General features: G+C 60.1%; 52 protein-coding genes (2 of these 52 only partly in view). 29 read left to right on the top strand and 23 right to left on the bottom strand.

The window, feature by feature from the left end:
• The 6 genes from exbB to KGB28_RS07150 all read left to right on the top strand — a co-directional run.
• Positions 1–497, top strand: partial view of a tonB-system energizer ExbB gene (gene exbB / locus KGB28_RS07175; RefSeq protein ID WP_223443783.1) — the 3' portion only. Its footprint begins 487 nt before the window's first position; the window shows 497 of its 984 coding nt (coding positions 488–984); its start codon lies off the left edge, out of view; its stop codon occupies positions 495–497.
• A 6-nt stretch (positions 498–503) separates the two neighbouring features.
• A complete protein-coding gene (gene exbD / locus KGB28_RS07170) occupies positions 504–932 on the top strand; it encodes a TonB system transport protein ExbD (RefSeq protein WP_007975187.1) in 429 nt (142 codons plus the stop codon).
• Positions 929–1,678 carry an energy transducer TonB gene (locus KGB28_RS07165; RefSeq protein WP_007989592.1) on the top strand — a complete coding sequence of 250 codons (750 nt, stop codon included), beginning with the start codon at positions 929–931 and terminating at the stop codon, positions 1,676–1,678. The genes exbD and KGB28_RS07165 overlap by 4 nt, the downstream gene beginning before the upstream one ends.
• A gap of 285 nt (positions 1,679–1,963) precedes the next feature.
• Positions 1,964–2,893, top strand: coding sequence for a hydrogen peroxide-inducible genes activator (locus KGB28_RS07160; RefSeq protein WP_008047093.1), 930 nt, complete (start codon positions 1,964–1,966; stop codon positions 2,891–2,893).
• A 9-nt stretch (positions 2,894–2,902) separates the two neighbouring features.
• Positions 2,903–4,978 (top strand): ATP-dependent DNA helicase RecG, encoded by a 2,076-nt coding sequence (gene recG / locus KGB28_RS07155; RefSeq protein ID WP_223443781.1) that lies wholly within the window; start codon positions 2,903–2,905, stop codon positions 4,976–4,978.
• A gap of 78 nt (positions 4,979–5,056) precedes the next feature.
• The gene (locus tag KGB28_RS07150; RefSeq protein ID WP_223443779.1) at positions 5,057–6,460 is read left to right on the top strand and encodes an aminoacyl-tRNA deacylase and HDOD domain-containing protein; all 1,404 of its coding nucleotides are present in this window, start codon (positions 5,057–5,059) and stop codon (positions 6,458–6,460) included.
• 98 nt (positions 6,461–6,558) lie between these two features.
• Here KGB28_RS07150 and KGB28_RS07145 read toward each other — a convergent pair whose 3' ends face one another.
• Complete coding sequence (locus tag KGB28_RS07145; RefSeq protein WP_008018281.1) at positions 6,559–6,942, bottom strand: hypothetical protein; 384 nt, start codon at positions 6,940–6,942, stop codon at positions 6,559–6,561.
• A 388-nt stretch (positions 6,943–7,330) separates the two neighbouring features.
• Between KGB28_RS07145 and KGB28_RS07140 the strand changes: the two genes are divergently transcribed.
• The gene (locus tag KGB28_RS07140; protein WP_223443777.1) at positions 7,331–7,723 is read left to right on the top strand and encodes a DUF6124 family protein; all 393 of its coding nucleotides are present in this window, start codon (positions 7,331–7,333) and stop codon (positions 7,721–7,723) included.
• Positions 7,724–7,812: 89 nt separating this feature from the next.
• Here the strand turns inward: KGB28_RS07140 and KGB28_RS07135 are convergent, their stop codons facing one another.
• The 3 genes from KGB28_RS07135 to KGB28_RS07125 all read right to left on the bottom strand — a co-directional run bounded on the left by KGB28_RS07135 (position 7,813) and on the right by KGB28_RS07125 (position 9,620).
• Entirely contained in the window at positions 7,813–8,088 is a 276-nt protein-coding gene (locus KGB28_RS07135) for an HU family DNA-binding protein (protein WP_003195589.1), read from the bottom strand.
• 194 nt (positions 8,089–8,282) lie between these two features.
• The gene (locus KGB28_RS07130; RefSeq protein WP_218431562.1) at positions 8,283–9,431 is read right to left on the bottom strand and encodes an NAD(P)/FAD-dependent oxidoreductase; all 1,149 of its coding nucleotides are present in this window, start codon (positions 9,429–9,431) and stop codon (positions 8,283–8,285) included.
• An 18-nt stretch (positions 9,432–9,449) separates the two neighbouring features.
• On the bottom strand, positions 9,450–9,620 hold the full coding sequence (locus KGB28_RS07125) for a rubredoxin (protein ID WP_007995385.1): 171 nt from the start codon (positions 9,618–9,620) through the stop codon (positions 9,450–9,452).
• Between the two features lie 199 nt (positions 9,621–9,819).
• On the opposite strand from KGB28_RS07125, the gene KGB28_RS07120 reads away from it, so the two are divergent.
• Positions 9,820–10,383, top strand: a complete 564-nt coding sequence (locus KGB28_RS07120) for a chorismate--pyruvate lyase family protein (RefSeq protein ID WP_223443775.1) — start codon at positions 9,820–9,822, stop codon at positions 10,381–10,383.
• Positions 10,383–11,273, top strand: coding sequence for a 4-hydroxybenzoate octaprenyltransferase (gene ubiA, locus KGB28_RS07115; protein WP_150724876.1), 891 nt, complete (start codon positions 10,383–10,385; stop codon positions 11,271–11,273). Before KGB28_RS07120 ends, ubiA begins: the two co-directional genes overlap by 1 nt.
• A 59-nt stretch (positions 11,274–11,332) precedes the next feature.
• Here ubiA and KGB28_RS07110 read toward each other — a convergent pair whose 3' ends face one another.
• A complete protein-coding gene (locus tag KGB28_RS07110) occupies positions 11,333–11,716 on the bottom strand; it encodes a hypothetical protein (protein WP_223443773.1) in 384 nt (127 codons plus the stop codon).
• 153 nt (positions 11,717–11,869) lie between these two features.
• Here KGB28_RS07110 and phoB point away from each other — a divergent pair, with 153 nt between their 5' ends.
• The 3 genes from phoB to KGB28_RS07095 all read left to right on the top strand — a co-directional run bounded on the left by phoB (position 11,870) and on the right by KGB28_RS07095 (position 15,390).
• Positions 11,870–12,559 carry a phosphate regulon transcriptional regulator PhoB gene (gene phoB, locus KGB28_RS07105; RefSeq protein ID WP_003229608.1) on the top strand — a complete coding sequence of 230 codons (690 nt, stop codon included), beginning with the start codon at positions 11,870–11,872 and terminating at the stop codon, positions 12,557–12,559.
• 80 nt (positions 12,560–12,639) lie between these two features.
• Entirely contained in the window at positions 12,640–13,926 is a 1,287-nt protein-coding gene (phoR, locus tag KGB28_RS07100) for a phosphate regulon sensor histidine kinase PhoR (protein WP_257605542.1), read from the top strand.
• 123 nt (positions 13,927–14,049) lie between these two features.
• Complete coding sequence (locus tag KGB28_RS07095) at positions 14,050–15,390, top strand: hemolysin family protein (protein WP_223443771.1); 1,341 nt, start codon at positions 14,050–14,052, stop codon at positions 15,388–15,390.
• Positions 15,391–15,504: 114 nt separating this feature from the next.
• Here KGB28_RS07095 and KGB28_RS07090 read toward each other — a convergent pair whose 3' ends face one another.
• The 8 genes from KGB28_RS07090 to KGB28_RS07055 form a co-directional block, all read right to left on the bottom strand.
• Positions 15,505–16,401 carry a peptidoglycan DD-metalloendopeptidase family protein gene (locus KGB28_RS07090; RefSeq protein WP_223443769.1) on the bottom strand — a complete coding sequence of 299 codons (897 nt, stop codon included), beginning with the start codon at positions 16,399–16,401 and terminating at the stop codon, positions 15,505–15,507.
• A 209-nt stretch (positions 16,402–16,610) separates the two neighbouring features.
• Positions 16,611–17,513 (bottom strand): response regulator, encoded by a 903-nt coding sequence (locus KGB28_RS07085; RefSeq protein ID WP_223443767.1) that lies wholly within the window; start codon positions 17,511–17,513, stop codon positions 16,611–16,613.
• A 168-nt stretch (positions 17,514–17,681) separates the two neighbouring features.
• Positions 17,682–18,443: a phosphate signaling complex protein PhoU gene (phoU, locus tag KGB28_RS07080; RefSeq protein WP_223443765.1), complete on the bottom strand. Its 762-nt coding sequence runs from the start codon at positions 18,441–18,443 to the stop codon at positions 17,682–17,684.
• Positions 18,444–18,554: 111 nt separating this feature from the next.
• Complete coding sequence (gene pstB / locus KGB28_RS07075) at positions 18,555–19,388, bottom strand: phosphate ABC transporter ATP-binding protein PstB (RefSeq protein WP_007971742.1); 834 nt, start codon at positions 19,386–19,388, stop codon at positions 18,555–18,557.
• 171 nt (positions 19,389–19,559) lie between these two features.
• Positions 19,560–21,230 carry a phosphate ABC transporter permease PstA gene (pstA, locus tag KGB28_RS07070; protein ID WP_223443763.1) on the bottom strand — a complete coding sequence of 557 codons (1,671 nt, stop codon included), beginning with the start codon at positions 21,228–21,230 and terminating at the stop codon, positions 19,560–19,562.
• A gap of 15 nt (positions 21,231–21,245) precedes the next feature.
• The gene (locus tag KGB28_RS07065; protein WP_223443935.1) at positions 21,246–23,279 is read right to left on the bottom strand and encodes an ABC transporter permease subunit; all 2,034 of its coding nucleotides are present in this window, start codon (positions 23,277–23,279) and stop codon (positions 21,246–21,248) included.
• A 411-nt stretch (positions 23,280–23,690) separates the two neighbouring features.
• Entirely contained in the window at positions 23,691–24,692 is a 1,002-nt protein-coding gene (locus KGB28_RS07060; RefSeq protein ID WP_223443760.1) for a phosphate ABC transporter substrate-binding protein PstS family protein, read from the bottom strand.
• Between the two features lie 202 nt (positions 24,693–24,894).
• Positions 24,895–26,193: an MFS transporter gene (locus tag KGB28_RS07055; protein ID WP_223443757.1), complete on the bottom strand. Its 1,299-nt coding sequence runs from the start codon at positions 26,191–26,193 to the stop codon at positions 24,895–24,897.
• A gap of 363 nt (positions 26,194–26,556) precedes the next feature.
• Between KGB28_RS07055 and KGB28_RS07050 the strand changes: the two genes are divergently transcribed.
• Both KGB28_RS07050 and KGB28_RS07045 read left to right on the top strand, forming a co-directional pair.
• Complete coding sequence (locus tag KGB28_RS07050) at positions 26,557–26,961, top strand: acyl-CoA thioesterase (RefSeq protein WP_007942704.1); 405 nt, start codon at positions 26,557–26,559, stop codon at positions 26,959–26,961.
• Positions 26,962–27,030: 69 nt separating this feature from the next.
• Entirely contained in the window at positions 27,031–27,930 is a 900-nt protein-coding gene (locus KGB28_RS07045) for a D-hexose-6-phosphate mutarotase (RefSeq protein WP_223443748.1), read from the top strand.
• 117 nt (positions 27,931–28,047) lie between these two features.
• Here KGB28_RS07045 and KGB28_RS07040 read toward each other — a convergent pair whose 3' ends face one another.
• From KGB28_RS07040 to purE, 4 genes are all read right to left on the bottom strand, one after another.
• Entirely contained in the window at positions 28,048–28,584 is a 537-nt protein-coding gene (locus KGB28_RS07040; protein ID WP_223443745.1) for a DUF3299 domain-containing protein, read from the bottom strand.
• Between the two features lie 87 nt (positions 28,585–28,671).
• Positions 28,672–28,917: a GlsB/YeaQ/YmgE family stress response membrane protein gene (locus KGB28_RS07035; protein WP_008030708.1), complete on the bottom strand. Its 246-nt coding sequence runs from the start codon at positions 28,915–28,917 to the stop codon at positions 28,672–28,674.
• A gap of 266 nt (positions 28,918–29,183) precedes the next feature.
• Positions 29,184–30,266, bottom strand: a complete 1,083-nt coding sequence (locus KGB28_RS07030) for a 5-(carboxyamino)imidazole ribonucleotide synthase (RefSeq protein ID WP_223443742.1) — start codon at positions 30,264–30,266, stop codon at positions 29,184–29,186.
• An 11-nt stretch (positions 30,267–30,277) separates the two neighbouring features.
• On the bottom strand, positions 30,278–30,769 hold the full coding sequence (purE, locus tag KGB28_RS07025; protein ID WP_046038893.1) for a 5-(carboxyamino)imidazole ribonucleotide mutase: 492 nt from the start codon (positions 30,767–30,769) through the stop codon (positions 30,278–30,280).
• Between the two features lie 428 nt (positions 30,770–31,197).
• On the opposite strand from purE, the gene KGB28_RS07020 reads away from it, so the two are divergent.
• Positions 31,198–31,539, top strand: coding sequence for a hypothetical protein (locus KGB28_RS07020; protein WP_223443739.1), 342 nt, complete (start codon positions 31,198–31,200; stop codon positions 31,537–31,539).
• A 535-nt stretch (positions 31,540–32,074) separates the two neighbouring features.
• Entirely contained in the window at positions 32,075–32,653 is a 579-nt protein-coding gene (locus KGB28_RS07015) for a hypothetical protein (RefSeq protein ID WP_223443737.1), read from the top strand.
• Between the two features lie 54 nt (positions 32,654–32,707).
• Here the strand turns inward: KGB28_RS07015 and KGB28_RS07010 are convergent, their stop codons facing one another.
• Positions 32,708–33,619, bottom strand: coding sequence for a LysR substrate-binding domain-containing protein (locus KGB28_RS07010; RefSeq protein ID WP_223443735.1), 912 nt, complete (start codon positions 33,617–33,619; stop codon positions 32,708–32,710).
• 180 nt (positions 33,620–33,799) lie between these two features.
• Here KGB28_RS07010 and KGB28_RS07005 point away from each other — a divergent pair, with 180 nt between their 5' ends.
• The 7 genes from KGB28_RS07005 (at position 33,800) to KGB28_RS06975 (ending at position 46,670) form a co-directional block, all read left to right on the top strand.
• Positions 33,800–35,224 (top strand): aspartate ammonia-lyase, encoded by a 1,425-nt coding sequence (locus KGB28_RS07005; RefSeq protein WP_223443733.1) that lies wholly within the window; start codon positions 33,800–33,802, stop codon positions 35,222–35,224.
• 535 nt (positions 35,225–35,759) lie between these two features.
• Entirely contained in the window at positions 35,760–37,211 is a 1,452-nt protein-coding gene (locus KGB28_RS07000; RefSeq protein ID WP_223443731.1) for an alanine/glycine:cation symporter family protein, read from the top strand.
• A 107-nt stretch (positions 37,212–37,318) separates the two neighbouring features.
• Entirely contained in the window at positions 37,319–38,323 is a 1,005-nt protein-coding gene (locus KGB28_RS06995) for an asparaginase (protein ID WP_223443729.1), read from the top strand.
• Positions 38,324–38,505: 182 nt separating this feature from the next.
• On the top strand, positions 38,506–39,504 hold the full coding sequence (locus tag KGB28_RS06990) for an AraC family transcriptional regulator (protein ID WP_223443727.1): 999 nt from the start codon (positions 38,506–38,508) through the stop codon (positions 39,502–39,504).
• A 262-nt stretch (positions 39,505–39,766) separates the two neighbouring features.
• Positions 39,767–40,795, top strand: coding sequence for a histone deacetylase family protein (locus KGB28_RS06985; protein WP_223443726.1), 1,029 nt, complete (start codon positions 39,767–39,769; stop codon positions 40,793–40,795).
• 15 nt (positions 40,796–40,810) lie between these two features.
• Entirely contained in the window at positions 40,811–41,911 is a 1,101-nt protein-coding gene (locus KGB28_RS06980) for a polyamine ABC transporter substrate-binding protein (protein ID WP_223443724.1), read from the top strand.
• A 160-nt stretch (positions 41,912–42,071) separates the two neighbouring features.
• Complete coding sequence (locus KGB28_RS06975; RefSeq protein ID WP_223443721.1) at positions 42,072–46,670, top strand: hypothetical protein; 4,599 nt, start codon at positions 42,072–42,074, stop codon at positions 46,668–46,670.
• Between the two features lie 72 nt (positions 46,671–46,742).
• Here KGB28_RS06975 and KGB28_RS06970 read toward each other — a convergent pair whose 3' ends face one another.
• Positions 46,743–48,296 carry a PLP-dependent aminotransferase family protein gene (locus KGB28_RS06970; RefSeq protein ID WP_223443718.1) on the bottom strand — a complete coding sequence of 518 codons (1,554 nt, stop codon included), beginning with the start codon at positions 48,294–48,296 and terminating at the stop codon, positions 46,743–46,745.
• A 92-nt stretch (positions 48,297–48,388) separates the two neighbouring features.
• Between KGB28_RS06970 and KGB28_RS06965 the strand changes: the two genes are divergently transcribed.
• From KGB28_RS06965 to KGB28_RS06950, 4 genes are all read left to right on the top strand, one after another.
• Entirely contained in the window at positions 48,389–49,012 is a 624-nt protein-coding gene (locus tag KGB28_RS06965) for an FMN-binding negative transcriptional regulator (protein ID WP_150724855.1), read from the top strand.
• Between the two features lie 10 nt (positions 49,013–49,022).
• Entirely contained in the window at positions 49,023–49,469 is a 447-nt protein-coding gene (locus tag KGB28_RS06960; RefSeq protein ID WP_223443715.1) for a GNAT family N-acetyltransferase, read from the top strand.
• A 16-nt stretch (positions 49,470–49,485) separates the two neighbouring features.
• Positions 49,486–50,157, top strand: coding sequence for a GNAT family N-acetyltransferase (locus KGB28_RS06955; RefSeq protein WP_223443712.1), 672 nt, complete (start codon positions 49,486–49,488; stop codon positions 50,155–50,157).
• A 211-nt stretch (positions 50,158–50,368) separates the two neighbouring features.
• Complete coding sequence (locus KGB28_RS06950) at positions 50,369–51,475, top strand: autotransporter domain-containing protein (RefSeq protein ID WP_411740577.1); 1,107 nt, start codon at positions 50,369–50,371, stop codon at positions 51,473–51,475.
• A gap of 75 nt (positions 51,476–51,550) precedes the next feature.
• Here KGB28_RS06950 and oadA read toward each other — a convergent pair whose 3' ends face one another.
• Positions 51,551–53,359 (bottom strand): sodium-extruding oxaloacetate decarboxylase subunit alpha, encoded by a 1,809-nt coding sequence (gene oadA / locus KGB28_RS06945; protein WP_223443709.1) that lies wholly within the window; start codon positions 53,357–53,359, stop codon positions 51,551–51,553.
• Positions 53,360–53,370: 11 nt separating this feature from the next.
• On the bottom strand, positions 53,371–54,786 hold the full coding sequence (locus KGB28_RS06940) for an acetyl-CoA carboxylase biotin carboxylase subunit (RefSeq protein WP_046038868.1): 1,416 nt from the start codon (positions 54,784–54,786) through the stop codon (positions 53,371–53,373).
• A gap of 190 nt (positions 54,787–54,976) precedes the next feature.
• On the opposite strand from KGB28_RS06940, the gene KGB28_RS06935 reads away from it, so the two are divergent.
• A complete protein-coding gene (locus KGB28_RS06935; RefSeq protein ID WP_095943442.1) occupies positions 54,977–55,939 on the top strand; it encodes a LysR family transcriptional regulator in 963 nt (320 codons plus the stop codon).
• Here KGB28_RS06935 and KGB28_RS06930 read toward each other — a convergent pair.
• Both KGB28_RS06930 and hexR read right to left on the bottom strand, forming a co-directional pair.
• Complete coding sequence (locus tag KGB28_RS06930) at positions 55,881–56,090, bottom strand: PA3496 family putative envelope integrity protein (protein WP_046038865.1); 210 nt, start codon at positions 56,088–56,090, stop codon at positions 55,881–55,883. The genes KGB28_RS06935 and KGB28_RS06930 overlap by 59 nt on opposite strands.
• Before the next feature lie 201 nt (positions 56,091–56,291).
• The gene (hexR, locus tag KGB28_RS06925) at positions 56,292–57,158 is read right to left on the bottom strand and encodes a transcriptional regulator HexR (RefSeq protein ID WP_008056956.1); all 867 of its coding nucleotides are present in this window, start codon (positions 57,156–57,158) and stop codon (positions 56,292–56,294) included.
• A gap of 352 nt (positions 57,159–57,510) precedes the next feature.
• On the opposite strand from hexR, the gene KGB28_RS06920 reads away from it, so the two are divergent.
• A protein-coding gene (locus KGB28_RS06920; RefSeq protein WP_223443707.1) for a hypothetical protein crosses the window boundary here: on the top strand, positions 57,511–57,671 show its 5' portion. 154 nt of this gene lie beyond the right edge of the window; the window shows 161 of its 315 coding nt (coding positions 1–161); its start codon is at positions 57,511–57,513; its stop codon lies beyond the right edge, outside the window.

The following is a 57,671-nucleotide window of genomic DNA, read 5'->3' as shown; positions in this document are numbered from 1 at the left end:
CCGCGGCCAAGGAAGGCACCCTGGCCAACTTGCTGGTGCATGACGCCCTTGAAGAAATGCGCCTGTCCGCCAGCAGCCGCGAGAAAGAAGGCATCAAGGAACGCGTCAGCTTCCGTCTTGAGCGCCTGGTCGCGGCCTGCGGTCGCAACATGAGCAGCGGCACCGGCGTGCTGGCCACCATCGGCTCCACCGCGCCGTTCGTCGGCCTGTTTGGTACCGTATGGGGCATCATGAACAGCTTCATCGGCATCGCCAAGACCCAGACCACCAACCTCGCGGTCGTCGCTCCCGGTATCGCCGAGGCCCTGCTGGCTACCGCGCTGGGCCTGGTTGCAGCGATCCCTGCGGTCGTGATCTACAACGTCTTTGCCCGCTCCATCGCCGGTTACAAGGCTCAGGTGTCCGACGCGTCGGCACAGGTCCTGTTGCTGGTCAGCCGCGACCTCGACCACCAGCCTGAGCGCAGCTCGCAACCGCACATGGTGAAAGTGGGGTAATCGGCCATGGGCCTGCATTTGAAAGAAGGGGCAGACGACGATCTGTCCGAAAACCACGAAATCAACGTTACGCCGTTCATCGACGTGATGTTGGTGCTGTTGATCATCTTCATGGTGGCGGCCCCGCTGGCCACCGTGGACATCAAGGTCGACCTGCCCGCCTCGACCGCCAAACCGGCGCCGCGGCCAGAGAAACCGGTGTTCCTCAGCGTCAAGGCCGACCAGCGCCTGTTCCTTGGTGAAGACGAAGTGAAGGCCGAAGCACTCGGCGCCACCCTCGACGCCAGGACCCAGGGCAAGAAAGACACGACAATCTTCTTCCAGGCCGACAAAGGCGTGGATTACGGCGACCTGATGAGCGTGATGGACAACCTGCGCTCTGCCGGTTACCTGAAGGTAGGTCTGGTCGGACTCGAGACGGCAGCCAAGAAATGATCACGACGCGCCATAAGCTGACGCGTTACAGCGGTAGCCTGGCCGTGGTGCTGGGCGTTCACGCGCTGGCCATCGCGCTGGCGCTGAACTGGTCCGCTCGTCCGCCCATCGAATTGCCTCCCCAGGCAATGCTGGTCGAACTGGCACCGGTTCCTGCCCCGCCACCGCCTGCTCCGCCGAAGGTCGTCACGCCTCCGCAGCCACCGGCTCCGGTTGAAGAACTGCCGATTCCCAAGCTCGCAGAAGCGCCGAAAGCTGAAATTGCCGTGCCCAAGCCCGTCAAGCCAAAGCCCAAGCCGCAGCCGCCCAAACCGGTAGAGAAGAAGCCCGAACCGCCGAAGGAAAAACCGGCTGAAGAAAAACCGGCCGAAACCCAGCAGACTCAGGCACCGACGGAGAAATCCGCCCAGCCTGCGCCGGGCCCATCACCGGCTCAACTGGCGGCCAAGGCCAGCTGGCAAGGCACGCTGTTGGCACACCTGCAGAAGTACAAGAAGTACCCTGCAAGTGCCCAGGCACGGGGCAAGGAAGGCATGAACCGTCTGCGTTTCGTCGTGGATGCCGAAGGCAATGTGTTGTCGTTTGAGCTGGTAGGCGCCTCGGGCACTGCCGATCTGGACCGGGCTACCCTGGAAATGATCCGCCGCGCTCAACCGCTGCCCAAGCCACCGGCCGACATGCTGACCAATGGCTCCATCGAAATCGTTGCACCCTTTGTGTATTCGCTGGAAAAACGCCGACGCTGATAACACCGGCAATCCCTGTGGGAGCGAGCTTGCTCGCGATGACGGCCTCACATTCAACTTATTCGCTGACTGTTACTCCGCTATCGCGAGCAAGCTCGCTCCCACAGAGGTTTCTGCCAGCTGGCAGGTCGCGCTCCAAGCCCAAAAGGCACCGAAAGGTGCCTTTTGCATATCTGCCAGCGGCAATCCGGCATTGCCCGGTGTCACTCGACGCACTCAGTCTGATAACGTGCGTCTATCGATTGCAGCCGGTATGCTTGGCCCGCAACTACATGGACGCTTGCTATGACCCTCACAGAATTACGCTACATCGTTACCCTCGCCCAAGAGCAGCACTTCGGCCACGCGGCCGAGCGTTGCCACGTCAGCCAACCGACCCTGTCGGTGGGTGTGAAAAAGCTTGAAGACGAACTCGGTGTGCTGATTTTCGAGCGCAGCAAAAGCGCCGTGCGCCTGACGCCGGTCGGCGAAGGCATCGTGGCCCAGGCCCAAAAGGTACTGGAACAGGCCCAAGGCATCCGCGAACTGGCCCAGGCCGGCAAGAACCAGCTGACCGCCCCACTCAAGGTCGGCGCTATCTACACCGTCGGGCCATACCTGTTTCCGCACCTGATTCCACAACTGCACCGGGTTGCCCCGCAGATGCCGTTGTACATCGAAGAAAACTTCACCCACGTGCTGCGCGACAAGCTGCGCAACGGCGAGCTCGACGCGATCATCATCGCCCTGCCGTTCAATGAAGCCGACGTGCTGACCCTGCAACTCTACGACGAGCCGTTCTACGTGCTGATGCCAGCGCAGCACCCGTGGACGCAAAAAGAGTCCATCGACGCCAGCCTGCTCAACGACAAGAGCCTGCTGCTGCTCGGCGAAGGCCACTGCTTCCGCGATCAGGTACTGGAAGCCTGCCCGACCCTGACCAAAGGCAACGACGGTGCCAAGCACACCACGGTGGAATCCAGTTCCCTGGAAACCATTCGCCACATGGTCGCCTCGGGCCTCGGGATATCTATCCTGCCGTTGTCGGCAGTCGACAGCCATCACTACGCCCCCGGCGTGATCGAAGTGCGACCGTTGTCGGCACCCGTACCGTTCCGCACCGTGGCCATTGCCTGGCGCGCCAGCTTCCCGCGTCCGAAAGCGATTGAAATCCTCGCTGACTCCATTCGCCTGTGCTCGGTGGCCAAGCCAGCGGCGCAAGTCGCTGCGGGCTAAGCAACGGTCATGAGCGAGTTGTCGCAAGTGTCGGTGACGGCACTCAAGGGTGTCGGTGAGGCCATGGCCGAGAAACTGGCCAAGGTCGGCCTGGAAAACCTCCAGGACGTGTTATTCCACCTGCCCCTACGCTATCAGGACCGTACTCGCGTGGTGCCGATCGGCGCACTGCGGCCCGGGCAAGATGCGGTCATCGAAGGCACCGTCAGCGGTGCCGATGTGGTCATGGGCCGGCGGCGCAGCCTCGTGGTTCGGCTGCAGGACGGCACCGGTGGCTTAAGCCTGCGTTTCTACCATTTCAGCAACGCGCAAAAAGAAGGCCTCAAACGCGGCACGCGGATTCGCTGCTACGGCGAGGCGCGGCCCGGTGCCTCGGGGCTGGAGATCTACCACCCGGAATACCGCGCCATCACCGGCGACGAACCACCACCGGTGGATGAAACCCTGACCCCGGTCTACCCGCTGACCGAAGGCCTGACCCAACAGCGCTTGCGCCAGTTGTGCATGCAGACCCTCACCCTGCTCGGCCCCAGCAGCCTGCCCGACTGGCTGCCGAACGAACTGGCCCGCGACTACCAATTGGCGCCGCTGGCCGATGCGATCCGCTACCTGCACAACCCGCCCGCCGATGCCGACGTCGATGAACTGGCCCTCGGTCACCACTGGGCGCAGCACCGTCTGGCCTTCGAAGAACTGCTGACCCATCAACTGTCGCAACAACGCCTGCGCGAAAGCATGCGCGCCCTGCGTGCGCCAGCAATGCCCAAAGCCACCAAGCTGCCGGCCAAATACCTGGCCAACCTCGGCTTCAACCCGACCGGTGCCCAGCAACGGGTCGGCAACGAAATCGCCTACGACCTCAGCCAGCACGAACCAATGTTGCGACTGATCCAGGGTGACGTCGGCGCCGGCAAAACCGTGGTCGCCGCCCTCGCCGCGCTGCAAGCGTTGGAGGCCGGTTATCAGGTCGCGCTGATGGCGCCCACCGAGATTCTCGCCGAGCAACACTTCATCACCTTCAAGCGCTGGCTCGAGCCACTGGGCATTGAAGTCGCGTGGCTGGCCGGTAAGCTCAAGGGCAAGAACCGCGTAGCCGCGCTGGAGCAAATCGCCAACGGCACGCCGATGGTGATCGGCACCCACGCGTTGTTCCAGGACGAAGTGCAATTCAAGAACCTGGCGCTGGTGATCATCGACGAACAGCACCGTTTCGGCGTACAGCAGCGTCTGGCCTTGCGGCAGAAAGGCGTCGGCGGGCGCATGTGCCCGCACCAGTTGATCATGACCGCCACGCCGATTCCGCGCACGCTGGCCATGAGCGCCTACGCCGATCTCGACACCTCGATCCTCGACGAATTGCCGCCCGGCCGAACCCCGGTCAATACCGTGCTGATCACCGACACCCGGCGGGTCGAAGTCATCGAGCGGGTGCGCAGCGCTTGCGCCGAAGGGCGTCAGGCCTATTGGGTGTGCACGCTGATCGAAGAGTCGGAAGAGCTGACCTGCCAGGCCGCCGAAACCACTTTTGAGGACCTCACCGCCGCCCTCGGCGAATTGAAAGTCGGGCTGATCCACGGCCGCATGAAGCCTGCGGAAAAAGCCGCGGTGATGGCCGAATTCAAGGCCGGCAACCTGCAATTGCTGGTAGCGACCACGGTGATCGAAGTGGGCGTCGACGTACCCAACGCCAGCCTGATGATTATCGAGAACCCCGAACGCCTGGGCCTGGCGCAATTGCACCAGCTGCGCGGCCGCGTCGGCCGGGGCAGCGCCGTCAGCCATTGCGTGCTGCTCTACCATCCGCCGCTGTCGCAGATCGGCCGCCAGCGCCTGGGCATCATGCGCGAAACCAACGACGGTTTTGTCATCGCCGAAAAGGATCTGGAACTGCGCGGCCCCGGCGAAATGCTCGGCACCCGGCAGACAGGTTTGCTGCAATTCAAGGTCGCCGACCTGATGCGCGATGCCGATTTGCTGCCCGCCGTGCGGGATGCTGCCCAGGCATTGCTCGAGCGCTGGCCGACCCACGTCAGCCCGCTACTCGACCGTTGGCTGCGTCATGGCCAACAATACGGCCAAGTGTGACAACCGTCACGGTTTCTGAGGCGTGGCCCCAAGCAAGCTGGTTATACTCCCGCAATTGTTTTAGTCCGGATACAGACCATGACCGAAGTTGCCTTCGCACCCGACACCCCGCACGCTCCGTCGGTCATTCGGCTGATGCTGGGCAAATTGGGCATTGCCTACGAAGAAGTGCTGGACCGTCACGGCCTGAATGCCGCGCGCAAAGTGCAGGCCGTTCTGCTGGATGACAGCGTTGGCGTGCTAATGGTGCTGTTCCCGCAGAGCCAATTGCTGGACCTCAATCGCCTCACTGAACTCACCGGTCGCCGCCTCGCCGCCGTACCGACCGAACGCCTGAAAAAAATGCTCGGCAAGCACAATCTCAGCTTGCTGCCGGGCCTACCGGCGCTAACCAGTTCACCGTGCCTGTACGACGCAAGCCTGCTGCGCGAGCCGAAGTTGCTGATCAACTCCGGTGAGCCGGGCGTGCTACTGGAAATTTCCAGCGAAGACTTCAAGACGACCATGCTGACCAAGGCCAGCGCCGCCAACTTCGGCGAAAACCTGACCAGCATCCGTCCGAACCTCAACCGCCCCGATGACGACCGCGAGGAAATCACCCAGGCCGTCCAGGCGTTCACCGCGCGGCGCATCCAGCAGCGTCTGGAAGCGACCATCGAAATTCCGCCGTTGGCCGAAACCGCGCAAAAAATTATCAAGCTGCGCGTAGACCCCAACGCCACCATCGACGACATCACCGGCGTGGTCGAAACCGACCCGGCGCTGGCTGCACAAGTCGTGAGCTGGGCGGCATCGCCGTATTACGCCTCACCAGGCAAGATTCGCTCGGTGGAAGATGCCATCGTCCGGGTGCTGGGCTTCGACCTGGTGATCAACCTGGCGCTGGGCCTGGCCTTGGGCAAAACCCTGAGCCTGCCCAAGGACCACCCGCAACACTCCACGCCGTACTGGCAGCAATCGATCTACACCGCCGCCGTCATCGAAGGCCTGACCCGCGCCATGCCGCGCGCCCAGCGCCCGGAAGCCGGCCTGACCTACCTCGCCGGCCTGTTGCACAACTTCGGCTACCTGCTGCTGGCCCACGTGTTCCCACCGCACTTCTCGCTGATCTGCCGCCACCTGGAGGTCAACCCGCACCTGTGCCACAGCTTCGTGGAACAACACCTGCTGGGCATCAGCCGGGAACAGATTGGTACGTGGCTGATGCGCTACTGGGACATGCCTGAAGAACTGGCCACCGCCCTGCGCTTCCAGCACGACCCGGCCTACGACGGCGCCTACGCCGAATACCCGAACCTGGTGTGCCTGTCGGTGCGCCTGCTGCGCAGCCGTGGCATCGGCTCCGGCCCCGACGAAGACATCCCCGACGCCCTGCTCGAACGCCTCGGCCTGAGCCGCGAAAAAGCCAACGACGTGGTCAGCAAAGTCCTCGAGGCCGAAGTGCTGCTGCGCGAACTGGCTTCGCAATTCACTCAAGGCTGAAAAGCAATCGCGAACAGACTCGCTCCCACAGGATTCAGGTGATCCCTGTGGGAGCGAGCCTGCTCGCGATGAATATCACTCGGTCTAACTGACAGCCCTCAAGCCTTGGGCTTGGCCTTCTTCGGCTTCAAATACTTGGTCAGCCCCTGGAACCAGATCACCAGCGCCGGGTTGCCCTTGATCTGAATCGACTTGTCCTGAATCCCCGTCATGAACGCCAGTTGCTTGTTCTTCGCTTGCATCGTGGCGAAGCCATACGCGGCGTCTTTAAAGGCAATCGCAAACGCAGGCTCGGCATGCACACCCGATTGGCTGGTGATGCGCTGGTCCTTCACACGAAAATGCCGCGCCACTTTCCCGTCCAGGGTCTGCAACTGAAACACCAGGTCCTTGTCACCCAACTGCTGCTGAAACGCCGGATTGGTCCGACTGGCCTTACCCATCAACAAACCCAGCATCCACAGCAGAAAACGAAATTTCATGCGCACAGCCTCAAGAGAAAAATGAACGGCTGGGGCAGTTTAACGGCTTCAGAGGATAACACCAGTATCAAGCTTCATTAGGAGAAGTTCATTACCATTACCTGCACGATGACTACTAAGTCACAATTATCAGCACATCACTCCGGCCACTCCACACGCTACTTCTGCACCTGAAGATACACATTCTGTAGGAGCTGCCGAAGGCTGCGATCTTTTGATCTCCCCACCCTGCAAACCTATCGGAAACTTCCTTCAAAATGCTGCGCTATGCATGAACTAGGCGAGTTTTGGATTCATCGATAACCTCAGATCGTCGACGCCAAAAACGGCGACCGGATGTGCAAGTCCGAAATCGGGAGCAAAACTTCTTAACCAAGGATTTACACCAATGACTCCGATACCCGACGCATCCGAAAACGAAGCCACATCCCCCTACGAATCCCTCGATTCCAAAAAACTCCACGAAGCCGCCGAACGCGCCCTCGATCACTATCTCGCCCCACCAAAACAAACACCAACGAATCGCAGCGGCCAACTCTTCAGCGTCTGCCCGGACATCAATACCGAAGCACTCCTGGCCAACGCCTCGGAAGATTTGCTGTCCATCAGCGCCATCGCCGCGGACCTGGCCGATGATGTAGACGGCTCGCGCCGCTCAGTAGCCCTGGCGATCAGTCGCGTGGCTGAGGGAGCGCATTTGCTGGTAGAGCGGGCGCTGGATCATCTGGATGAGCCGCAAATGGCGGCGATTCTCGCCAAGCAACAAAGCGGGCTCGGCTGATTCGCCACCCACAAAAAATGGGCACCCAACCCTGGTTGGCGTGCCCATTTTTTATTCCACTCCCCCGCTGTGCGGGAGGTGAAAAAGGATTACGGATTAACGCTGTCTTTCAACGATTTGCCTGGTTTGAACGCAACGGTGTTGCTGGCCTTGATTTTGACGGGTTCACCGGTTTGCGGGTTTTTGCCGGTGCGGGCACCGCGATGGCGTTGCAGGAAGGTGCCGAAGCCCACCAGCGTCACGCTGTCTTTGCGGTGCAGGGCACCGGTGATTTCTTCAAGAACGGCGTTGAGAACGCGGTTGGCTTGTTCTTTGGTGAGGTCTGCTTTTTCAGCAATGGCTGCTGCGAGGTCTGGTTTACGCATGTGAGTGAAGCCCCTTTGACGGTTTGTTGTTGTTATGTCCGTGCTGCTCTCTGCGGAGCAGCGCCAAAAGCGCCGCAGGTGCTCTACTCTGCGGCAGACGGGAGTGAGGATGGCACGCAGTGAGGCCCCGCGCCAGTATCGGCGCGGCCATTGTTAGGGCAAAAGGGGGGTGATTCCGACAGAACGACCGGTATTTACGCCAACAGGGCCGGAAGCTCTTTGTTCAGGGCCAGTTTTTCCATCACGGCGGCACCGGTGAGGGCGTAACCGAGCAGCTTGCCCGCAGCATCGCGGCATAAAACCTTGATGTCGGCACCCTGCCCTTCGACTGTCCAGATGCCTTCCGCGCCCCGTGGCGGCGGGGACACCACCAGCGGGCAGACTGGGGTTTTGACGGTGATTGGCATCGGGCCATAGGTGACGGCGGTCGGGTTGCCGGCCAGGGTTTGCGCCAGCGCCCTCGCACAGCTCATCAGGGGCATCACGTACAGCAGGTTCAGCCCGTCGACCTCGGCGCAGTCGCCCAGGGCGTAGATGTTGGCGTGGGAGGTCTTCAGGTGCCGATCGACCATGACGCCACGGCTGACCTGCAAACCGGCCGCTGCCGCTAGGTCGACGCGTGGGCGCAGGCCTATGGCCGAGACCACCACGTCGCACGGGATCACCTGACCATCGGACAGGTGCGCTTCCAGGCCGTCAGCCACGCGTTGCAGGCGGTTGAGTACCGGGCCGAGGTGGAAGCGCGCGCCGAGGCTTTCGAGGCCAGCCTGCACCGCAGCGGCGGCCGCCGGGTGCAGTAGGGTCGGCATGACTTGCTCACACGGTGCAACCAGCTGCACTTCGTAGCCGCCCAGGGTCAGGTCGTTGGCGAACTCGCAGCCGATCAGGCCCGCGCCGAGCAGCAGCACGCGGCGCTTGCCGGCCGCCGCCGCACGAAAGCGTGCGTAGTCTTCCAGGTCGTTGATCGGGAATACGCAGTCCGCCGCGTCGCCTTCGATGGGCACGCGCACGGTTTCGGCGCCCCAGGCCAGGATCAGGTCGCGGTAGATCACCGCTTCTTCACCGATCCAAAGGCGCTTGTGGCCCGGGTCGATGCCGCTGATGCGCGTGTGGGTGCGTATTTCGGCCTTGAGCTGTTCGGCCATGGCGCCGGGTTCGGCCATGCTCAGGCCGTCGGCATCCTTGTTTTTGCCGAAGCCGGTGGAGAGCATCGGCTTGGAGTAGGAGCGCCCATCATCGGCGGTAATCAGCAGCAGCGGGGTTTCGCTATCGAGTTTGCGAAACTCGCGGGCCACGTTGTAGCCCGCCAGGCCGGTGCCAATGATTACGACAGGTGCGTTCATTCCTTACTCCTCAATTATTCAGGCTGCGATTTCGATCATTTCAAAATCCATTTTGCCCACACCGCAGTCCGGGCACAGCCAGTCCGCCGGGACGTCTTCCCAACGGGTGCCCGGCGCAATGCCGTCATCCGGCCAACCGTCGGCTTCGTTGTAGATCAGGCCGCAGACGATACATTGCCACTTTTTCATCAGGTACTTCCTCAGGGTTCAGGCGTTTTGCCGGCCGGACGGTCGATGGTTGCAGCACTGCCGTCCAACTCAGCGCGTTTTGTACTGATCGGGGCCGTCGGATGCAAGCCTGTTCGGCGCAACGGCAGGCCATTTCAATCGATATCGGCGGCTGACATGTTAAGCTCGCCGCCTCATTTGCTGCCAATAATGACTCATTGTGCATCACACAGAATCCCCCTCTCCAGTTCCTCTCTGGCTCTCGCGCAGCGAACTGGCGCCCCTCCCCGATGCCTCCACCCTCGACTGGCTGTTCGACGAAGGCTCGCTGACCAGACGCCTGATACATCTGTCGAATGATGCCTTCAGCGTCTCGCCGATGTTCGAAGGCTGGCAACCCCTGCGTGCCGACGAATGCGCAGCACTGGACCTGGTCGATGGCAGTGAGGGCTGGGTGCGCGAGGTGTATTTGCGCGGTCATGGCCAGGCGTGGGTGTTTGCGCGCAGCGTGGCGTCACGCAGTGCATTGCAAGGCGATGGCCTGCACATGGACGAACTGGGCAGCCGCTCGCTGGGCGAATTGCTGTTTTGCGATCAGGCCTTCCAGCGCCGGGCCATCGAGGTTTGCCATTATCCGCAAGCGTGGCTGCCCGCCGAGGTGCAATCGCCTGAACTATGGGGCCGCCGCTCGCGCTTCGACCGCGGTGCGCTGAGCGTGCTGGTGGCCGAAATATTCCTGCCTTCCCTGTGGGACGCCGCCTGCGCCCAATCGGAGAACCGTTGATGTACCAAAGCCTGCTCAAGTCCTTGAACCGCTTGAACCCTCGGGCCTGGGATTTCATTCAGCTGACCCGCATGGACAAGCCGATCGGCATTTACCTGCTGCTCTGGCCAACACTGTGGGCGCTGTGGATTGCCGGCAAGGGGTCGCCGTCCCTGGCCAACATTGTGATTTTCGTCCTCGGCGTGGTGTTGACCCGCGCCGGCGGCTGCGTGATCAACGACTGGGCGGACCGCAAGGTCGATGGTCATGTGAAGCGTACCGAGCAGCGGCCGCTGGTGAGCGGCAAGATCAGTTCCAAAGAGGCGCTGGTGTTCTTCGCATTGCTGATGGGCGTGAGTTTCCTGCTGGTGCTGTGCACCAATGCCGCGACCATTTGGCTGTCGCTGGGCGGCCTGGCGCTGGCGTTCAGTTACCCGTTCATGAAGCGCTACACCTATTATCCTCAAGTGGTGCTGGGTGCCGCATTTTCGTGGGGGATGCCGATGGCGTTCACCGCAGAAACCGGTGAGTTGCCGGCTGTCGCGTGGTTGCTGTGGATCGCCAACCTGATGTGGACCGTGGGTTACGACACGTATTACGCGATGACCGACCGCGATGACGACCTGAAAATCGGCGTGAAATCCACGGCAATCCTGTTCGGCGACGCGGACCGGGCGATCATCCTGACCCTGCAAGGGCTGGCGTTGGGTTGCCTGCTGCTGGCGGGGTCGAAATTCGAACTCGGTGGCTGGTTCCACCTTGGGTTGCTGGCGGCGGCGGGCTGCTTTGCGTGGGAGTTCTGGTACACCCGCGACAAGGACCGGATGCGTTGCTTCAAGGCGTTTTTGCACAATCACTGGGCGGGCTTGGCGATTTTCGTCGGGATTGTGCTGGACTACGCGTTGCGTTGACCGTTGAAAAGATCGCAGCCCTGGGCAGCTCCTACCGGAGGCTGCGATCTTCTGCAGTGTTACATATGCTCGCGAACGACGTGCCAGACGTCTTTCTTCTTGTCGCCCTTCATTTCTCCGGGTGCCTTGTCGTCCTTGTAGTAGTACAGCGGTTTACCGCCATAGGCCCATTGCATTGTCCCGTCGTCACGCTTGATGACAGACCATTTGCCTTCAGCCTTGGCGCCCGCTTCCGCCTTGAGCGGTGGCCAGTACTCTGCACACTCACCTGTGCAGACCGACGTGCCACCCGTGTCCTTGTCGAAGGTGTACAGGGTCATCCCTTTGTGGTCGGTCATCATGCCGTCTTTCATCATGCCCGGTTCGGCGGCGAAGGCCATCGAAGGCAACGCCAGGGCAGCGGCCAGCAGCAGGGCCTTGATGGATTGCGAGTGTCGATTCATTTGAAGCCTTCCTTTGTGGTTGTCAGGATTCGGACTTAGAGCTTAGTCCAGGATCCAGCCAATCGCCGGTCGACTAAAATACTGTCACACGACTGCAATAATTCCGTTATCTAATGCGGCGCAAGACAGTTAAATGACAAGAGGACTAAGGGCATGGTTGGCAGGAGCATTCTGATCGTCGACGACGAAGCGCCTATTCGCGAAATGATCGCCGTTGCGTTGGAAATGGCCGGCTATGACTGCCTGGAGGCTGAAAACTCCCAGCAGGCCCACGCCATTATCGTCGACCGCAAACCGGACCTGATCCTGCTCGACTGGATGCTGCCCGGCACGTCCGGCATCGAGTTGGCCCGTCGCCTCAAGCGTGATGAACTGACCGGGGACATCCCGATCATCATGCTCACCGCCAAGGGTGAAGAGGACAACAAGATCCAGGGCCTGGAAGTCGGCGCTGACGACTACATCACCAAGCCGTTTTCCCCACGTGAGCTGGTAGCGCGCCTGAAGGCCGTGCTGCGCCGTGCCGGCCCGACCGATGGCGAGGCGCCTATCGAAGTCGGCGGCCTGCTGCTGGACCCGATCAGCCACCGCGTGACCATCGACGGCCGTCCTGCCGAGATGGGCCCGACCGAATACCGCCTGCTTCAATTCTTCATGACCCACCAGGAGCGCGCCTACACTCGTGGCCAGTTGCTGGATCAGGTCTGGGGTGGCAACGTCTACGTCGAAGAGCGTACGGTCGACGTGCACATTCGACGCCTGCGCAAAGCCCTCGGCGATGCTTACGAAAATCTGGTACAAACCGTGCGCGGCACCGGTTACCGCTTTTCTACCAAAGCCTGACCCGGACCTTTACCGCCCGACAAGCTGACAAGGACGCGCGTCAAGTGAACCAAAACTGGCATGGCACCCTTATTCGCCACATGCTGCTGCTGGTCACCGCCTGCTTGGTGATCGGCCTGATCACCGGCTATTACGGCTGGAGCCTCGCCGCAGGCCTGGGTCTTTACCTGGCCTGGACCCTCAAGCAACTGCTGCGTCTGCACGAGTGGCTGCGCCTGCACAAACCCGATGAAGCGCCACCCGACGGCTATGGCCTGTGGGGCGAGGTGTTCGACAGCATCTACCACCTGCAACGCCGCGACCAACGGGTACGTGGGCGCCTGCAAGCGGTGATCGACCGGGTTCAGGAATCCACCGCCGCGCTCAAGGATGCGGTGATCATGCTCGACTCCGACGGCAACCTGGAATGGTGGAACCGCGCCGCCGAAACCCTGCTGGGCCTCAAGACGCCACAGGACAGCGGCCAACCGGTGACCAACCTGGTGCGCCATCCGCGCTTCAAGGAATACTTCGAGCAAGACAGTTACGCCGAGCCGCTGGAAATCCCTTCGCCGACCAACGACCGCGTGCGCATCCAGCTGTACATCACCCGTTACGGCAACAACGAACACTTGATGCTGGTGCGCGATGTAACGCGCATCCATCAGCTTGAGCAAATGCGCAAAGACTTCATCGCCAACGTTTCCCATGAACTGCGCACACCGTTGACGGTGATCTGCGGTTACCTGGAAACCTTGCTCGATAACGTCGACGAGGTGAACCCGCGCTGGGGCCGTGCCTTGCAGCAGATGCAGCAACAAGGCGGACGCATGCAGACCCTGCTCAACGACCTGTTGTTGCTGGCCAAGCTGGAAGCCACCGATTATCCGTCGGACAACCAGCCGGTGCCGATCGACGGCTTGCTGCAATCGATCAAGAGCGACGCGCAGCAGTTGTCCGCCCAGAAAAACCAGAAAATCACCCTGGAAGCCGACCCGACGATTCTGCTCAAGGGCAGCGAAGCGGAGTTGCGCAGCGCGTTTTCCAACCTGGTGTTCAACGCGGTGAAATACACCCCGGCCGAAGGCAATATCCGCATTCGCTGGTGGGGCGATGACCAGGGGGCGCACCTGAGCGTGCAGGATTCCGGGATCGGCATCGATGCCAAACACCTGCCGCGCCTGACCGAACGCTTCTACCGCGTCGACTCCAGCCGCAACTCCAACACCGGCGGCACCGGCCTGGGGCTGGCAATCGTCAAACACGTCTTGTTACGGCATCGGGCACGGATGGAAATCAGCAGCGTACCGGGCCACGGCAGCACCTTCACCTGCCACTTTGCCCCGGCCCAGGTCACCAAATCACGGGTTATCAGCACCGCCGATTGATACCGGCCAGCACGCGCCACTAGGCAACCGCCCAGTCAGCCGCTACATTGGCTGACTTGCGCCTGCCTTTCAGGCGCAGTTTTTTCTTTCCTCTCGAATATACGGAACCCGCAAAACTCCATCATGGACCCTTCCCCTGGCTTGACCCTCGCTACAATTTTCGCCGACTTCGGCATGATTCTTTTTGCTCTGATCCTGGTTTTGCTCAACGGATTTTTCGTTGCGGCGGAATTTGCCATGGTCAAGCTGCGCTCGACCCGGGTCGAGGCCATCGCTGACAAAAACGGCTGGCGCGGGCACATCCTGCGTACCGTGCACAGTCAGCTCGATGCTTACCTGTCTGCCTGCCAATTGGGTATCACCCTCGCCTCCCTGGGCCTGGGTTGGGTCGGTGAACCCGCGTTTGCCCACATTCTTGAGCCGGTGTTGAGCGCGGTCGGCGTCGAGTCGGCCGAAGTGGTCAAAGGCATCTCGTTCTTCACCGCCTTCTTCATCATTTCGTACCTGCACATCGTGGTCGGCGAACTGGCCCCCAAATCCTGGGCGATCCGCAAACCCGAATTACTGTCGCTGTGGACCGCCGTGCCGCTGTACCTGTTCTACTGGGCCATGTACCCGGCCATTTACTTGCTCAACGCCAGCGCCAACCAGATCCTGCGCATTGCAGGGCAAGGTGAACCCGGCCCGCATCACGAGCATCACTACAGCCGCGAAGAACTGAAACTGATCCTGCACTCCAGCCGTGGCCAGGACCCGAGCGACCAAGGCATGCGTGTCTTGGCCTCGGCGGTGGAAATGGGTGAACTGGAAGTGGTCGACTGGGCCAACTCCCGCGAAGACCTGGTGACCCTGGAGTTCAACGCGCCGCTCAAGCAGATCCTGGCGATGTTCCGTCGCCACAAGTTCAGCCGCTACCCGGTGTACGACAGCGAACGCCAGGAGTTCGTCGGCCTGCTGCACATCAAGGATCTGCTGCTGGAACTGGCAGCGCTGGACCACATTCCCGAGTCGTTCAACCTCGCCGAACTGACCCGCCCGCTGGAGCGCGTGTCGCGGCACATGCCGCTGTCGCAGTTGCTGGAACAGTTCCGCAAGGGCGGCTCGCACTTCGCCGTGGTCGAAGAGGCTGACGGCAACATCATCGGCTACCTGACCATGGAAGACGTGCTGGAAGTGCTGGTGGGCGACATCCAGGACGAACACCGCAAGGCCGAACGCGGGATCCTCGCGTATCAGCCGGGCAAGCTGCTGGTGCGGGGCGATACGCCGCTGTTCAAGGTTGAGCGACTGCTGGGCATCGACCTCGACCACGTCGAAGCCGAAACACTTGCCGGGTTGGTCTACGAGAGCCTCAAGCGGGTTCCCGAAGAGGAAGAGGTGCTGGAAGTCGAAGGCTTGCGGATCATCATCAAGAAGATGAAAGGGCCGAAGATCGTTCTGGCCAAGGTGTTGATGCTGGACTGATCGAAATATCCGGATTCGAGTCGATGCCATCGCGAGCAAGCTCGCTCCCACACTGGAATGCATTTCAACTGTGGGAGCGAGCCTGCTCGCGAAAGCGTCAGACCAGACAACGCCTCACTGCTTGCCCAACGCAAAGTTAGGCAGCGCGCCCACCGGCTGGTTGAACTGGTACGGAATCGAGACCAGCCCCAGCCCGGTATTGCGCTGCACCACGAAGTGCAAATGCGGCCCGGTGCTGTTGCCGGTGTTGCCGGACAACGCCAGCGCACTGCCGACCGTTACCCGCTGACCTTCCCGAACGCAGACCGAGCCTTTCTTCAGGTGCAGGTAAACACCCATGGTCCCGTCATCGTGCAGCACCCGCACGAAATTGCCGGATGCGTCGGTGCCGCGCCCGCTTTGCCTGTTCTCGGTCTTCACCACCACCCCGCCTCGCGCGGCAATGATCGGCGTGCCCTCAGGCATTGCGATGTCTATGGCGTAACGGCTCTTGGGCCCGAAGTGGCTGTAGGGGCCATTGGCGCCCTGACTGATCCGGAACGGTCCGCCACGCCAGGGCAACGGGTACCGATAGCCCACCGTGGGCCCTGAGGGGTCGCCCAGGGAATACTTGAACTTCGGGACGTACGCGAGGGGCCTTCCACCTTTAGCCGCCGTGAGCTGCGCCAGGCGAACGCTGCTGCGTAGCGGTATCACACGCCGAATCGTCCGCCCCGGCACTCCGCTGGCGTTCTTTACCCCGGCAAAACTCAATTCGACTTCTACCGGCGCATACAGGTCATTGCGCACGTACACGCTGTGCACACCGTTCTTCTTCATGATGATAAGGCGCACCTGACGCTCGAGGTGCTCGACCATACCATCGCGAAAAACGAACACATGGGCGCCTTTGCTGGGGCGGTCGCTGTAGGAAACCACGCCATAGGCATCTTTGGATTTGTAGATGGTCATGGCCATGGCCGAGGTGGCGACCATGAACAGGCCACATAGAAGCAGCAGGCGCGAGAACATGAGCAAGGATTCTGTCGAGTGAGAACTGGGATTGAGCCTAGCAGCTGCAATGGACCCGGGTAGTCGGCAGATGTTTCAAAATGGGCCGTTCAGAAGATTTTCGGCAAGGCCAATGGACCCTTCGCGAGCAAGCCCGCTCCCACATTGGAATGCATTTCAAATGTGGGAGCGGGCTTGCTCGCGAAGGCGAACTCGCAGACGGCGCTGGATCAAGCGCCAGGAATAAAGTGCTTCTGCGCCGTACCACACGCAATCAGGCGCGAAATGTAATCGAGCTTCTGCGCATCCTGGTCGACAAAGCGGAAGGTCAGTTGCAGCCAGTCGCTGTCGGGCTTCGGTTCGTGGGCCACGACGGCGTGCAGATAGCCGTTGAGGCGGGCGACTTCGGCGTTATCGCCCTGCTCCAGGTCCAGCACGGCGCTGTCGAGGATCTGCGGCAGGGTCTCGGTACGCTTGACCACCAACAGGGCTTCCTTGAGGCTCAAGGCCTTGATCACACATTGCGCAATGCCGTTCGGCAAACGCAGTTGACCCTGGCCACGGCCACTGGTGGGTGCCGAAGAGGCCGCAGGCGCCTTGACCGGCGGGCTGTTGAGCAAACCTTTGGACGGTGCGGGTGCGACCAGTGGCGTGACGACGGGCGCCTTGCCACCGGTCAAGGCGGCGAGGGAGTCGTTACCGAATGCCGGACTCGTTTTGGTCGCGGCTACGTTGATCAAGGCGTCGAGCTTGCCGACCTTGTGCAACGCCTGCTTGACCTTGGTGATCAGTTGCTCGTTGGTGAACGGCTTGCTGACGTAACCGGAAACCCCGGCCTGGATCGCCTGGACAACGTTCTCCTTGTCGCCACGGCTGGTCACCATCACGAAGGGCATGGCCTTGAGATTGTCCTGCTCGCGGCACCAGGTCAGCAGCTCCAGGCCAGACATTTCCGGCATTTCCCAGTCGCACAGGACCAGGTCGAAGGCTTCCTTGGCCAGCATGGCCTGGGCCTTTCTGCCGTTGATCGCATCTTCGATCCGCATGCCCGGGAAATAATTGCGCAGGCACTTCTTCACCAGGTCACGAATGAACGACGCGTCGTCCACGACCAACACACTGACCTTACTCATCCACCACCCCTTTAAAAATCCAGGCCAGCATACCGCCTTACTGATGGCACATTGCCAAAAAACCTTCAGTCACGCCGGACTTTTCGTTCGCGGGGTGCTGCTTATCGAATTCGTGAAGCACAAACAAAAACGCCCGGCCAAAAGGCCGGGCGCTTTACTTTGGCAACCTTACTTATCGTCAGTTTTGCCCGGAACATTAGCGCTTTCGCCGGTTGTTCCTTCGACTTCTTCCTTCATGCGCTTGAGACCCAGGTGCCGCACGTCGGTGCCGCGTACCAGGTAGATCACCAGCTCCGAGATATTGCGCGCGTGGTCGCCGATACGCTCCAGCGAACGCAGTACCCAGATAATGCTCAGAACCCGCGAAATGGAACGCGGGTCTTCCATCATGTAGGTGGCCAGTTCTCGCAGGGCGGTCTTGTATTCGCGGTCGATGATCTTGTCGTACTGCGCCACCGACAAAGCCAGATCGGCGTCGAAACGGGCAAAGGCGTCCAGTGCATCGCGGACCATGTTGCGTACTTGGTCACCGATGTGGCGCACTTCCACATAACCACGCGGCGCTTCGCCTTCTTCGCACAGCTGGATGGCGCGACGGGCGATCTTGGTCGCTTCGTCACCGATGCGCTCCAGGTCGATCACCGACTTGGAAATGCTGATGATCAGGCGCAGGTCGGAAGCTGCCGGCTGACGACGGGCCAGAATGCGCAGGCATTCCTCGTCGATGTTGCGTTCCATCTGGTTGATCTGGTCGTCGATCTCGCGCACCTGCTGGGCCAGGCCGGAGTCGGCCTCGATCAGCGCGGTCACCGCGTCGTTGACCTGTTTCTCGACCAGCCCGCCCATGGCCAGGAGGTGGCTGCGCACTTCCTCCAATTCGGCGTTGAACTGCTGGGAGATGTGGTGTGTAAGGCCTTCCTTAGAAATCATGTCGTCTGCTCCGCAAAAGCTGTGAGCTGCAAGCTACAAGCTGCAAGCTGATGTATGTCGTACCCAAACCGCTCTGACTTGCCGCTTGAAGCTTGCGGCTCGTGGCTGCTGCTAGCCATAGCGACCGGTGATGTAGTCTTCGGTCTGCTTCTTCGCCGGATTGGTGAACAGGGTATCGGTGTCGCCGAATTCCACCAGCTTGCCCATGTACATGAACGCGGTGTAGTCGGACACCCGCGCCGCCTGTTGCATGTTGTGGGTCACGATGACGATGGTGAACTTGGATTTCAGTTCGTAGATCAGCTCTTCGACTTTCAACGTGGAGATCGGGTCGAGTGCCGAGCACGGTTCGTCGAGCAGCAGCACTTCCGGCTCAACGGCGATGGTGCGGGCGATCACCAGACGCTGCTGCTGACCACCGGACAGGCCCAGTGCCGACTCGTGCAGACGATCCTTGACCTCGTCCCACAATGCCGCGCCTTTCAACGCCCACTCGACGGCTTCGTCGAGGACGCGCTTCTTGTTGATGCCCTGGATGCGCAAACCGTAGACCACGTTTTCGTAGATGGTTTTCGGGAACGGGTTGGGTTTCTGGAACACCATGCCGACGCGACGACGCAATTCGGCCACGTCTTCGCCCTTGCGGTAGATATTGTTGCCGTACAGGTTGATCTCGCCTTCAACGCGGCAGCCGTCAACCAGGTCGTTCATGCGGTTGAAGGTACGCAGCAGTGTCGACTTGCCACAGCCGGACGGGCCGATGAAGGCGGTCACGCGCTGTTTCGGGATGTTCATGCTGACGTCGTACAGCGCTTGTTTTTCGCCGTAGAACAGGCTCAGGCCCGGCACTTCGATGGCTACGGTTTCCTGCTCGAGGTTCAGGCTCTGCTTGTCGCGACCCAGCGCCGACATGTTGATGCCGTGGGTATGTGCTTCGTGCTGCATGGGAGGCTCCCTGTGCTAACAAATTCGGTTCGGAACGCCGCTTCGCGGCATGCCCAATAATGTCCGGTTGGACGCGTTCTACTGTGGGAGCGGGCTTGCCCGCGAAGGGGCCATCACGGCCGCCAAAAGCTTCGCGAGCAAGCCCGCTCCCACAAGGTCCGCGCCGACCAATTAACTATCCAGCGCCTTGTACTTCTCGCGCAGGTGGTTACGGATGTACACCGCCGACAGGTTCAATGTCGCGATCACCAGCACCAGCAGCAGCGCCGTGGCGTACACCAGCGGTCGTGCGGCTTCGACGTTCGGGCTCTGGAAGCCGACGTCATAGATGTGGAAACCCAGGTGCATGATCTTCTGGTCCAGGTGCAGGTACGGGTAGTTACCGTCCACCGGCAGCGACGGCGCCAGTTTCACCACACCCACCAGCATCAGCGGCGCCACTTCACCCGCGGCGCGAGCCACGGCGAGGATCATGCCGGTCATCATCGCCGGGCTGGCCATCGGCAGCACGATCTTCCACAAGGTTTCAGCCTTGGTCGCACCGAGGGCCAACGAGCCTTCACGCACGGTGCGAGGAATCCGCGCCAGACCTTCCTCAGTGGCCACGATCACCACCGGCACCGCCAGCAACGCCAGGGTCAACGAAGCCCAGAGCAGACCCGGTGTACCGAAGGTCGGTGCCGGCAGTGCTTCCGGGAAGAACAGACGGTCGAGCGAGCCGCCCAGCACGTAGACGAAGAAACCCAAACCGAACACGCCGTAAACGATGGCCGGAACACCTGCCAGGTTGTTCACCGCGATACGGATGATTCGGGTCAGTGCGTTCTGCTTGGCGTATTCACGCAAGTAAACCGCCGCCAACACGCCGAACGGAGTCACGATCATCGCCATGATCAGGGTCATCATCACAGTGCCGAAAATCGCCGGGAAAATCCCGCCTTCGGTGTTCGCTTCACGCGGGTCGTCGGACAGGAACTCCCAGATCTTGCTGAAATAGAAACCGATCTTGGTGAAGGTGTTCATGGCGTTCGGCTGGTAGGCGTGAACCACTTTGCCCAGACCGATTTCGATTTCTTTGCCATTGGCGTCGCGGGCTGTCAACGCGTCGCGGTTGAACTGTGCATGCAAGTCAGTCAGACGTGCTTCGACATCCTGATAGCGGGCGTTCAGCTCAGCGCGCTCGGATTCCATGTCCGCTTGTGCGGTGGCGTCGAGTTTGCCTTCCAGCTCCAGCTTGCGGCCGTGCAGACGGATGCGCTCCAGACCTGCGTTGATCGCACCAATATCACTCTTTTCCAGTGACTTCAGTTGCGCAGCAAGCTTGTTCACGCGGTCGATCCGCGCTTGCAGCTCAGGCCATGCCGCTTCGCCCTCGGCGATGACCTTGCCGTCCTGTTTGACGTTAACGAGGTAGCCGTAAAAGTTGCCCCACTCGCGACGCTCGATGGCCATCAACTCGACCGGGGTGGTCTGGTTGGTCAGCCACTCGCCGACGATCCAGGTGAAATCGTTGCCGTTCAGGTCACGGTTGCCAACCTTGATCAGCTCGCGGGTCATGAATTCCGGGCCCTGATCGGGCACCGGCAGACCGGCACTTTTCAGACGGGCGCGCGGCACTTCTTCTTTCTGCACCACCTCACCGACGACCAGATGCTGGGCCTGGCCCGGCACGTCGTAGCTGGCGTGGATCAGATCCGCCGGCCAGAAGTGACCCAGGCCACGCACGGCAATCACTGCCAGCAGGCCAATGGTCATGATGACCGCGATGGACACCGCGCCACCGCTGATCCAGACGCCGGGGGCGCCGCTCTTGAACCATCCTTTCAGGGAGTTCTGTTTCACAGACTTCTACCTTTCTTAAAGCGACGAGTATTTCTTGCGCAGACGCTGACGAATCAGTTCTGCGAGGGTGTTCATGACGAAGGTGAACAACAGCAGCACCAGCGCCGAGAGGAACAGCACGCGGTAGTGGCTGCCGCCGACTTCCGATTCGGGCATTTCCACCGCGACGTTGGCTGCCAGGGTGCGCAGGCCTTCGAACAGGTTCATTTCCATGACCGGGGTGTTACCGGTGGCCATCAACACGATCATGGTTTCACCGACCGCACGGCCCATGCCGATCATCAGCGCCGAGAAGATACCCGGGCTCGCGGTGAGGATCACCACGCGGGTCATGGTCTGCCACGGCGTGGCACCGAGGGCCAGGGAGCCCAGGGTCAGGCCGCGAGGCACGCTGAACACGGCGTCTTCGGCGATCGAGTAGATGTTCGGGATGACCGCGAAGCCCATGGCCAGGCCTACCACCAGGGCGTTGCGCTGGTCGTAGGTGATGCCCAGGTCGTGGGAGATCCACATGCGCATGTCGCCACCGAAGAACCAGTTCTCCATGAACGGGCTCATGTACAGCGACAGCCAGCCCACAAACAGGATCACCGGAATCAGCAGCGCACTTTCCCAGCCATCCGGGACTTTCAGGCGAATCGACTCAGGCAGTCGGCTGAAGGTGAAACCGGCGACCAGGATGCCGATCGGCAGCAACATCAGCAGGCTGAAGATGCCCGGCAAGTGCCCTTCCACATAGGGTGCGAGGAACAGACCGGCGAAGAAACCGAGGATCACCGTCGGCATCGCTTCCATCAGCTCGATCACCGGCTTGACCTTGCGGCGCATGCCCGGGGCCATGAAGTACGCGGTGTAGATCGCAGCGGCAACCGCCAGCGGCGCAGCCAACAGCATCGCGTAGAACGCGGCTTTCAGGGTGCCGAAGGTCAGCGGCGACAGACTCAGTTTCGGTTCGAAATCGGTGTTGGCCGCAGTCGATTGCCAGACGTATTTAGGCTCGTCGTAGTTCTCGTACCAGACCTTGCTCCACAGCGCGCTCCACGAGACTTCCGGGTGCGGGTTGTCGAGCAGCAGCGGGTGCAACTTGCCGCCAGCTTCCACGATTACGCGGTTGGCACGAGGCGACAGACCAAAAATGCCCTGGCTTTCAGCGACCGGCTCCACCAGCAAGGTGCGGTGGGCGGTGCTGTGGAACACGCCGAGCTTGCCGGAAGCGTCGAGGGCGACGAAGCCCTTGCGGCGTTCTTCGGCAGTGATTTCAACGATAGGCGTGGTACCCATCTGGAAGGTGCGGATCTGCTTCAGGCGTTGCTCGCCATCCGGGTCGCGCGCCATGAACCACTGGGCCAGGCCACCCTTGGAGTCACCGATGATCAGCGAGATGCCGCCCACCAGCTGGGTGCTGGCGGTGACTTCGGTTTCGCCGTTTTCCGCCAGTTTGTAGCGACCGTTGAGGCTCTTGTCGCGCAGGCTGAACACGTCGGCCTGGGCACGCCCGTTGATCACGTACAGCCACTGCTGACGCGGGTCGACGAAGATACTCTTCACCGGCTCGTTCATCTGCGGCAGTTCGATGCGCTTTTGCTCGTTGGTGACTTCGCCGGTCATCATGTTCTCTTCGCTGGTCAGCGACAGGACATTGAGTTGCGAACCGGTGGAGCCGACCAGCATCAGGGTCGAATCGTTGGCGTTGAGGCTGACGTGCTCCAGCGCACCGCCGGCTTCGTTCACCGCGATTGGCGCTTCGCCATACGGGTACTCGATGGCCGGGGTGATGGTTTTCTTGCCATCCGGGTAGCTGACTTTATAGGTGTGACGGAACACCAGGGCCTGGCCGTTGGACAGCCCCACAGCCACCAGCGGGTGACCTGGCTGGTCTTCACCGATGGAGGTCACGGTGGCGCCGGCCGGGATCAACAGATCGACGCGCTTCAATTCAGCGCCACTGTCGATGTCGAAGAACAATGCCTGGCCCTTGTCGGATACCCGCATCGCAACCTGGTTCTGCTCTTCCAGGGAGATCATCAGCGGCTTGCCGGCGTCTTGCATCCAGGCGGGCGTGATGGCGTCCTTGGACGTCAGGCTGGCACCCTGGAACAGGGGCGCGACGACGTAGGCAAGAAAGAAGAAGATCAAGGTGATCGCGCCCAGTACAGCGAGGCCGCCAACGAGGACGTACCAGCGGGTCAGGCGATCTTTGAGCGCGCGAATGCGGCGCTTGCGTTGCAACTCAGGCGTATTGAAATCAATTCGCTTGGGGGGATTAGTAGTCATGTTGGAATTGGCCAGATCATTCATTCGCACACCCTAGCGATCCTGTATGACAGAAAGATGACAGTGCAGTGACGCAACAAATCCGCCGCTGGCGGTAACCAGCAGCGGATAGAGAATTAGAGGTGTATGGGGGCGGCTCCTGCCGCCCCCATGTGAGTCCGAGGGGTTCACCTCGGACTCAATTTGTTACTTTTTTGCGACTTCAGCGCCGCCTTCCGCGAGGCCCAGGTCAGCCAGAGCTTTTGCAGCAACCTTGGCTGGCAGTGGGATGTAACCGTCTTTCACTACAACTTCCTGGCCCTGTTTGGACAGAACCAGCTTCACGAACTCAGCTTCCAGCGGAGCCAAAGGCTTGTTCGGGGCCTTGTTGACGTACACGTACAGGAAGCGGGACAGCGGGTACTTGCCGTTCAGGGCGTTTTCTTCGGTGTCTTCAACAAATTCGGTGCTGCCTTTCTTGGCCAGGGCCACTGTCTTCACGCTAGCGGTCTTGTAGCCGATGCCCGAGTAACCAACGCCGTTCAGCGAGGAACTGATCGACTGCACGACTGAAGCCGAACCTGGTTGTTCGTTGACGTTTGGCTTGTAGTCGCCTTTGCACAGGGCTTCTTCCTTGAAGTAGCCATAAGTGCCGGATACCGAGTTACGACCGAACAGTTGCACCGGCTTGGTGGCCAGGTCACCGGTCACTCCCAGATCGCCCCAGGTTTTAACGTCGGCTTTAGCGCCGCACAGACGAGTGGACGAAAAGATCGCGTCGACTTGTTCCATGGTCAGGTGCTGGATCGGGTTGTCTTTGTGTACGAACACAGCCAGGGCATCCACTGCAACCGGAATAGCGGTTGGCTTGTAGCCGTATTTGGCTTCGAAGGCTTGCAGCTCGGTATCCTTCATCTTGCGACTCATCGGGCCCAGGTTAGCGGTGCCTTCGGTCAGCGCAGGTGGCGCGGTAGAAGAACCGGCAGCCTGAATCTGGATGTTTACGTTCGGGTATTCTTTTTTGTAGTTCTCAGCCCAGAGGGTCATGAGGTTGGCCAGGGTATCGGAGCCGACGCTGGACAGGTTGCCCGACACACCAGTGGTCTTGGTGTAGCTCGGGATAGCAGGGTCAACAGCGGCAACCGCGTTGGCAGTCGCAACGCCAGCAGCGACAAAAGTCATTGCCGCCATCAAACGCTTCAGTTTCATGCCTTACTCCTAGCAGATAGGGTGTGTTATTCGGGGCCAAGTATCAGCAGGCCGTGTGAACACTCTATGGCTGAAATATGACAATTGGATGAAAGGCCAGCACTCCACTTGGAAGGCTAGCCTTTCAGTTGTAACCGTAAATGTAGGAATTGGCGGGATTTAGCCGGGAACGCAGCGCGCAATCGTTGCCACCACTAACGGATCAACGGCCCTTCTTCCATAGCCAGGCCCCCACCAGGATCCCCACCCCGCACAGCACCGCCACATAATAAGCAGGCCCCATCGCACTTTCCTTGAGCAACAGGCTGACGATCATCGGCGTCAGACCACCGAAAATCGCGTAGGCCACGTTGTACGAGAACGACAAGCCGCTGAAACGCACCACCGGCGGGAAGGCCTTGACCATTACATACGGCACCGCGCCGATGGTGCCGACCAGCAGACCGGTCACGGCATACATCGGGAACAGCCAGTCGGGATGATCGGCCAGGCTGTGGTAGAAGGTCCAGGAGCTGGCCAGCAGCGCGGTACAGCCGATCACGAAGACTCGTCCCGCACCGAAGCGATCGGCCAGTGCGCCGGCAATGATGCAACCAAAGCTCAGGAACACGATCGCCACGCTGTTCGCCTGCAGAGACGTGGTTGGCGAGAAGTGATAGACCGTCTGCAACACAGTCGGGGTCATCAGGATCAACACCACGATGGCGGCCGACAACAGCCAGGTCAGCAACATCGAAATGGCGATGGCGCCACGATGGTCACGCAGCACCGCCCGCAGCGGCACTTCTTCGGCCAGGGCCTTGCGCAGTTGCAGTTCGGCGAACACCGGGGTTTCGTGCAACCAGCGACGCAGGTACACCGAAAACAGACCGAACACGCCACCCAGCAGGAGCGGAATCCGCCAGGCGTAATCCGCGACTTCCACCGGGGTATAGAGGCTGTTGATCGCCGTGGCGACCAGCGAGCCGAGCAGGATGCCCGCCGTCAGGCCGCTGGTCAGGGTGCCGCAGGCGTAGCCGACATGCCGCTGCGGAACGTGCTCGGAAACGAAGACCCACGCCCCCGGCACTTCACCACCAATGGCCGCGCCCTGGATCACCCGCATCAGCAGCAACAAAATCGGCGCCCACATACCGATCTGCGCATAAGTCGGCAGCAACCCCATGATCAAGGTGGGCACCGCCATCATGAAAATGCTCAGAGTGAACATTTTCTTGCGGCCCAGCAGGTCACCGAAGTGCGCCATCACGATGCCGCCCAGCGGCCGGGCCAGGTACCCGGCGGCGAAGATGCCGAAGGTTTGCATCAGCCGTAGCCATTCAGGCATGTCCGCCGGAAAGAACAGCTTGCCCACCACCGTGGCGAAGAACACGAAGATGATGAAATCGTAGAACTCCAGCGCGCCACCCAGGGCCGACAGCGATAGAGTCTTGTAGTCGTTGCGGGTCAGCGGACGTGCGGGTTGGTCTGGCTGCGCGATGCTCGAGGGCGCTGTGGTCATGGCAAGGGCTTCTCTTATAGTCGGATCTGCAACCTCAACAACGCTGGCTGAGGTTTGGGCAGGTCCGGCACGATAGCAAATTGTTCGAAAAAGCACATAGAGGTGCGTTTTTGACGGTCAAAATGAGAACCGGACGGTCGTCGCGGAGTCTACCGATCGATATACTCAAAGCCTGCTCCGGTTTTTGAGGGGTTGCTGTGCGAAAGCGCCTGTCAGGTTCATAGGCGATTTCGCAGAGTTTCCCTTTAGGCGCCTTATGGAAAACGTGACGAACGTAGTATGTTCGGTGCTGAATCGTTTTTCCCGAAGACGGCTACCACCAGCAATACCAACGAAGAGTCACGGGTCAGAGGCACCCCCGGCATGATAGAGCTCGAACAAGAAGATCCGATCCCGCAAGGCGACCTGGCCCTGCAAATCACCGCGCTTCCTCGCGAAACCAACGGCTTTGGCGATATCTTCGGCGGCTGGCTGGTGGCGCAGATGGATTTGGCAGGTACCGCGATGGCCAGCAAGGTCGCCGGTGGACGCGTTGCCACCGTTGCAATCGACCGCATGGCCTTTCTGGTTCCAGTGGCGGTGGGCGCTCAGCTCTCCTTTTATACCCAGGCCCTGGAAATCGGCCGCAGCTCGATCAAGATGATGGTCGAGGTCTGGAGCGACGATCCACTGTCCAGCGAGTGGCGTAAAGTGACCGAAGCGGTGTTTGTGTTCGTTGCCATCGACGGCAGCGGCCGCACCCGTTCGGTTCCGCCTCGGGCTCGCTGAAAGAGCTTCTAAACCTGGTAGCCGTTTTGCGGTCGATAGTCGTCCACGTTACTGATCGAGAGCTGTCCCATGAGCACGCCCAATGTTGAAGCCGTAAAACTGGATGAACTGAACTGCTGGCGCATCCGCCACGGCCAGGCCGAATTACTGGTGGCCCAGCAAGGCGCGCACATCCTCAGCTATCAATTGGCCGGCCAGCCGCCGCTGATCTGGCTCAACGACGAAGCCGTGTTCAAGACCGGCAAGAGCATCCGCGCTGGCGTGCCGGTGTGCTGGCCGTGGTTCGGCAACTTTGCGCGCAACCCGCAAAGCGTGCAGGCGATGCGCACCAGCAATGAAGCGCCGTCGGCTCACGGCTTCGTGCGAGCGATGGATTGGGAGCTGGGCGGCATCGAAGCCGAAGGCGAAAGCCTGAAGGTCGAATTCCTCCTGCCCTACCCCGAAAGCGGCTTTCCCGGCTGGCCGCACCAAGTGGATTTGACGCTGAGCATTCGCCTCGACGAGCAATTGCACATCCATCTGACCAGCCACAACCGGGGCGCTGAAACCGTCAGCATCAGCCAGGCACTGCACAGTTACTTTGCCGTCAGCGATGTGCGCGAGGTGCATGTCGAAGGTGTGGATGGCCTCAACTACATCGAAACCCTGGACAACTGGAAAACCGTCCCCCAGACCGGTGATCTGCGCTTTACCGGGGAGACCGATCGCATCTATCTCGACGCCCCGCCACTGCTGAGCATCGTCGATCCGGCCTGGGAGCGACGCATCGAACTGACCAGCATTGGCTCGCGCACCGCGGTGATCTGGAACCCATGGATCGACCGCGCCGCCGCGTTCAGCGACATGGCCGACGACGGCTGGCAGCGCATGCTGTGCATCGAGACGGCGAACGTGATGGGCGATGTGGTGAACCTGAAACCAGGTGCCAGCCATACGCTAGGCGTGAGCGTCGGTAGCAAGCCGCTCTAAGCAACACCACAAAACCAATGTGGGAGCGGGCTTGCCCGCGAAGAGGCCATAACATTCAACATCATCGTTGCCTGTTACACCGCCTTCGCGAGCAAGCCCGCTCCCACATTTGCATCTCTACAAGTCGGACTCTTTTACGACTCTGACCTTCGCCGCATCCAGCGCATACGCCGCATCGGCCAGGTCATTGCTGACCTTCTCGACCTTCAACGTACCGGTGACCCACAGCGGCGTGTAGATATCGCTCAGCTTCAAGCCCTTTGGATAGCGCACCAGCACCAATTGATTGGGCGGCGGAGGCGGTACGTGGATGCAGGCGCCCGGGTATGGCACGAGGAAAAACAGCGTGCTGTTGCCCTTGGCGTCGGACTCCAGCGGCACGGGGTAACCGCCAATGCGGATGTCCTTGTCGTTCATCGACGCAACGGTCTTGGTCGAGTACATCACCGCCGGCAAGCCTTTGGCCTGCTTCATCCCACCCTTGTCGGTGAAAGTGCCATTGGCTTCAGGGGAGTTGTGGTCGATTTCAGGCATGGCCTCAAGGGCCTTCTGGTCCGACTTGGGCATGAGTTCGAGCCAGTCGGTTTCCGGCAGTTCGCCGGCATGGGCAAGGCCCGAACCCAGTAAAACAAGAGTCAACAAAAGACGGCGCATGAAGGTGCTCGGTATAGGAAGGATCAGGAAACGCCGAGCATTCTAGCCCTCGCGGCTTGTGTGGCCGAGAGGACTTTGTCGCTTGGTTCAGTTCTTTTTGATCAGTCCGTATATCACCAGCAACACAACGGCGCCCACCAGCGCACCGATGAAGCCTGCGCCTTGGCCAGCCTGATAGATGCCCAGGGCCTGGCCGCCGTAAGTGGCTGCCAGCGAACCGCCGATACCGAGCAGGATGGTCATGATCCAGCCCATGCTGTCATCGCCCGGTTTCAGGAACCGCGCCAGCAGGCCGACAATCAAGCCGATAAAGATGGTTCCGATGATTCCCATGGCATTTCCCTCTGAATGAAGTGGCTGTGTCCGGTCTCACCAATAATGTCCTCTTTTGACGAGTGGCTGTTGTCGTCAGGCAAGGCGCTGCGACGAGTCATAGCCAGCTATGGCGAGGAGCGGCAACGCAGCATGCCGGCAACAGACGCCGTCAAAACGGAACAGTATTGGTGAGACGGGACACCTAGCGAAAGCCTAGTCAGACTTTGGCATCCTGCCATGAGAGAACGGCGGTCCCTGAATGGTTCCGCCGCTGCCACATGAAACTATTCGGCGATCAGCGCTTCGACCTTGAGGATCTGCGCGGTCAGCGTTTCGCGATCCGCACAACGCAGGTTGGCGTGACCGACCTTGCGGCCGACCTTGAACGCCTTGCCGTAGTGATGCAGATGGCAATCGGCGATGGTCAGGACCCTCTCGGACTCTGGCACTTTGCCGATAAAATTGAGCATCGCGCTCTCCCCAACCTTGGCGGTCGAACCCAGCGGCAGACCGGCAACAGCCCGCAGGTGGTTTTCGAACTGGCTGCACTCGGCGCCCTCGGTGGTCCAGTGCCCGGAGTTGTGCACCCGCGGGGCAATTTCGTTGGCCTTGAGGCCACCGTCGACTTCAAAGAACTCGAACGCCATCACGCCGACGTAGTCCAGTTGCTTGAGCACACGGCTGGAGTAGTCTTCGGCCAGGGCTTGCAACGGGTGATCGGTGCTGGCCACGGACAGCTTGAGAATGCCGCTTTCGTGGGTGTTGTGTACCAGCGGATAGAAGCGGGTTTCACCGTCGCGGGCACGCACGGCGATCAGCGAGACTTCACCGGTGAACGGCACGAAGCCTTCCAGCAGACAGGCCACGCTGCCCAGTTCGGCAAAGGTGCCTACCACATCTTCAGGGGTGCGCAGGACCTTCTGACCCTTGCCGTCATAACCCAGGGTACGGGTCTTCAGCACCGCCGGCAGACCGATGGAAGCCACGGCGGCGTCCAGGTCAGCCTGGGACTGAATGTCGGCGAACGCCGGAGTAGGAATCCCCAGGTCCTTGAACATGCTCTTCTCGAACCAACGATCGCGGGCGATACGCAGCGCTTCGGCGCTCGGGTAGACCGGGACGAATTGCGACAGGAAGGCTACGGTCTCGGCCGGAACGCTTTCGAACTCGAAGGTCACCAGATCGACTTCATCGGCCAGCTGACGCAGGTGATCCTGATCGCCGTAATCGGCTCGCAGGTGTTCGCCCAACGCGGCTGCGCAAGCATCCGGCGCCGGGTCCAGGAAAGCGAAGTTCATGCCCAGCGGAGTGCCCGCCAGCGCCAACATGCGACCCAACTGGCCGCCACCGATTACACCGATCTTCATCGTCAACAACCTCAGGCGATGCGTGGGTCTGGATTGTCCAGGACGCTGTCTGTCTGCTCAGCACGGAAGGTTTTCAGCACCGCGTGGAACTGCGGGTGCTTGGCGCCCAGGATACTCGCCGATAGCAGTGCTGCGTTGATCGCGCCTGCCTTGCCGATGGCCAGGGTGGCAACCGGAATGCCCGCTGGCATCTGCACAATGGAAAGCAGTGAATCGACGCCCGACAGCATTGCCGATTGCACGGGTACGCCCAGCACCGGCAAGTGGGTCTTGGCCGCACACATGCCAGGCAAGTGCGCCGCGCCACCGGCACCGGCGATGATCACCTCGATGCCACGCGCCTCGGCTTCTTCAGCGTACTGGAACAGCAGGTCCGGGGTGCGGTGGGCAGAAACCACTTTCACCTCGTAAGGGATGCCGAGCTTTTCCAGCATATCGGCGGTGTGGCTAAGGGTGGACCAATCGGACTTGGAGCCCATGATCACGCCAACCAGTGCACTCATCGTCGTGCCTCTTCTCTCTGGGCGCCCGCAGGCGCGTCAAAAAACAACAAGCCACGCAGGATGCGTGGCTTGATTGTACGAATTATGGCCGGTCGTAACCGGCCGAAGGCCGCGCAGTATACCTCAATGAAGCAGATAAACAGCCCCTGTTGCGACCATCTGTCATTCACCTCAACGCGGCGTATTTACTGACTCTAAAGTCAGCCAACGGAGCCCTTTCAGCGACGAGGGCTTAGCTGCCCAAATACGCTCCCCTGACACTACTACGAACTTTAATCCTGACGCTGCTTTTTATAATCAACACTCTGCAATAGAAAGAAATATGCTCCAACTCGCAAAAACAGTACATCGTCGATAGATTGAATATCACCTACAGCCATAGGCAAACAAAACCAACAAACATTCAATGACAGTTAAGTGGATCAATAATGAACTCAACTATCGAGCCCCCCAAAGAAAGCATCACTATTTTCGCCATCATTCATAACGACATCCCGGAATCAACAAAGAACACGCTGTATGACGACCACTTCCATCCATTCGTAACCGAGTTAGAAAGCTTCACTGGAAGAAGGGTCCGCGTCATCTCAAGTGACCGCAAGCCCTATAGTGACTTCCCCTACAAAGGGGAAAATGAGAGCCTCACCCTAAGTCTCTGGGAAAACATGGCATTCAACTTTTTAGATGAGATGAGGGCAAAAGGAGTTCAAACAAACCTTCTGACAAAAATCATATTGATCACCAACGACACGCTAAACGCTAAACGCTAAAATCGCAGGTATTGCACGCACTGTTCCTCCGTTCCACTCAGGAACAGTTGCAATCTCATCGCTGTCCACTTATGTGAATGTCGGCCATGAAATAGGCCATTTACTGGGTGCTAAACATGAGGATGCAGAAACTCAGTACAACGGTTGGTGGTGCGATACCTACATGAGACCACAAGGAGACGTTTTCAAGTCAAACTGCTACACCTTCAGTTCAGCCAACCGACAAAACATAAAAAATTACTTGGCAAATTACGACTGATAGCGCCCGCCTGACCACGAATAGATCCGCATTGACATATCAAACCGCCGTCCCTTCGATTGAAAGGCTTGGCACTCAGTGAAAGCATAAATATCAACACAGGCTATCGACGTAGTCACGAAGATCGGAAGAACCGCAACGAAGACAAATCCTACATAGACTTACTACGACCAAGTCGATTGAGCCTGATAATTTTTCGTACAACTCATAGTCACTGAACCGGCGGCTAAACCATCTTCGGAATATCAACTACAGAAAAATATTTGGAGTTTTTCAATGCCACGCCCATTAATGCTACTTGTTTTCATTCACAAAGACCTTTCTGACTACAAGACTGGCGAACTTTTTGAGAACCACTTCAACTGGCTATCAGATGAGTTCGAGGCACTATCCGGACGGCCATTTGCGATCATCTTCATACCGCCCTCAGATGCGCCGACGCTTAGTGACCACTCTTATAAAATTGGCATACCTGAACAAGCGCTTTATGACTGGTATCTAAAAGTCGAGGAACAAAAAATGACCTACACCTCCGGCAGCTACGACGATCACACTCGAAAGTTCCTTCTGCTGACACGCGACAACCTCAACAGTTCTACTACCGGGATTGCCAGTCCCAAGGGGTATTGTGCAATTTCATCTATTCGCAGCAACCAGTCACCAGCCCATGAAGTGGGTCACATGTTCGGTGCAACACATGAGGACTATGAGGTTTATTACAACGCTGGTGGGACGAAACCATCATGGCGCCGGGTACAGGTTTTTCCGCGCTCAGAGGAGATGCCAAGCGCTTCAGCGACAAAAACAGGGAAAACATTCGTAATTATCTCGAAGAGTACGCTTGAAACGCTTTGAATCACGCGGCGGCAAAGAGTGAAAACAGAAATGGCTTTCACTCTTTACTCTCCTTCAGCTACTTGAGCCCGCTGCCCCACCCTCAAGTTTGCGCCACAACAACCGCACATTAGCCTTGCGCACCAATGCACAGCGATACAGACGAATCTCCAGCGGTACATGCCATTGCGGGCCGCCGCAGATCACCAGCTCACCCCGCGCCAGCTCGGCGCGCACGCTCAGTTGCGGCACCCAGGCGATGCCCAGACCCTCCAGGGCCATGCTTTTCAGGCTGTCGGCCATGGCGGTTTCGTAGATGGTGGTGAAGCGCAGCGCCCGTTGACGCAACAGCATGTTCACCGAACGGCCGAGAAACGCACCGGCGCTGTACGCCAGTAGCGGCACGCTGCCTTCGCCTTCCAGATCGAACAGCGGTTTGCCGTCGGCGTCGGCGGCGCAGACCGGCAGCATCTCGGTGTGGCCCAGGTGCAGCGAGGGGAAGATTTCCGGGTCCATCTGCATGGCGGCGTCCGGATCGTAGAACGCCAGCATCAGATCGCAGCCGCCTTCGCGCAATGCATGCACGGCATCGCCGACGTTGGTCGCCACCAGCCGCGTGGCGATGTTCAGGCCTTCGTTGCGCAACTGCGCGATCCAGCGCGGAAAGAAACCGAGCGCCAGGGAGTGCGCGGCAGCGACCTGCATCACTTCGCCCTGCCCGCCTTCCAGGTGATGCAGATGGCGCAGCACTTCGCCCAACTGTTCGACCACGGTGCGTGCGGTGACCAGAAACAATTGCCCTGCCGCCGTCAGTTCCACCGGCGTGCGCGAACGGTTGACCAGGGTCAGCCCCAGCGCCGCCTCCAGGCTGCGGATTCGCCGGCTGAACGCCGGCTGAGTCACGAAACGCCGCTCGGCGGCCTGGGAGAAACTGCGGGTGGCGGCCAGGGCACTGAAGTCCTCCAGCCATTTGCTTTCCAGATTCATCACGCCCTCCCGGACACGCACCAATTTAGGTCACACGTTCGCCGTCAAGCCGGCGTCACACGGGCATTATGCCGAATATGCATAGCCTAGTGTTTAACAGCATTGGCCCAAAATTCTCCACAGGCCTAGCATTCGCAGCGTTCCGGCACAGACCGGGTTCATATTGAGATGATTTCTATCATGTCCTCCGCTGCATCATTCCGCACAGAAAATGACCTGCTTGGCGCCCTCGAAGTACCGGCTCAAGCGTATTACGGTATCCAGACCCTGCGAGCGGTGAATAACTTCCGCCTTTCGGGCGTTCCGATTTCGCACTACCCGAAACTGGTTGTCGGCCTGGCCATGGTTAAACAGGCTGCCGCTGACGCCAACCGTGAGCTGGGTCACCTGAGCGAAGCCAAGCACGCTGCCATCAGCGAAGCCTGCGCACGTTTGATCCGCGGCGACTTCCACGAAGAGTTCGTGGTGGACATGATTCAAGGCGGCGCTGGCACTTCGACCAACATGAATGCCAACGAAGTCATCGCCAACATCGCACTGGAGGCCATGGGTCACCAGAAAGGCGAGTACCAGTACCTGCACCCGAACGACGACGTGAACATGGCGCAGTCGACCAACGACGCCTACCCGACGGCGATCCGTCTGGGTCTGCTGCTGGGTCACGACGCCCTGCTCGCCAGCCTCGACAGCTTGATTCAGGCATTCGCGGCCAAGGGCCAGGAATTCAACCACGTCCTGAAGATGGGTCGTACCCAGTTGCAAGACGCCGTGCCGATGACTTTGGGTCAGGAATTCCGCGCTTTCGCCACCACCATGGGCGAAGACCTGGCCCGTCTGAAGACGCTGGCCCCGGAACTGCTGACTGAAGTGAACCTGGGCGGCACCGCGATCGGTACCGGCATCAACGCCGACCCGCGTTACCAGCTCCTGGCCGTTCAGCGCCTGGCAGTGATCAGCGGTCAACCGCTGGTACCGGCCGCCGACCTGATCGAAGCCACCTCCGACATGGGCGCCTTCGTGCTGTTCTCCGGCATGCTCAAGCGTACCGCGGTCAAGCTGTCGAAGATCTGCAACGACCTGCGCCTGCTGTCCAGCGGCCCACGCACCGGCATCAACGAGATCAACCTGCCGGCACGTCAGCCAGGCAGTTCGATCATGCCAGGCAAGGTCAACCCGGTTATTCCGGAAGCGGTCAACCAGGTGGCGTTCCAGATCATCGGTAACGACCTGGCCCTGACCATCGCAGCCGAAGGCGGCCAGCTGCAACTGAACGTGATGGAGCCGCTGATCGCCTTCAAGATCTTCGACTCGATCCGTCTGCTGCAACGCGCCATGGACATGCTGCGCGAGCACTGCATCGTCGGCATCACCGCCAACGAAGCACGCTGCCGTGAACTGGTCGAGCACTCGATCGGCCTGGTCACCGCACTGAACCCGTACATCGGCTACAAAAATGCCACCCGCATCGCCGGCCTCGCCCTTGAAAGCGGCCGCGGCGTGCTGGAACTGGTGCGCGAAGAAGGTTTGCTCGACGAAGCCATGCTCGCCGACATCCTGCGCCCGGAAAACATGATTGCTCCGCGTCTGGTGCCTCTGAAGGCATAACCCGACGCGTTATCTGTAGCACCGCTCACCAGGTCGAGGGACTAGACACCTCTCACCTTTTGAGGGCTTGGGGATTTAGTCCCCAGGCCCTTTTTTTTAACTGTTTGCTCCTGAGAACCGTATGTCTGGGGACTGACCAATGTGGGAGCGGGCTTGCTCGCGAAGACGACGGCACATTCAACAATGCCGTGTCTGATACACCGCTTTCGCGAGCAAGCCCGCTCCCACAGAAAAGCAATCTCCACATAAGCCCGGCGCCGGTAACGTCGGGTGCTTCAAAGGCTTCGCTTCACCGAACGCACCACAATCGTGCAGACGGACGGCACTGTCATCGGTATAGTGCCGCCCCTCTTCGCATGAGCGGTCGTCGGTAGCGAGGCCACAACCCATGCGAAACCCGAACTAATAACAAACCCGCGATATGAAACCGGGACGAACTTCGAACCGCCCATTGTGCCGTGCGCCAACGGGTGTAACTCGATGTGTCTGCCCGGCCAGCATTGTTGCCTACACAAAAAACAGCGAGGAATAATCCATGCTCGAAGTCATTAACGACTTCCTCTCAGGGAAAGTACTGATCGTGCTCATTGTCGGGCTCGGTAGCTACTTCACGATCCGCTCGCGTTTCGTTCAATTGCGTCACTTCTTCCACATGTTCGCGGTGTTCCGCGACAGCCTCAAAAGCAGCGCCGGGCAACTCAGTTCGTTCCAGGCCCTGATGCTCAGCCTCGCCGGCCGCGTCGGTGCGGGCAACATCGCCGGTGTCGGCATTGCCGTGACCCTCGGTGGCCCCGGTGCCGTGTTCTGGATGTGGGTGACCGCGCTGGTCGGCATGTCCAGCAGCTTCTTCGAATGCTCCCTCGGCCAGCTCTACAAGCGCTGCGACTCCGAAGGCCAGTTCCGTGGCGGTCCGTCCTATTACATCCAGCATGGTTTGCAAAAACGCTGGTTGGGCATGCTGATGGCGTTCCTGTTGCTGGTGACTTTCGGGTTCGCCTTCAACGGCCTGCAAGCCCACGCGGTGACGCACTCGTTGAACAACGCGTTCGGCCTCGACACCACTTACACCGGCATCGGTCTGGCTGTGCTGCTGGGCCTGGTGTTCATCGGCGGGATCAAGCGCATCGCCAAGGTCGCCGACCTGTTGGTGCCGGTGAAAACCCTGGTGTACATCGGCGTGACCATCTATGTGATCGTGCTGCAGTTCGACCAGGTGCCGGGCATGCTGATGACCATCGTCAAGAGCGCCTTCGGTCTGGACCAGGCCTTCGGCGGCCTGATCGGTAGCGCCATCGTCATGGGCGTGAAGCGTGGCGTATTTGCCAACGAAGCAGGCCTGGGCAGTGCGCCGAACGTGGCGGCGGTCGCGGCGGTCGAGCACCCGGTGGCGCAAGGCGTGGTCCAGGCGTTCAGCGTGTTCCTCGATACCTTCGTGATCTGCACCTGCACCGCGCTGCTGATCCTGCTCTCCGGTTTCTACACCCCGGGCTTCGAAGGCGACGGCATTGCCCTGACCCAGAACTCGCTGGCCGCCGTGGTCGGTGACTGGGGCCGGATGTTCATCTCCGTGGCACTGGCGTTGTTCGTGTTCACCTCGATCCTCTACAACTACTACCTGGGCGAGAACAACCTGCGCTTTTTGATCGGTGAAAACCGCAAGGCGCTGATGGGCTATCGTGCGCTGGTACTGTTGCTGATTTTCTGGGGCGCCATCGAAAACCTCGGCACCGTATTTGCCTTCGCCGACATCACCATGACCATGCTCGCGTTCGTCAACCTGATCGCGCTGTTCCTGCTGTTCAAGGTCGGCATGCGCATCCTGCGTGACTACGATGACCAGCGCGCCGCAGGCATCAAGACCCCGGTGTTCGACTCCGCCAAGTTCCCGGACCTGGATCTGGATCGCCAGGCGTGGCCGGCCAACCCGCCTGCCGCTGTCGGCAAGGCTGAAGTTGAACCGCAAGGTGTACCCGCAGCGCAACGCTGACAGGTGAAATGACAGGCGCGCCCCCAGCGCCCGTCAGTTAAAGTTCGAAAAACTGTGGGAGCAAACAAGCTCGCTCCCACAGGAACTCTTCCTTTCGGAGAATCCTCATGAATTCGTCGACCTACCCTGCCGCCCAGCACGTCATGGTGCTCTACACCGGCGGCACCATCGGCATGCAGGCCAGCGCCCATGGCCTGGCCCCGGCGTCCGGTTTCGAAGCGCGGATGCGCGACTATCTGCACAGCCAGCCTGAGCTGGTGGTGCCGCAATGGCGCTTTCGCGAGATGTCGCCGCTGATCGACAGCGCCAACATGACCCCGACGTATTGGCAGCAGTTGCGTGAAGCGGTGGTCGATGCGGTGGATGTTCAGGGCTGCGACAGCGTGCTGATCCTGCATGGCACCGACACTCTGGCCTACAGCGCGGCCGCGATGAGTTTCCAGTTGCTCGGCCTGCATGCCCGCGTGTGCTTCACCGGCTCGATGCTGCCGGCCGGTGTGACCGACAGCGACGCCTGGGAAAACCTCGGAGGCGCGCTGGTTGCACTGGGCCAGGGCCTCGCGCCGGGCGTGCATCTGTACTTCCATGGCGAACTGCTCGACCCGACCCGTTGCGCCAAGGTACGCAGTTTTGGCCGTCATCCGTTCAAGCGACTGGAGCGTCAGGGCGGTGGCGTAAAAGCGCCTTCGATTCCATCGCAGCTGAACTACAACCAGCCTAAACAACTGTCGAACATCGCCGTGCTGCCGCTGTTTCCCGGCATCGGCGCCGAGGTGCTGGATGGTTTGCTCGACAGCGGTATTCAGGGCCTGGTGCTGGAGTGCTACGGCAGCGGCACCGGCCCGAGCGACAACCCCGGGTTTCTCGCCAGACTCGCACGTGCGCGGGACAACGGCGTGGTCGTGGTAGCCGTCACGCAATGCCACGAAGGCGGCGTTGAACTGGACGTCTATGAAGCCGGCAGTCGGTTGCGCGGTGTGGGCGTGTTGTCCGGTGGCGGCATGACCCGTGAAGCGGCGTTCGGCAAGTTGCATGGGTTGTTGGGTGCCGGGCTTGATACGGATGAAGTCCGTCGGCTCGTCGAACTCGACCTGTGCGGCGAACTGAGCTGAATCAACACATAACCCTGTGGGAGCGGGCTTGCTCGCGAAGAGGGCGGGTCAGTCAACATTGATGTCGTCTGACACGCCCTCTTCGCGAGCAAGTCGGATCGCCGCACCGCCGCCCCCACATTGGGATTCTCGCCCGGCATACAACTTGCTGCGTTCCAGCCACCCCAAGGCTGGAAGTCCTCATGCTCCACTCCCACCTCACCACGCTCAACGCGGTCTCCCTGGTACTCGATGCCTTCAAGGCACAAGGCTTGTCCAGCGAAGCGCTGCTGGCCGGAAGCGGCATCAGTGCGGCGGATCTGAACCGTGCCGACACGCGCATCACCACCAATCAGGAAATGCAGGTCTGCGCCAACGCCGTCGCCCTCAAGCGTGACATCGGCCTGGAACTGGGCCGGCGGATGCACGTTTCCTGCTACGGCATGCTCGGTTACGCCCTGCTCACCAGTGCCACCTTCGGTGACGCTTTGCGTCTGGCGATGCGCTATCCGGCGCTGCTGGGAACACTTTTCGAACTGAGCCTTGAAGACGATGGCGAGCGCATCTGGTTCGCCGCCGCCGATTACCGCGAGAGCCCCGCCATGGCGGTGTTCAACGCCGAGTTCTGCCTGGTGTCGCTGAAGGTCACCTGCGACGACCTGCTCGGCCATCCCCTGCCCTTGCTCGACGCACGCTTCGAACATGCCGCGCCCGATTACGAAGCGACCTACGCCGAACACTTCAACTGCCCAATGCACTTCGGTGCGCGGAACAACGCCTTCGCCTTCGACAAGCGCTGGCTCGACCAGCCACTGCCGCTGGCCGATGTCATCACCCATCAAGCCATGGCCGAACGCTGCCGCAAACAGAACATCGAGTTCACCGGGCGACAGGCGTGGCTGGGACGGATCCGCCAATTGCTCAGCGCGCAACTGAACGCCGCGCCCGGGCTGGAGGGGCTGGCCGAGCAAATGAACTGTTCGGCGCGGACCTTGCGCCGGCATCTCAAGGACATGGGTTGCAGCTATCAGGAACTGCTCGACGAACTGCGCTTCGAGCAGGCCAAGCAAATGCTGTGCGAGGATCAACTGCCGATCTATCAGATCGCCGAAGCCCTGGGTTTCAGCGAGACCGCGAGTTTTCGCCATGCGTTTGTGCGCTGGAGTGGTGTGGCGCCCAGCCAGTTCCGGCCACACGGATAACCCTGTGGGAGCGGGCTTGCCCGCGAAGAGGCCGGTACAACCGATACATCTCCATTGGCTGGAACACCGCTTTCGCGGGCAAGCCCGCTCCCACAGGTTTAGCTTTTCATGCACTCACCCGGAACGCAGCCGTGAGTAAGGGGCGAATTTCGGTCAAATGTTTTGGCCATATCGATCCCCTTTTGGCCTTTCCTGCCGTTCTCCGATTCGCCGTACACCGCAACACTGGGGGCAACCGAATCAGCCCTGCGGAGAACAACAAATGCTGACGATCTACTCTGACGATCACCACCTGCACCATGGCCGCTGCGAACTCATCGACGGCCAGCTCAAGCCGTGCTTCGAGATGCCATCGCGCGCCGATCATGTGCTGCAACGCGTGCAGAACCAGAATCTTGGCCCAGTCGAAGCGCCAAAGGATTTCGGCCTCGAACCGATCGTACGTATTCACAGCCGTGACTACCTCGACTTCTTCAAAGGCGCCTGGGCACGCTGGACCGAGTTCAACACCGACGGTGACCTGCTGCCCTACACCTGGCCGGCCCGCACCCTGCGCTCAATCAAACCCACCAGCCTGCACGGCCAGCTCGGCTATTACAGCTTCGATGGCGGCGCCCCGATCACCGCCGGCACCTGGCAAGCGGCGTACAGCGCAGCACAAGTCGCGCTCACCGCCCAAGCGGAAATCCAGCGCGGCGCCCGTTCTGCTTTCGCCCTGTGCCGTCCACCGGGACACCACGCCGCCAGCGATTTGATGGGCGGATATTGCTACCTCAACAACGCTGCCATCGCCGCCCAGGCGTTCCTCGATCAAGGCCACAAAAAGGTCGCGATCCTCGACGTCGACTACCACCACGGCAACGGCACCCAGTCGATTTTCTACGAGCGCAGCGACGTGCTGTTCACCTCGATCCATGGCCACCCGGAAGCCGAGTTCCCGTTCTTCCTCGGCTATGAAGATGAACACGGCGAAGGCGCTGGCGAAGGGTTCAACTTCAACTATCCGTTGGCCGCCGGTTCCGGCTGGGACACCTGGAGCGCAGCGCTGGAACAAGCCTGCAAAGAGATCGAAAGCTACGGCGCCGACATCGTCGTCGTGTCCCTGGGCGTCGATACCTTCAAGGACGATCCGATCTCGCAATTCAAACTCGACAGTCCGGATTACCTGGCCATGGGCAAGCGCATCGAGGCGCTCGGCAAACCCACGCTGTTCGTCATGGAAGGCGGCTATGCCGTGGAAGAAATCGGCATCAATGCCGTGAACGTTCTCGAAGGTTTTGAAAGCGCTTAATGAGGAAGTAGAAAAATGAAAAGTCTTAAGCGTTTTATTTTTCCAGCCCTGTGCGCCACGCTGCTCAGCGGCGCGGCGCACGCCGAAGAACGAACGTTGCGCGTCTACAACTGGTTCGACTACATCACCCCCAAGGCCCTGGAAGACTTCAAGGCCCAGAACACCCAGACCAAACTGGTCTACGACATCTTCGACACCAATGAAGCGCTGGAGGCCAAGCTGCTGACCGGCAACTCCGGCTACGACGTGGTGGTGCCATCCAACGTATTCCTCGCCAAGCAAATCGAAGCCGGCGTGTTCCAGCCACTGGACCGCAGCAAGCTGCCGAACTGGAACCACCTCGATCCCAAGCTGATGAAGCTGATCGAAGCCAACGACCCGGGCAACAAGTTCGCCGTGCCGTACATGTACGGCACCATCCTGATCGGCTTCAACCCGGACAAGGTCAAGGCAGTCCTGGGTGCCGACGCGCCGGTAGACAGTTGGGACCTGATCTTCAAGGAAGAGAACATCAGCAAGCTCAAGCAGTGCGGCGTCGCCCTGCTCGACTCGCCCTCGGAGATCCTGCCGCTGGCCCTGCAACACCTCGGCCTGGACCCCAACAGCAAGAAGCCTGCGGACTACGCCAAGGCTGAAGCACTGCTGATGAAGATCCGTCCGTACATCACCTACTTCCACTCGTCGAAGTACATGGCCGACATAGCCAACGGCGACATTTGCGTCGCAGTCGGTTATTCCGGCAGCTTCTCGCAAGCCGCCAACCGCGCCAAGGAAGCCAAGAACGGTGTGGTCGTCGACATGCGTTTGCCGAAGGAAGGCGCGCCGATCTGGTTCGACATGCTGGCGATTCCGAAGGGGGCGAAAAACCCCGAAGACGCCTACACCTTCATCAACTACCTGCTGCAGCCGCAAGTGATTGCGCCGGTCAGTGACTTCGTGGGGTATCCGAACCCGAACAAGGACGCCACGGAACTGGTCGACCCGGCGATCCGCAACAACCCCAACCTGTACCCGACCGACGCGGCGATGGGCACGCTCTACACCTTGCAACCGCTGCCGCGCGATGCCGAACGTGCGCGGACCCGGGCCTGGACCAAGATCAAGTCCGGTACCTGACAACCGCCTCGTTCCCGTCGTCAACAAGACCTGCGTTTACGCAGGTCTTTTTTTGCTCGCAATATTTATTTACCGCCAACGTCGTCCTGCCCATCACTACCTTGCCAGGGATCGCACACCGAACATTCAACGGTGCCAGCCCCCACAAAGGATGTGACCCATGCCCGATACTTCCACCCCCCCTTCCGTACCCGATCTCTCAGCCGATCAAGACGCCTTGCTTACCCAATTGGTGGCCGGTCCCTCGATCAGGGAGGTCGCCACCCATGCATTGCAACCGGCCCTGCAAGCGCTGTACCCGGACCTGCACATCGACCCGCGCCTGGCGATGGTGGTCACCCCGACCTGGACCTTTGACGAACAGCGTGTCGTCCCAGGACCACGCCACTTTGAATCGTTGACCGACGCGCTGGTACGCCATGGCGTAGCGGCCACCCCCGTGGTCTACCTCGATGGCGAGCACTACCTCACGCTGCAGCCGCTGGAGCCCACTCCGGCGCAACTGCCCGTCAGCATCGATGCCATCGGGCGACTGCTCAACGAGTTGGCGCCCCTGCTGTTTGTCGCGTTTCAAGAGCAACAGGTCGACTACTGGAACCAGTTCACCCGAGAGTCCGCTCCACGGTGGCAAAGCCTGTCCAAATCTCTACGCGAACTGTGGAACATCGAATCGAACACGAACTGGGATTCCGACCGTTACGCCATGGCCCGCAACCTGTTCGCTTACCCGGACAAAAGCACGCGCGGGACTCATGACCCCTATCATTCGCGAGCATGCCTGATTGACCTCGACTGCTTGAACGACGACGTCTCGACACACCTCAACATCCTCGACATGGCGGTACTGATCGGAAGCCAAGGCAGCCGCAGCCTCATCATTACTCACACCATTACCCACGGCTTTCAGGCCTACGATTCGTTGCAGGAACTGGGCGAATCCTTGCTGACGTATGCAGATGAGCAGGCAACCGGCAACACCTTGCAATGGCGCCTGATCGAGCCCGAGGGCAATTACTTCGACCATCTGGCGTGCAACCTGATTGCCCTGCAAGCGGACTCGATTGGCGCCCTGGCAAACGATACCGCCACGGTGAATCCCGACCTGGCACCGCACATCAGCCGCTCAACGAACGAGCTCGATCCCAAGGACAAACAAAAACCCTCTCGATTCAATTGGGTCGAGCAAGCATTGCCAGACTGGATGGCCAGCGCTTCCTCCAGCGATCTCACCGCTTACAGCCGTCACCTGATGAATCTGGCACAAGTGCAGAATCAGAACGCCGGTCAGTCGTTTCAGGACGGGATCAAGCCAATCCGCGAGTTCGCTCTGGATCAACTGCGCGATGCCATGCTCAAAGAGCACGCCGATGCTGCACTGCTGAATCTGGCGGACATCGAGATCGTGGTCGATAGCGTGGTGGTCTGGGGCGCCTTTGTGCCGCTGATGGAGCCCGAGCGCACCACGCTGAGCCTGGTCGACCTGGCACTGCAAAACCTGATTGCCCTGCCGCTGGGCAACAACACCGTGCGCAGCACCAGCGCTACAGCACTGCCGGCATGGTTGACGGTGAGTTACCTGGAGGCGCTAATCACCAGCGCCGACATCGGCAAGACCTATCCGACGCTGATCAAAAGCAAACTGCTCGACGATCCCCTTGAGAGCCTGCGGCACCAGGGTCTGTTCACCAGCCACTTGCGAGTCGAACTGCCGCTCCTGGCATTGCAGCAAAAAATTCGCGCACAGGGCGGGATGGATGAACGCGGTTACCGCTACGTTGCGGCCGTGGTTCAGGTGCTCGATGCCAACCGCTGGGTGGATGGCCAGGAAATTGTCATTCGCCCGCTGGCGTTCAATCCCGGCTGGCGTCTGAGTGCCTCTGCGGACGAAGTGACCAACATGTTCGTGATCGGTCCGCGGCAGATGGACAAAGGCCCGTGCCTGCTCTATCGCCCGCTGCTCGATCAGCCATTGAGCCAGTACCCGACAACGGCCAACCTGATCTATGCCATCAAGCACACGCCGACACTGCGTCAATCGGTGCTCGCCTGGTTGCCGGACAGCGTACGTGCCAATTACGCGAACTATGTGTTCACTGGTGATCGGCCTTCGGTCTGGTCCCTCTCGCAACTCCTGGCTGACCCACTGACCCCGCTGCAAATGGGCGGCACGCTTGCCCTGGGTACCGGGGTCGTCGCCGCTGATTACATGGCCAACCTGTTCAAGGCCAACGTCAACGCGCTGGTCGAGCTGGCGCAACGGCAATCGGTGTCCAATGCGCAGAATCGCTGGGCGACTTTCAAGCAGGCGGCGTGGATGATTCTGAACGCAGCACTGCCTTTTCTCGGCCGCACCGTCGGCACGGCCGCCTGGATCTGGCAGGTACTGGATGACCTGCAACAAACGGTAGACGCCAGCGAGAGTGGTGACCGACAACAGCAGAAAACAGCGATGACCGACCTGCTGCTGACCCTGGCCATGGTGCTCGCCCATCACGCCAGCACGCGCCATGCGACTGCCCACAGAATCGAAGAAAAACCCTCGTCAAAGGTCGCGACCGAAGTTGAGGAAAAACCGGCATCCCAGCCTGTTGTCGTTGTTCAGGTGCCCGATACCGTCGGCGAAGCTGCCTCTTCACAGCATCGAATATCCGTGCTGACAGGCGCCGCCCTGAGCCTGGAGAAAACCCTGGATCGCTTCAAAGTCACCAAGCCCGATTCACTCAACCCACCGGATAGAGCCAGCGGCATCTATCGTCATCTCTATCGTGACGGAGCCCGGTATTACGCCTCGGTCGGTGAGCGCTGGTTCGAAGTGGCCGTTGAGGAAGCTGGTGAGGTATCGATTATCGACTCACGGCAACAGCCCCTACGCAGCGGCCCTGCATTGATCAGCAATCAACGGGGTGATTGGTTTGTCGATACGCGCCTGCGTCTGCGGGGCGGTGGTTTGTCGAGTCGACGCAAGGCGTTGAAACAACAAAATCGACAGCGCGTCACCGAGCTCAAACAGCAGTTGGCCGAATTCAATAACGAGCGCGAAAGCGCACGCACAGAACTGACGGATGCCTACAAACAAATGAAAGCCGCCAGCGACAAGACGCGGCCTGCCATTCAACAGCAGTTCCTCGAGAAACTCGACCAGCGCACCAGCCAATACGCGGCCCCCATTGAACAATTGAAATCGTTGAACCTGCTCGAAACGGTTTCCAGTTTCCGCACCGACATGGTCGAGATGCTCGGCACCCAGCTGTTTTTCAACCAGACATGGCTCGATCAAAAAGGTCCAGCTTTCACCCAAACCCTGCAGGAGACCCTGACGCTGCTGGATGCTGAAGAAATGGCAGGCGGGGCTGGCGACCGTGAGACCTATCAAAAAATGATCGACCTGACCGAGGGCATGATCGGCAAAATCGAGTTTGTTCATTCACGTTTCCAGGAGTTGAGTCGACTGGGTAGAAGTGCTGCGCAAATGGTCAGCACCTACAGAGCCAAACTGCCGGCTTACAGCCTGAACGATCTCAAGGCGCTTCAGGTTTCGCTGGCCCGCGAGGTATGCCTCAAAGAAGGTGACAGCGTTGCCCTGAACGAAGCCCGAAGCGAATTCGCACGCTTGCTCGACACGACCAATCTGGTTATCCAGACCTCCCAAGAGCTGATGCTGAAAGAAAGCACCTGGGTGGCAGGTGAACGCATCGAGGCACTCAGCGCCATGCTCGAACAGTTCGTGGACATCGATCAATCCTTCGAAGACTTCGCCGTCAACCACAAGGACGCAGTACAGGAGCAACCGCTCAAGCATTTGCGCAATCGGGTCAGCGAATTCCAGCAAGACACCGAGGGCTACCTGGTGCAGTTGCTACGAGAAGCGCCGCCCAAAGAGCCGCGACCAGGACCTTCCAGACCGGCCCCGGCATCGCGCAAACGAGTAGTGAAAACTCGCTTCAATGGCACGGTCGTTGGTGAAGTACGTCCTTCAGCACCGGGTGAGCCGGTTCTGCTTGATGTGCGCGCCCCCATGACCGGCAAGGTCATCGCCACCTTTCACGAAAAAACACCCGGGGTCTGGCTTGAACGGGTTCCGGCCAGGCGTCACCGTCCGACGGTTCAAGCACCGGCACTCGACATGCAAATTGCCCACGGCCGGGCACTGCTCGATGGCCTGGAAAGCTTTATCCAGCAAACCGAAACGAACGCGAAGAAGCCCGGCCGTATCCCGGTGGAAATAGAGGAACTGTTCCAGCAAAAAGCCGAGCATTTCGAACAAAGTGCCAGGACCCTGGAGCAATCCCTGATCGACTCAAATACAACCGATGGACCCGCAGTTGCCGCAACGGATCTGAGCGCGGAATTGAAGGAGGCGCGCGATCGACTGTACGCCAATGGTCAACGGATACGCATCGAAATGACCAAGCAACAACCCCCCACGGCCGCCCGCGTCCAGTGGCTGCGAAGCAAAAATGAAGTCGACATTGTGCGCAGCGGCGATCGACGCCGGCTCAAGGGCCCGCGTAAGGATTACATGCAGGAATATGAAATTCGCGAGCGCCGAAACCAGCAAGTGCTGTGGTATGCGCATTTCCACTATGCCAGCCAGGATGCGCCGATCGACGCCTTCACCGCCGCCCACCTGAAACTGCGGGATCAACGACTGTTGGCGGGTGCATTCGACCTGCGCTCGGCCACTACCAACCCGCAAGTGATTGCAATCTATCGCAGCGAGATCAGCCCGCAACTGGCACGTGCGCTGTTCTTCTCGTAAACCCGGAGCGCCAATTGGTCTTCTGCAACAACACCGGGAAGCCCGTAAGCGCGGACTGCCAATCCGCGCGCTTCAGCCAACACGCCACACCGCCCGCAACCGTTGCAACGCCGCCTCGATCGCCTTTTCGGGTACCGCGGCAAAGCCCAGCACCAGACCGGCGCGTTGATCCATCGGGGTCGCGGACTCCGGCAGCCAATAACTGCTCAAGCCGTTGACCTCGACATCGACACTGCTCGCCAACTCGATCAGCTCGCGTTCACGGGCCACGCTGTCGACCGGCACCGTCATGTGCAGTCCCGCGGCGACGGTGGGCAGTTTGCCGATGCCTGGAATATCCAGCGGCCAACCATTGAGCAAGGTATTGCGCCGACTCAGCGCCGCGCGCCGCATGCGCCGAATGTGACGCTGGAAATGCCCGGTCGCCATGAACTCGGCCATCACCGCCTGGGTGCTGACTTCGGAGTGCCGCACGTCCACCGCACGTCGCTGCGCAAAGGCCTGCACCAGCCCCGGCGGCAGCACCAGATAACCGAGACGCAACGCCGGAAACGCGACCTTGCCGAACGTGCCGACATACAGCACCCGCCCGTGACGATCGAGCGCGGCCAAAGGCGCCAGTGGCGCGCCGCTGTAGCGGTACTCGCCATCGTAATCATCCTCGACGATCCAGCCTTGGGTGCGTTCGGCCCAGGCCAGCAGCTCCAGGCGTCGCGCCAGGCTCATGACCACGCCGGTGGGATACTGGTGTGACGGCGTGACGTAGGTCAGCCGACAATCATCGAGTGCTGACAGTTCGCTGCAATTGATGCCCTCGCTGTCCACCGCCACCCCATGCAACCGCGCCCCCGCCACGGCGAAGGCATGACCTGCTGCCCGATACCCTGGATTTTCAATCGCCACCCCGTCACCGGGCTCCACCAGCAACTGTGCACAAAGGCTGATTCCCTGCTGCGCGCCACTGGTGATCAGAATTTGTTCAGCTGTGCACTGCATGCCCCGCGAACTGCGCAAATACGCGGCGATCATCCCGCGCAAGCGTGCGTCGCCTGCCGGGTCGCCGTAGCACAGCTGTTGAAAATCCGGTTTGCGCCAGAAAGCCGCATTCAGCTTGGCCCAGACCTCGAATGGAAACAGATCGAACGCCGGAACACCGACCCGAAATGCCCGGGGCGGACCGCTCGGCGGACTGGCCAAATGGTTGTTTTTGACCCGGGTCAACGGGTCGTTGTGGATAACTTTGCTGGATGGATCCACAGGTAAATCGAGCCAATTTGTGGATAAGGCTGTGGGTAACCCTGTTGAAAACCCTGTGGATACTTTTGTGGATAGTTTTTTCGCCGGCAAGGTTGCCTGGGGCAATTGCGCGACATAAGTCCCGTCGCCCACTCGCCCTTCGATAAACCCTTCGGCGTACAGCTGATCGTAGGCGCGCACCACACTGTTGCGGGAAATCGCCAGCGCTGCTGCCAGATCACGACTGGCGGGCAGACGCGTACCACTGGCCAGTCGCCCGTCCAACACACGCGTGCGCAATGCCTGGTAGAGCTGACGACTCAGCCCCTGGCGACGATCAAGTTCGATACCTGCGGGATTGAAGGTCAGGGACAGTGGTTCGCTAGTCATCGCAATGGACCTATGAAATTGGTCATTAATGGCTCTTACAACAGACCAATAGCCTGCCTAGGATGCAGGCATTCGCCAAGGAAAATATCTCCATGTACACGCCACGTGCTTTTGCCATCGACGAGTTGTCCCAACTGCATGAACTGATCCTCGCCACCCGTCTCGCCATATTGGTGACCCACGGTGAAAGCGGCCTGCAAGCCAGCCATGTACCGGTGCTGCTGCATTGCGAACAAGGCTCGAACGGCACGTTGTACGGACATCTGGCCAAAGCCAATCCACAGTGGAAAGACCTGCGCGACGGTGCCGAAGCCCTGCTGATTTTTGCCGGTGCCGACGCCTACGTCAGCCCTGGCTTCTACCCGAGCAAGGCCGAACACGGCAAAGTCGTGCCAACCTGGAACTACGTCGCCGTACACGCCTATGGCCGAGCCGAAACCTTCAGCGATGGCGGGCGGCTGCTCGACATCGTCAGCACCCTCACCGATCGTCATGAAGCTGGCCGCGCCCAACCGTGGTCAGTAGCCGATGCCCCCGCCGATTACATCGACGGCATGCTCAAGGCCATCGTCGGTTTCGCCATTCCCATCGACCGTCTGGAAGGCAAGCGCAAGCTCAGCCAGAACCGCAGCCCCGCCGACATCGCCGGTGTGCGCGAAGGCCTGGCCGCCAGCCCCGACGTCAACGACCAAACCCTCGCCCAATTGATGCGCTAAGGAAGTCACCATGAGTCAAATCGACATTCGCCAAGTCACCGCCGGTGATCACGCGGCCTGGTTGCCGCTGTGGCAGGCCTACCTGCGCTTCTACAAAACCGAATTACCGGAAGCCGTCACTCACAGCACCTGGCAGCGCATGCTCGATACGAACGAGCCAACCCACGCCGCCCTCGCCTGGGCCGACGGCAAAGCGGTGGGCATGGTGCATTTCATCTACCATCGTTCGAACTGGGCCATCGAGAACTCCTGCTACCTGCAAGACTTGCTGGTGACCCCGCAAACCCGTGGTACCGGCGTTGGCCGCCAGTTGATCGAGTTCGTCTACGCCACGGCCAAGGCCGACGGTTGCAACAAGGTCCACTGGCTGACCCACGAAACCAACGCCACCGCGATCCAGCTCTACGAGCGCATCGCCGAACGCCCGGGTTTCATTCAGTTTCGCAAAGCCATCTAGGTTCAAGGAGAACAGCATGTCGATTTCACTCGCCAACTGGAAAGGCGTCCCGGCCCCCACGACTCAACTGATCGAAGGGCGCTACATCCGCCTGGAAAAGCTCGACCCGGCGCGCCACGGCGACGACTTGTTCAAAGCCCTGCAAGGCCCCGCCGCCGACCCTAAACTCTGGGACTACCTGCCTTACGGCCCCTTCCCGGAGCGCAGCGTCTTCAACGACTGGCTGAACAACCACGCGGCCAGCAGCGACCCGTATTTCTTCAGCGTGATCGACCGCGCCAGCGGCGAGGTCCAGGGCATTCTCAGCCTGATGTCCATCGTCCCGGCCCAGGGCCGCATCGAAATCGGCCACGTCACCTTCGGCGCCCCGATGCAGCGCTCGCCGAAAAGCACCGAGGCGGTTTACCTGCTGGCCAAGGAATCCTTTGCCCTGGGTTACCGCCGCCTGGAATGGAAATGCAACAACGCCAACGCCCGCTCCAAATACGCGGCCGAGCGCCTGGGGTTCAGCTTTGAGGGTGTGTTCCGTCAGCACATGGTGGTCAAAGGGCAAAATCGGGACACCGCGTGGTACTCGATTCTGGACTCGGAATGGCCGGCGATTGGCGCCGGGTTCGAGAAGTGGCTGAGTGATGAGAACCAGACGGCTTCGGGGCAAGTTAAAGGGTTGGTGGAGTGTCGCGCGTAAAGTGCTTCCAGGCATCGCGATAGCCGGCCATGTCCCGACTTCTTGTAAGAAAAGACGTCAGTTCGATGGGGCAAAAACTGTCTCCGTCGAACAGTCAGGCATTTACTACATGACAATCTGAGACTCCCCGCACCACCGCCGGAACCGCCTGACATCGGTACCGATAGCCTTCCTTTTAGAGTTTGGTCTTCTGACAAAGAGGCCAAACTCGATGCCTGTTCAACACAAATACCGACCCCAACAACTCGTCTTGGCGATTGCACTTGCCCTGGGTTGCGCTGACGTTGCATCAGCCCAGCAACCGGCGCCACCCAGCCCAGAGAACGCGTCTGACGCCATCGAGCAACTGGGCGCAGGCACTATCGCCAACCTGGTCAACGCGACGTTGAACAGTGACAGCTCCGTGAGCGCCGCGATGCTCTCGGCGATGCGCCAGTCAGACAGTGCCTCAGGCTTCAGCAGTCAAAAGAGAGCTTCGCGCCCGACAGCGGCCGACAATAGCGCTAGCCGAGTCTGGCTACAGGCATTGGGGTACGGCGGCACACTGGATCGCGACTACGATGCCTTGAAGTACTCGACCCAAGGCCTGGTTCTGGGAGCGGACTGGGCATTTGACGAAGAATGGCGCATCGGCATGATGGCTGGTAAATCACAGACCCGCCTGGACAGCCGTGACCTCGATGGCGATCTCGAAAGCTGGCATCTGGGGGCTTATGCCCTGCGCCAGAGCGGCTCCATGTCTTTGCGTCTTGGCGCCAGCTACAGCAATCACGACGGCAGCACTCAACGCCAGGTGACCTTCAATGGTTTCAGTGACCGCCCCAAAGGCAGGTACGACGCCAACACCCAGCAGGCGTTTGCCGAAGTCGGATACAACCTCGGCCGCGCCAACATCAACATCGAACCATTCGCAGGCCTTGGCTATCAACGTTATCAGCGCGATGGCTACACGGAAAAAGGAGGCACTGCGGCGTTAAAGGTCGAGGGCCAGGAGCAGAACAATCTCAACAGCACTTTTGGCCTGCGACTGGCGAAGATCAATACGCTGGATAACGGTATGCAACTGACGCCACGGTTCAGTGCCAGCTGGAAACATACCTACGGGGAGATCGCCACAAAAACCCGCCAACGGCTGATCACCGATGGCCGTAAAGACACCGTTTCCGGTGCGCCGCTGGATCGTGACAGTCTGATGGTGGATGCGGGTCTGGAGCTGGGGCTTTCGGCGCAGCACACGCTGGGCGTCGGCATAAATGGCGAGATGGGCACCGACAGCCGAAACCATGGCGCGACAGCGCAGTGGCGGATGACCTTCTAACCATCGAATGCTGGGCGAAAAAAAGGGGAGCACATGCCCCCCCGAGGTATAAAGCGTTGTATCGCGGCTGTTAACTCAGCCTTCGATCTCGATCAGGATCTCGCCCGGGTTCACCCGGTCGCCCTTGGCCACGTGAATGGCGGTGACTTTACCGGCGATGGCCGCCTGGACTTCGGTTTCCATCTTCATCGCTTCGGTGATCAACACAGCCTGGCCGGCCTTGACGGTGTCGCCCTCCTTGACCAGCACGTCGACGATGTTGCCCGGCATGGTGGTGCTGACGTGACCCGGTGCAGTGGCTTGCTTGCGCTTGCTGCTGCCGCCGCCGACGAATTCGTTGAGTGGCTCGAACACCACTTCTTCCGGCATGCCGTCGATGGACAGGTAGAAGTGACGCTTGCCTTCGGCCTTGACGCCGACGCCGGTGATGTCGACGCGGTAGGTTTCGCCGTGAACGTCGATGACGAACTCGGTTGGCACGCCTTCCCCACCAACAGAGGCAACGCCGCCGGCTTCAGGAATCGGCAGCAACACTTCAGGGGTCAGGGTGCCGGCAGCACGTTCTTCGAGGAACTTGCGACCGATGTCCGGGAACATGGCGAAGGTCAGCACGTCTTCTTCAGACTTGGCCAGTGCACCGATATCGGCGCGCAGCTTGGCCATTTCCGGCTTGAGCAGGTCAGCCGGGCGAACGTCGATCACTTCTTCGCTGCCGATGGCCTGGCGACGCAGTTGTTCGTTCACGGTGCCCGGCGCCTTGCCGTAGCCGCCTTGCAGGTACAGCTTCACTTCGTTGGTGATGGTCTTGTAGCGCTCGCCGGCCAGCACGTTGAAGAACGCCTGGGTGCCGACGATCTGCGAAGTCGGAGTCACCAGCGGCGGGAAGCCGAGGTCTTCACGAACCCGCGGGATTTCGGCCAGCACTTCGCTCATGCGATTGAGTGCGCCCTGCTCTTTCAACTGGTTGGCCAGGTTGGAGATCATCCCGCCCGGTACCTGGTTGACTTGAACACGGGTGTCGACGGCGGTGAATTCACTTTCGAACTGGTGGTACTTCTTGCGCACGGCGTAGAAGTACAGGCCGATCTCCTGCAGCAGCTCCAGGTTCAGGCCGGTGTCGAACTCGCTGCCTTTAAGGGCGGCGACCATCGACTCGGTACCCGGGTGGCTGGTGCCCCAGGCGAAACTGGAGATCGCGGTGTCGATGTGGTCGGCACCGTTTTCGATGGCCTTCATTTGGCACATCGCGGCCAGACCAGCCGTGTCGTGGGAGTGAATGAACACTGGCAGCGATTGCTCGGCTTTCAGCGCCTTGACCAGTTCGCCGGTGGCGTACGGGGTCAGCAGGCCGGCCATGTCCTTGATCGCCACCGAGTCGCAACCCATGGCTTCCATTTGCTTGGCCTGGTTCACGAAGGCCTCGATGGTGTGCACCGGGCTGGTGGTGTAGGCGATGGTGCCCTGGGCGTGTTTGCCGGAGGCTTTCACCGCTTCGATGGCCACGCGCAGGTTACGCACGTCGTTCATGGCGTCGAAGATGCGGAACACGTCGATGCCGTTGACCGCTGCCTTGGCGACGAAGGCTTTGACCACGTCATCGCTGTAGTGGCGGTAGCCCAGCAGGTTCTGGCCGCGCAACAGCATTTGCAGGCGGGTGTTAGGCAGCGCGGCGCGCAACTGGCGCAGACGCTCCCACGGATCTTCTTTCAGGAAACGTACGCAGGCGTCGAACGTCGCGCCACCCCAGCACTCCAGCGACCAGTAGCCGACTTTGTCGAGCTTGTCGCAGATCGGCAGCATGTCTTCAGTGCGCATGCGGGTCGCGAGCAGCGATTGGTGAGCGTCGCGCAGGATGGTGTCGGTTACATGAATCTTCTTGCTCATTGTTCTATTCCTCACAGGCCTGCGTGGGCGGCGATGGCGGCGGCGATGGCCAGGGCCAGCTCTTCGGGTTTGCGCTTGATCGAGTAGTTGGTCAGTTCAGGGTGGCTTTCAACGAAGCTGGTGTTGAACTGGCCGCTACGGAATTCCGGGTTACGCAGGATTTCCTGGTAGTACGCAGCGGTGGTCTTGACCCCTTGCAGACGCATGTCGTCGAGGGCGCGCAAGCCACGGTCCATCGCCTCTTCCCAGGTCAGCGCCCACACCACCAGTTTCAGGCACATGGAGTCGTAGTACGGCGGGATGGTGTAGCCGGTGTAGATCGCCGTGTCGGTGCGCACGCCAGGGCCGCCGGGAGCGTAGTAACGGGTGATCTTGCCGAAGCTCGGCAGGAAGTTGTTTTTCGGGTCTTCGGCGTTGATCCGGAATTGCAGGGCGAAACCACGGTGCTGGATGTCTTCCTGTTTCACCGACAGCGGCAGGCCGGAGGCAATGCGAATCTGCTCACGGACAATGTCGATGCCGGTGATTTCTTCGGTGATGGTGTGTTCCACCTGCACCCGGGTGTTCATCTCCATGAAGTACACCTCGCCCTCGGCGAGCAGGAACTCCACGGTACCGGCGTTCTCGTAACCCACGGCCTTGGCTGCGCGCACCGACAGGTCGCCGATGTAGGCGCGCTGCTCCGGGGTCAGTTGCGGGCTCGGGGCGATCTCGATCAGCTTCTGGTTGCGGCGCTGGATCGAGCAATCACGCTCGAACAGGTGAACCACGTTGCCGAAGCTGTCGCCAAGAATCTGTGCTTCGATGTGCTTCGGATTGACAATGCATTTTTCCAGGAACACTTCCGCCGAACCAAAAGCCTTGGTGGCTTCGGAAATGACCCGCGGGAAAGCCTGTTCGAGCTCTTCGCGGCTGTTGCAGCGACGAATGCCGCGGCCGCCACCACCGGAAGTGGCCTTGAGCATCACCGGGTAACCGATGCGATCGCCTTCGGTCAGGGCTTCTTCGATGCCCGACACGTTGCCTTCAGTACCTGGGGTTACCGGTACGCCGGCCTTGATCATGCTGCGGCGCGCTTCGGTCTTGTCGCCCATGCGGCGAATCACTTCAGCCGATGGGCCAATGAATTTGATTCCGCGTTCGGCGCAGATCTCCGCCAGTTCGGCGTTTTCCGAAAGGAAGCCATAACCGGGGTGCAGTGCATCGCAACCGGTTTCCACAGCCAGGTTCACCAGCTTGCGCGGGTTCAGGTAACCGGCCAGCGGTTCGGCACCAATACTGTGGGCCTCGTCCGCACGCTTCACATGCAAGGCATGACGGTCGGCATCGGAGTAGATCGCGACCGAGCGAATGCCCATTTCGGCGCAGGCACGTACGATTCGTACGGCAATCTCACCACGGTTGGCGATCAGGATCTTTGTTATCACTTGGAGTTTCCCTTGAGCCGGTGGTACCCACGACCTGCTAGACCAGGTCGACGAGTGACCAAATGTTTCAATTTGGTCGCAGGTCCACACTAGCGCCCACAAGGGATTAACAAAAATGAATAATTATTGGGTCACGCATAAGTAAAGACTTATAGTTGATTCACCAGCCAGCGACGAGAGCGACCATATAATGCGTAAGTCATTGATGCGTATGACTTTGCGTCAATTGCAGATCTTCAACGAGGTCTGTGATTTGCGCTCCTACAGCCGCGCGGCCGAGGAAATGTCGCTCACACAACCTGCCGTCAGCCTACAGATTCGTCAACTTGAAGAGCTGATTGGCCAGCCTTTGTTCGATTACGTCGGCAAAAAACTCTACATGACCGAAGCGGCTGAAGCGTTACAGCGGGCCAGTCGGGATATTTTCGGGCGCCTGGAAAACCTCGACATGCAGTTGTCGGACATGCAGGGCTCGTTGCAGGGGCAACTGAAACTGGCGATTGAGTCCAGCGCCAAATACTTCGTGCCGCATCTGTTTGCCGCATTCAAACGCCAACACCCGGAAGTGAACCTGCAACTGACGGTGGTCAACCGTGGCCAGGTCATTCGGCGCCTGTCGGACAACCGCGACGACCTGGTGATCATGTCCATGGTGCCCCAGGACATGGGCCTGGAATTCCTGCCGTTCCTGAACAACCCGATCGTCGCCGTGGCGCCACCGGATCATCCACTTTGCCATATGGGACCACTGCGCCTGCAGGATCTCGAGCCCTACACACTGCTGCTGCGTGAGCCAGGCTCCGGGACGCGGCTGGCGTGCGAAGAATACTTCAAAGAGAAGCGCGTGCACTTCAACCAGACCCAGGAGGTCTCGTCTGCCGAAGCTCAGCGTGAATGTGTACTGGCAGGCCTGGGCGTTGCGCTGTTGACGCGCCACGCCCTGAGCCTTGAACTGGCAACCGGTGGGCTGATCGAGCTACCGGTCGAAGAGCTGCCACTGTTTCGCAGTTGGTGCCTGGTGCAGGCCAAGGCAAAACGCCTGTCACCGGTGGCTCACGCCTTCCTGGCGTTTATCCGTAGCGAACGGCTTCAGATCAGCGCGCTGGTTGAGCGTTTCGACGGGACGCCGAGGGAGATGCCTGCCAGAAGTTGAGTTCCAACTCCGGAAAATCGCCAATTTCGGCCAGAAGCTGACGACGTTCGCAGCGATCTTCGATGGCGCGGCGGAATTCCATGCGGCGCTGATCTTCTTGCTGACGACGGGTTTTGACAGCGCTGTTGCGTTCTTCGTAGGGCATGGCCATTTCGAGTCTCCCAAGGCGAGTACGGGAGTTTCAAGATAGGCGCGAGGGATGACGGTTTGGCGGCTCGGGTGTTACAGACTGATGAAAATTGCGGTGTATTCGAGGCCGCCATCGCGAGCAAGCTCGCTCCCACAGGAGATCGCGGTCAAAGGTGGGAGCGAGCCTGCTCGCGATTAAGGTCGGAACGACCTTACGACGACGTCAGTCGTCCAGCGCTTTCACCGACTTGGGCGACAACCGCAAGCTGCGCAGGCTGCGCTTGACGCTCTTGAGGTGGTTGACCAGGCTCGGGCCACGCGCCATGGCCACGCCCATCGCCAGCACGTCGATCACCACCAGGTGGGCGATACGCGAAGTCAGCGGCGTATAGATTTCAGTGTCTTCATGCACATCGATCGCCAGATTGACCGTAGACAGCTCGGCCAATGGCGTCTGGCTCGGGCACAAGGTGATCAATGAGGCGCCGCTTTCGCGCACCAGGTTGGCGGTGATCAGCAGGTCCTTGGAACGCCCGGACTGGGAAATGCAGATCGCCACGTCGGATGGCTTGAGCGTCACGGCCGACATCGCCTGCATGTGCGGGTCGGAATACGCCGCAGCGGTGAGCAGCAAGCGGAAGAACTTGTGCTGGGCGTCAGCCGCGACCGCACCCGAGGCGCCAAAGCCATAGAACTCGACACGCTGGGCCTGGGACATCAGCGTCACCGCCCGCTGCAATTCCAGCGGATCGAGTTTCTCGCGAACCTCCATCAGCGTATGCAGGGTGGTGTCGAAGATTTTCAGGCTGTAGTCGGCGACCGAATCATCCTCATGGATCGCAAACTGGCCGAAACTCGCACCTGCCGCCAGGCTCTGGGCCAGCTTCAGCTTCAGGTCCTGAAAGCCGGAACAACCGATGGCACGGCAAAAACGCACGATAGTCGGTTCGCTGATGCCCACGCTGTGGGCCAGGTCGGCCATGGAGCTGTGCATCACAGCCGCAGGATCAAGCAGCACGTGGTCGGCGACCTTGAGCTCCGACTTGCGTAACAGGTGGCGAGACTGGGCGATGTGTTGCAGCAGATTCAAGGGGCTGGACTCTTTGTTATTGGCAGGTGCCGGGGATGTAGCACGCTTGTAGTTATACTACAAGAATCGGCTTTTTGCCTGCTCAATGCGTTACCGAATCCCTCGATTTCAGGTGCCCGCGCTTCATGTAGCACTCATCGTGCATGTCCAGGTGCACCGGCGGGTGCACAGATTTAAGAGGACAAAAGCACCTTAAGCTATTAAATGGAAGTTACATACGATTCGCTGTGACTGATTAACAATAGAACACACAGCCTTACAAACCAAACAAAGAAATCTCAACCAAAAGCAACTTCAATTGAATACAGTAATACCGCAGGAAGCAAAAACCTGGTTAAAGGAGCTACACATTATGAGTATTAAAACAAAAGACTGGACCGCACAGATTGACCGCATGCCCGGTGCCCCTTCGTTCCGCGCCTTTGGCACCGTAACCGTTGCCCACACTGGCATCACCCCAAAGCTGGAAATGACAGCACTGCAAGACAAATCCTTTGATCTGCGCCTGGAACT

Origin of the sequence: Pseudomonas sp. BF-R-19 (assembly GCF_019956445.1) — a bacterium.
GTDB lineage: Bacteria > Pseudomonadota > Gammaproteobacteria > Pseudomonadales > Pseudomonadaceae > Aquipseudomonas > Aquipseudomonas fluorescens_BH.
Note: the sequence above shows the minus strand (reverse complement) of the source record. Positions and strands in the feature narration are given on the sequence as shown.

Excerpts from the sequence above, each read along its gene's own strand:
- exbD (WP_007975187.1), top strand. The coding sequence starts at position 504 with ATGGGCCTGCATTTGAAAGAAGGGGCAGACGACGATCTGTCCGAAAAC.
- KGB28_RS07165 (WP_007989592.1), top strand. The coding sequence starts at position 929 with ATGATCACGACGCGCCATAAGCTGACGCGTTACAGCGGTAGCCTGGCC.
- KGB28_RS07160 (WP_008047093.1), top strand. The coding sequence starts at position 1,964 with ATGACCCTCACAGAATTACGCTACATCGTTACCCTCGCCCAAGAGCAG.
- recG (WP_223443781.1), top strand. The coding sequence starts at position 2,903 with ATGAGCGAGTTGTCGCAAGTGTCGGTGACGGCACTCAAGGGTGTCGGT.
- KGB28_RS07150 (WP_223443779.1), top strand. The coding sequence starts at position 5,057 with ATGACCGAAGTTGCCTTCGCACCCGACACCCCGCACGCTCCGTCGGTC.
- KGB28_RS07145 (WP_008018281.1), bottom strand. The coding sequence starts at position 6,942 with ATGAAATTTCGTTTTCTGCTGTGGATGCTGGGTTTGTTGATGGGTAAG.
- KGB28_RS07140 (WP_223443777.1), top strand. The coding sequence starts at position 7,331 with ATGACTCCGATACCCGACGCATCCGAAAACGAAGCCACATCCCCCTAC.
- KGB28_RS07135 (WP_003195589.1), bottom strand. The coding sequence starts at position 8,088 with ATGCGTAAACCAGACCTCGCAGCAGCCATTGCTGAAAAAGCAGACCTC.
- KGB28_RS07130 (WP_218431562.1), bottom strand. The coding sequence starts at position 9,431 with ATGAACGCACCTGTCGTAATCATTGGCACCGGCCTGGCGGGCTACAAC.
- KGB28_RS07125 (WP_007995385.1), bottom strand. The coding sequence starts at position 9,620 with ATGAAAAAGTGGCAATGTATCGTCTGCGGCCTGATCTACAACGAAGCC.
- ubiA (WP_150724876.1), top strand. The coding sequence starts at position 10,383 with ATGTACCAAAGCCTGCTCAAGTCCTTGAACCGCTTGAACCCTCGGGCC.
- KGB28_RS07110 (WP_223443773.1), bottom strand. The coding sequence starts at position 11,716 with ATGAATCGACACTCGCAATCCATCAAGGCCCTGCTGCTGGCCGCTGCC.
- phoB (WP_003229608.1), top strand. The coding sequence starts at position 11,870 with ATGGTTGGCAGGAGCATTCTGATCGTCGACGACGAAGCGCCTATTCGC.
- phoR (WP_257605542.1), top strand. The coding sequence starts at position 12,640 with ATGCTGCTGCTGGTCACCGCCTGCTTGGTGATCGGCCTGATCACCGGC.
- KGB28_RS07095 (WP_223443771.1), top strand. The coding sequence starts at position 14,050 with ATGGACCCTTCCCCTGGCTTGACCCTCGCTACAATTTTCGCCGACTTC.
- KGB28_RS07090 (WP_223443769.1), bottom strand. The coding sequence starts at position 16,401 with ATGTTCTCGCGCCTGCTGCTTCTATGTGGCCTGTTCATGGTCGCCACC.
- KGB28_RS07085 (WP_223443767.1), bottom strand. The coding sequence starts at position 17,513 with ATGAGTAAGGTCAGTGTGTTGGTCGTGGACGACGCGTCGTTCATTCGT.
- phoU (WP_223443765.1), bottom strand. The coding sequence starts at position 18,443 with ATGATTTCTAAGGAAGGCCTTACACACCACATCTCCCAGCAGTTCAAC.
- pstB (WP_007971742.1), bottom strand. The coding sequence starts at position 19,388 with ATGCAGCACGAAGCACATACCCACGGCATCAACATGTCGGCGCTGGGT.
- KGB28_RS07065 (WP_223443935.1), bottom strand. The coding sequence starts at position 23,279 with ATGCAAGACGCCGGCAAGCCGCTGATGATCTCCCTGGAAGAGCAGAAC.
- KGB28_RS07060 (WP_223443760.1), bottom strand. The coding sequence starts at position 24,692 with ATGAAACTGAAGCGTTTGATGGCGGCAATGACTTTTGTCGCTGCTGGC.
- KGB28_RS07055 (WP_223443757.1), bottom strand. The coding sequence starts at position 26,193 with ATGACCACAGCGCCCTCGAGCATCGCGCAGCCAGACCAACCCGCACGT.
- KGB28_RS07050 (WP_007942704.1), top strand. The coding sequence starts at position 26,557 with ATGATAGAGCTCGAACAAGAAGATCCGATCCCGCAAGGCGACCTGGCC.
- KGB28_RS07045 (WP_223443748.1), top strand. The coding sequence starts at position 27,031 with ATGAGCACGCCCAATGTTGAAGCCGTAAAACTGGATGAACTGAACTGC.
- KGB28_RS07040 (WP_223443745.1), bottom strand. The coding sequence starts at position 28,584 with ATGCGCCGTCTTTTGTTGACTCTTGTTTTACTGGGTTCGGGCCTTGCC.
- KGB28_RS07035 (WP_008030708.1), bottom strand. The coding sequence starts at position 28,917 with ATGGGAATCATCGGAACCATCTTTATCGGCTTGATTGTCGGCCTGCTG.
- KGB28_RS07030 (WP_223443742.1), bottom strand. The coding sequence starts at position 30,266 with ATGAAGATCGGTGTAATCGGTGGCGGCCAGTTGGGTCGCATGTTGGCG.
- purE (WP_046038893.1), bottom strand. The coding sequence starts at position 30,769 with ATGAGTGCACTGGTTGGCGTGATCATGGGCTCCAAGTCCGATTGGTCC.
- KGB28_RS07020 (WP_223443739.1), top strand. The coding sequence starts at position 31,198 with ATGAACTCAACTATCGAGCCCCCCAAAGAAAGCATCACTATTTTCGCC.
- KGB28_RS07015 (WP_223443737.1), top strand. The coding sequence starts at position 32,075 with ATGCCACGCCCATTAATGCTACTTGTTTTCATTCACAAAGACCTTTCT.
- KGB28_RS07010 (WP_223443735.1), bottom strand. The coding sequence starts at position 33,619 with ATGAATCTGGAAAGCAAATGGCTGGAGGACTTCAGTGCCCTGGCCGCC.
- KGB28_RS07005 (WP_223443733.1), top strand. The coding sequence starts at position 33,800 with ATGTCCTCCGCTGCATCATTCCGCACAGAAAATGACCTGCTTGGCGCC.
- KGB28_RS07000 (WP_223443731.1), top strand. The coding sequence starts at position 35,760 with ATGCTCGAAGTCATTAACGACTTCCTCTCAGGGAAAGTACTGATCGTG.
- KGB28_RS06995 (WP_223443729.1), top strand. The coding sequence starts at position 37,319 with ATGAATTCGTCGACCTACCCTGCCGCCCAGCACGTCATGGTGCTCTAC.
- KGB28_RS06990 (WP_223443727.1), top strand. The coding sequence starts at position 38,506 with ATGCTCCACTCCCACCTCACCACGCTCAACGCGGTCTCCCTGGTACTC.
- KGB28_RS06985 (WP_223443726.1), top strand. The coding sequence starts at position 39,767 with ATGCTGACGATCTACTCTGACGATCACCACCTGCACCATGGCCGCTGC.
- KGB28_RS06980 (WP_223443724.1), top strand. The coding sequence starts at position 40,811 with ATGAAAAGTCTTAAGCGTTTTATTTTTCCAGCCCTGTGCGCCACGCTG.
- KGB28_RS06975 (WP_223443721.1), top strand. The coding sequence starts at position 42,072 with ATGCCCGATACTTCCACCCCCCCTTCCGTACCCGATCTCTCAGCCGAT.
- KGB28_RS06970 (WP_223443718.1), bottom strand. The coding sequence starts at position 48,296 with ATGACTAGCGAACCACTGTCCCTGACCTTCAATCCCGCAGGTATCGAA.
- KGB28_RS06965 (WP_150724855.1), top strand. The coding sequence starts at position 48,389 with ATGTACACGCCACGTGCTTTTGCCATCGACGAGTTGTCCCAACTGCAT.
- KGB28_RS06960 (WP_223443715.1), top strand. The coding sequence starts at position 49,023 with ATGAGTCAAATCGACATTCGCCAAGTCACCGCCGGTGATCACGCGGCC.
- KGB28_RS06955 (WP_223443712.1), top strand. The coding sequence starts at position 49,486 with ATGTCGATTTCACTCGCCAACTGGAAAGGCGTCCCGGCCCCCACGACT.
- KGB28_RS06950 (WP_411740577.1), top strand. The coding sequence starts at position 50,369 with ATGCCTGTTCAACACAAATACCGACCCCAACAACTCGTCTTGGCGATT.
- oadA (WP_223443709.1), bottom strand. The coding sequence starts at position 53,359 with ATGAGCAAGAAGATTCATGTAACCGACACCATCCTGCGCGACGCTCAC.
- KGB28_RS06935 (WP_095943442.1), top strand. The coding sequence starts at position 54,977 with ATGCGTAAGTCATTGATGCGTATGACTTTGCGTCAATTGCAGATCTTC.
- KGB28_RS06930 (WP_046038865.1), bottom strand. The coding sequence starts at position 56,090 with ATGGCCATGCCCTACGAAGAACGCAACAGCGCTGTCAAAACCCGTCGT.